The sequence below is a fragment of the Marinibaculum pumilum genome, assembly GCF_042646425.1.
Lineage (GTDB): Bacteria > Pseudomonadota > Alphaproteobacteria > Ferrovibrionales > Ferrovibrionaceae > Marinibaculum > Marinibaculum pumilum.
Genome location: NZ_JBHRTR010000037.1, coordinates 24,155 through 81,825, shown reverse-complemented (window position 1 = coordinate 81,825; position 57,671 = coordinate 24,155). Strand labels below are relative to the sequence as shown.

General features: G+C 70.4%; 45 protein-coding genes (1 of these 45 cut by a window edge). 15 read left to right on the top strand and 30 right to left on the bottom strand.

Annotated elements, in window-relative coordinates:
- The 4 genes from ACFOGJ_RS23635 to ACFOGJ_RS23620 all read right to left on the bottom strand — a co-directional run.
- A protein-coding gene (locus ACFOGJ_RS23635) for a M3 family oligoendopeptidase (RefSeq protein WP_449288604.1) crosses the window boundary here: on the bottom strand, window positions 1-1,309 show its 5' portion. It extends 464 nt beyond the left edge of the window; 1,309 of the gene's 1,773 nt are visible here — the first part of the coding sequence; its start codon is at window positions 1,307-1,309; its stop codon lies beyond the left edge, outside the window.
- Between the two features lie 179 nt (window positions 1,310-1,488).
- A complete protein-coding gene (locus ACFOGJ_RS23630) occupies window positions 1,489-1,968 on the bottom strand; it encodes a PaaI family thioesterase (RefSeq protein WP_379905270.1) in 480 nt (159 codons plus the stop codon).
- Window positions 1,965-2,495: a PaaI family thioesterase gene (locus ACFOGJ_RS23625; protein ID WP_379905268.1), complete on the bottom strand. Its 531-nt coding sequence runs from the start codon at window positions 2,493-2,495 to the stop codon at window positions 1,965-1,967. Before ACFOGJ_RS23625 ends, ACFOGJ_RS23630 begins: the two co-directional genes overlap by 4 nt.
- Window positions 2,496-2,513: 18 nt before the next feature.
- Window positions 2,514-3,521 carry an NAD-dependent epimerase/dehydratase family protein gene (locus tag ACFOGJ_RS23620; protein WP_379905266.1) on the bottom strand — a complete coding sequence of 336 codons (1,008 nt, stop codon included), beginning with the start codon at window positions 3,519-3,521 and terminating at the stop codon, window positions 2,514-2,516.
- Window positions 3,522-3,826: 305 nt separating this feature from the next.
- On the opposite strand from ACFOGJ_RS23620, the gene ACFOGJ_RS23615 reads away from it, so the two are divergent.
- Together ACFOGJ_RS23615 and ACFOGJ_RS23610 are read left to right on the top strand one after the other, a co-directional pair.
- On the top strand, window positions 3,827-5,452 hold the full coding sequence (locus tag ACFOGJ_RS23615; RefSeq protein WP_379905264.1) for a sigma-54-dependent transcriptional regulator: 1,626 nt from the start codon (window positions 3,827-3,829) through the stop codon (window positions 5,450-5,452).
- A gap of 338 nt (window positions 5,453-5,790) precedes the next feature.
- A complete protein-coding gene (locus ACFOGJ_RS23610; protein WP_379905262.1) occupies window positions 5,791-9,300 on the top strand; it encodes an indolepyruvate ferredoxin oxidoreductase family protein in 3,510 nt (1,169 codons plus the stop codon).
- Window positions 9,301-9,677: 377 nt separating this feature from the next.
- Here ACFOGJ_RS23610 and ACFOGJ_RS23605 read toward each other — a convergent pair whose 3' ends face one another.
- The 3 genes from ACFOGJ_RS23605 to ACFOGJ_RS23595 form a co-directional block, all read right to left on the bottom strand.
- Complete coding sequence (locus tag ACFOGJ_RS23605; protein ID WP_379905260.1) at window positions 9,678-12,557, bottom strand: FecR domain-containing protein; 2,880 nt, start codon at window positions 12,555-12,557, stop codon at window positions 9,678-9,680.
- Window positions 12,554-15,580 carry a FecR domain-containing protein gene (locus tag ACFOGJ_RS23600; protein ID WP_379905258.1) on the bottom strand — a complete coding sequence of 1,009 codons (3,027 nt, stop codon included), beginning with the start codon at window positions 15,578-15,580 and terminating at the stop codon, window positions 12,554-12,556. Before ACFOGJ_RS23600 ends, ACFOGJ_RS23605 begins: the two co-directional genes overlap by 4 nt.
- A 130-nt stretch (window positions 15,581-15,710) precedes the next feature.
- Window positions 15,711-17,174, bottom strand: coding sequence for a tetratricopeptide repeat protein (locus ACFOGJ_RS23595; RefSeq protein ID WP_379905256.1), 1,464 nt, complete (start codon window positions 17,172-17,174; stop codon window positions 15,711-15,713).
- A gap of 131 nt (window positions 17,175-17,305) precedes the next feature.
- On the opposite strand from ACFOGJ_RS23595, the gene ACFOGJ_RS23590 reads away from it, so the two are divergent.
- The 6 genes from ACFOGJ_RS23590 to ACFOGJ_RS23565 all read left to right on the top strand — a co-directional run bounded on the left by ACFOGJ_RS23590 (window position 17,306) and on the right by ACFOGJ_RS23565 (window position 21,829).
- Complete coding sequence (locus tag ACFOGJ_RS23590) at window positions 17,306-18,130, top strand: N-formylglutamate amidohydrolase (RefSeq protein WP_379905254.1); 825 nt, start codon at window positions 17,306-17,308, stop codon at window positions 18,128-18,130.
- A complete protein-coding gene (locus ACFOGJ_RS23585) occupies window positions 18,127-19,284 on the top strand; it encodes a carboxylate-amine ligase (protein ID WP_379905252.1) in 1,158 nt (385 codons plus the stop codon). Before ACFOGJ_RS23590 ends, ACFOGJ_RS23585 begins: the two co-directional genes overlap by 4 nt.
- Window positions 19,285-19,387: 103 nt before the next feature.
- Window positions 19,388-19,681 carry a DUF1244 domain-containing protein gene (locus ACFOGJ_RS23580; RefSeq protein ID WP_379905250.1) on the top strand — a complete coding sequence of 98 codons (294 nt, stop codon included), beginning with the start codon at window positions 19,388-19,390 and terminating at the stop codon, window positions 19,679-19,681.
- Window positions 19,682-19,916: 235 nt separating this feature from the next.
- Window positions 19,917-20,198 (top strand): DUF2312 domain-containing protein, encoded by a 282-nt coding sequence (locus ACFOGJ_RS23575; protein ID WP_379905248.1) that lies wholly within the window; start codon window positions 19,917-19,919, stop codon window positions 20,196-20,198.
- Window positions 20,199-20,266: 68 nt separating this feature from the next.
- Window positions 20,267-20,662, top strand: coding sequence for a hypothetical protein (locus tag ACFOGJ_RS23570; protein WP_379905246.1), 396 nt, complete (start codon window positions 20,267-20,269; stop codon window positions 20,660-20,662).
- Between the two features lie 9 nt (window positions 20,663-20,671).
- Entirely contained in the window at window positions 20,672-21,829 is a 1,158-nt protein-coding gene (locus ACFOGJ_RS23565; protein WP_379905244.1) for an ATP-binding response regulator, read from the top strand.
- 69 nt (window positions 21,830-21,898) lie between these two features.
- On the opposite strand, the gene ACFOGJ_RS23560 is transcribed toward ACFOGJ_RS23565, so the two are convergent.
- The 7 genes from ACFOGJ_RS23560 to ACFOGJ_RS23530 all read right to left on the bottom strand — a co-directional run bounded on the left by ACFOGJ_RS23560 (window position 21,899) and on the right by ACFOGJ_RS23530 (window position 28,716).
- Entirely contained in the window at window positions 21,899-22,501 is a 603-nt protein-coding gene (locus ACFOGJ_RS23560) for a tetratricopeptide repeat protein (RefSeq protein ID WP_379905242.1), read from the bottom strand.
- Between the two features lie 95 nt (window positions 22,502-22,596).
- Window positions 22,597-23,946: a glycolate oxidase subunit GlcF gene (glcF, locus tag ACFOGJ_RS23555; protein WP_379905240.1), complete on the bottom strand. Its 1,350-nt coding sequence runs from the start codon at window positions 23,944-23,946 to the stop codon at window positions 22,597-22,599.
- Between the two features lie 16 nt (window positions 23,947-23,962).
- On the bottom strand, window positions 23,963-25,225 hold the full coding sequence (gene glcE, locus ACFOGJ_RS23550; protein WP_379905238.1) for a glycolate oxidase subunit GlcE: 1,263 nt from the start codon (window positions 25,223-25,225) through the stop codon (window positions 23,963-23,965).
- Window positions 25,225-26,712 (bottom strand): FAD-linked oxidase C-terminal domain-containing protein, encoded by a 1,488-nt coding sequence (locus ACFOGJ_RS23545; protein ID WP_379905236.1) that lies wholly within the window; start codon window positions 26,710-26,712, stop codon window positions 25,225-25,227. The genes glcE and ACFOGJ_RS23545 overlap by 1 nt, the downstream gene beginning before the upstream one ends.
- A gap of 308 nt (window positions 26,713-27,020) precedes the next feature.
- Window positions 27,021-27,146 carry a type B 50S ribosomal protein L36 gene (gene ykgO / locus ACFOGJ_RS23540; RefSeq protein ID WP_379905234.1) on the bottom strand — a complete coding sequence of 42 codons (126 nt, stop codon included), beginning with the start codon at window positions 27,144-27,146 and terminating at the stop codon, window positions 27,021-27,023.
- A gap of 110 nt (window positions 27,147-27,256) precedes the next feature.
- The gene (locus tag ACFOGJ_RS23535) at window positions 27,257-27,952 is read right to left on the bottom strand and encodes a DsbA family protein (RefSeq protein WP_379905232.1); all 696 of its coding nucleotides are present in this window, start codon (window positions 27,950-27,952) and stop codon (window positions 27,257-27,259) included.
- Complete coding sequence (locus ACFOGJ_RS23530; RefSeq protein ID WP_379905230.1) at window positions 27,949-28,716, bottom strand: VOC family protein; 768 nt, start codon at window positions 28,714-28,716, stop codon at window positions 27,949-27,951. The genes ACFOGJ_RS23535 and ACFOGJ_RS23530 overlap by 4 nt, the downstream gene beginning before the upstream one ends.
- 205 nt (window positions 28,717-28,921) lie before the next feature.
- Between ACFOGJ_RS23530 and ACFOGJ_RS23525 the strand changes: the two genes are divergently transcribed.
- The gene (locus tag ACFOGJ_RS23525; RefSeq protein ID WP_379905228.1) at window positions 28,922-29,542 is read left to right on the top strand and encodes a PA14 domain-containing protein; all 621 of its coding nucleotides are present in this window, start codon (window positions 28,922-28,924) and stop codon (window positions 29,540-29,542) included.
- A gap of 7 nt (window positions 29,543-29,549) precedes the next feature.
- Here the strand turns inward: ACFOGJ_RS23525 and ACFOGJ_RS23520 are convergent, their stop codons facing one another.
- Genes ACFOGJ_RS23520 through ACFOGJ_RS23510 form a run of 3 tightly spaced genes read right to left on the bottom strand, consistent with a single transcriptional unit; the run spans window position 29,550 to window position 33,479 of the window.
- Window positions 29,550-30,776 (bottom strand): acetate/propionate family kinase, encoded by a 1,227-nt coding sequence (locus ACFOGJ_RS23520; RefSeq protein ID WP_379905226.1) that lies wholly within the window; start codon window positions 30,774-30,776, stop codon window positions 29,550-29,552.
- A 23-nt stretch (window positions 30,777-30,799) separates the two neighbouring features.
- The gene (locus tag ACFOGJ_RS23515) at window positions 30,800-32,101 is read right to left on the bottom strand and encodes a bifunctional enoyl-CoA hydratase/phosphate acetyltransferase (protein ID WP_379905224.1); all 1,302 of its coding nucleotides are present in this window, start codon (window positions 32,099-32,101) and stop codon (window positions 30,800-30,802) included.
- Between the two features lie 19 nt (window positions 32,102-32,120).
- Complete coding sequence (locus tag ACFOGJ_RS23510; RefSeq protein WP_379905222.1) at window positions 32,121-33,479, bottom strand: aminotransferase family protein; 1,359 nt, start codon at window positions 33,477-33,479, stop codon at window positions 32,121-32,123.
- 265 nt (window positions 33,480-33,744) lie between these two features.
- Between ACFOGJ_RS23510 and ACFOGJ_RS23505 the strand changes: the two genes are divergently transcribed.
- From ACFOGJ_RS23505 to ACFOGJ_RS23490, 4 genes are all read left to right on the top strand, one after another.
- Window positions 33,745-35,148 carry a cytochrome ubiquinol oxidase subunit I gene (locus ACFOGJ_RS23505; RefSeq protein WP_379905220.1) on the top strand — a complete coding sequence of 468 codons (1,404 nt, stop codon included), beginning with the start codon at window positions 33,745-33,747 and terminating at the stop codon, window positions 35,146-35,148.
- An 84-nt stretch (window positions 35,149-35,232) separates the two neighbouring features.
- Entirely contained in the window at window positions 35,233-36,237 is a 1,005-nt protein-coding gene (gene cydB, locus ACFOGJ_RS23500) for a cytochrome d ubiquinol oxidase subunit II (protein WP_379905218.1), read from the top strand.
- A gap of 146 nt (window positions 36,238-36,383) precedes the next feature.
- Window positions 36,384-37,010, top strand: a complete 627-nt coding sequence (locus ACFOGJ_RS23495) for a hypothetical protein (RefSeq protein ID WP_379905416.1) — start codon at window positions 36,384-36,386, stop codon at window positions 37,008-37,010.
- Window positions 37,011-37,036: 26 nt separating this feature from the next.
- Entirely contained in the window at window positions 37,037-37,342 is a 306-nt protein-coding gene (locus ACFOGJ_RS23490; RefSeq protein ID WP_379905216.1) for a winged helix-turn-helix domain-containing protein, read from the top strand.
- 58 nt (window positions 37,343-37,400) lie between these two features.
- On the opposite strand, the gene ACFOGJ_RS30350 is transcribed toward ACFOGJ_RS23490, so the two are convergent.
- The 13 genes from ACFOGJ_RS30350 to ACFOGJ_RS23425 form a co-directional block, all read right to left on the bottom strand.
- Window positions 37,401-37,718, bottom strand: coding sequence for a bestrophin-like domain (locus tag ACFOGJ_RS30350; RefSeq protein ID WP_449288603.1), 318 nt, complete (start codon window positions 37,716-37,718; stop codon window positions 37,401-37,403).
- Window positions 37,616-38,140, bottom strand: coding sequence for a bestrophin-like domain (locus ACFOGJ_RS23480; protein ID WP_379905212.1), 525 nt, complete (start codon window positions 38,138-38,140; stop codon window positions 37,616-37,618). Before ACFOGJ_RS23480 ends, ACFOGJ_RS30350 begins: the two co-directional genes overlap by 103 nt.
- A gap of 5 nt (window positions 38,141-38,145) precedes the next feature.
- Entirely contained in the window at window positions 38,146-39,909 is a 1,764-nt protein-coding gene (gene cydC, locus ACFOGJ_RS23475; RefSeq protein ID WP_379905210.1) for a thiol reductant ABC exporter subunit CydC, read from the bottom strand.
- A gap of 4 nt (window positions 39,910-39,913) precedes the next feature.
- A complete protein-coding gene (gene cydD, locus ACFOGJ_RS23470) occupies window positions 39,914-41,680 on the bottom strand; it encodes a thiol reductant ABC exporter subunit CydD (protein ID WP_379905208.1) in 1,767 nt (588 codons plus the stop codon).
- Between the two features lie 10 nt (window positions 41,681-41,690).
- Complete coding sequence (locus tag ACFOGJ_RS23465) at window positions 41,691-42,620, bottom strand: transglutaminase family protein (protein WP_379905206.1); 930 nt, start codon at window positions 42,618-42,620, stop codon at window positions 41,691-41,693.
- Between the two features lie 26 nt (window positions 42,621-42,646).
- Window positions 42,647-45,451: a circularly permuted type 2 ATP-grasp protein gene (locus tag ACFOGJ_RS23460; protein ID WP_379905204.1), complete on the bottom strand. Its 2,805-nt coding sequence runs from the start codon at window positions 45,449-45,451 to the stop codon at window positions 42,647-42,649.
- A 28-nt stretch (window positions 45,452-45,479) separates the two neighbouring features.
- Window positions 45,480-48,911: a transglutaminase family protein gene (locus ACFOGJ_RS23455; protein ID WP_379905202.1), complete on the bottom strand. Its 3,432-nt coding sequence runs from the start codon at window positions 48,909-48,911 to the stop codon at window positions 45,480-45,482.
- A 199-nt stretch (window positions 48,912-49,110) separates the two neighbouring features.
- Window positions 49,111-49,494 (bottom strand): Spx/MgsR family RNA polymerase-binding regulatory protein, encoded by a 384-nt coding sequence (locus ACFOGJ_RS23450; protein WP_379905200.1) that lies wholly within the window; start codon window positions 49,492-49,494, stop codon window positions 49,111-49,113.
- A 227-nt stretch (window positions 49,495-49,721) separates the two neighbouring features.
- Window positions 49,722-50,414: a PRC-barrel domain-containing protein gene (locus ACFOGJ_RS23445; RefSeq protein ID WP_379905198.1), complete on the bottom strand. Its 693-nt coding sequence runs from the start codon at window positions 50,412-50,414 to the stop codon at window positions 49,722-49,724.
- 139 nt (window positions 50,415-50,553) lie between these two features.
- Window positions 50,554-51,204: a 2-hydroxychromene-2-carboxylate isomerase gene (locus ACFOGJ_RS23440; protein ID WP_379905196.1), complete on the bottom strand. Its 651-nt coding sequence runs from the start codon at window positions 51,202-51,204 to the stop codon at window positions 50,554-50,556.
- A gap of 13 nt (window positions 51,205-51,217) precedes the next feature.
- Window positions 51,218-51,895, bottom strand: coding sequence for a 2-hydroxychromene-2-carboxylate isomerase (locus ACFOGJ_RS23435; protein WP_379905194.1), 678 nt, complete (start codon window positions 51,893-51,895; stop codon window positions 51,218-51,220).
- Window positions 51,892-53,091 carry a CaiB/BaiF CoA transferase family protein gene (locus ACFOGJ_RS23430; protein WP_379905192.1) on the bottom strand — a complete coding sequence of 400 codons (1,200 nt, stop codon included), beginning with the start codon at window positions 53,089-53,091 and terminating at the stop codon, window positions 51,892-51,894. Before ACFOGJ_RS23430 ends, ACFOGJ_RS23435 begins: the two co-directional genes overlap by 4 nt.
- Window positions 53,092-53,169: 78 nt before the next feature.
- A complete protein-coding gene (locus ACFOGJ_RS23425) occupies window positions 53,170-53,952 on the bottom strand; it encodes a potassium channel family protein (protein ID WP_379905408.1) in 783 nt (260 codons plus the stop codon).
- 217 nt (window positions 53,953-54,169) lie between these two features.
- Between ACFOGJ_RS23425 and ACFOGJ_RS23420 the strand changes: the two genes are divergently transcribed.
- Window positions 54,170-55,228 carry a TRAP transporter substrate-binding protein gene (locus ACFOGJ_RS23420; RefSeq protein ID WP_379905190.1) on the top strand — a complete coding sequence of 353 codons (1,059 nt, stop codon included), beginning with the start codon at window positions 54,170-54,172 and terminating at the stop codon, window positions 55,226-55,228.
- Between the two features lie 290 nt (window positions 55,229-55,518).
- The coding region (gene katG, locus ACFOGJ_RS23415; RefSeq protein ID WP_379905188.1) for a catalase/peroxidase HPI at window positions 55,519-57,671 on the top strand (2,153 nt) is incomplete at its 3' end.

The window sequence follows — 57,671 nt, the reverse complement described above, 5'->3', positions numbered from 1 at the left end:
TCATCTTCCGCTTCTGCGGGCCCGCCGCCTCCAGCATCGCGCGGAAGGTCAGCTGCTCGCCGAACACGCTCGCCGTCTCCGCCAGGGTCAGCGGGGTCTGGCTGAGGAAGTGCCCCTGGCCGCCGGCCAGCACCTGGTGCACGCCATGGCCCAGCTCGTGTGCCAGGGTCATCACGTCGCGGGTCTTCCCCTGGTAGTTTACCAGCAGGTAGGGATGCACGCTGGGCACCACCGGATGGGCGAAGGCGCCCGCTGCCTTGCCCGGCCGGGCCGGCGCGTCGATCCAGGGATGGTCGAAGAAGCGCTGCCCGATCTCCGCCAGCTGCGGCGAGAAGCGCCGGTAGGCGTCGAGCACGATGTCGCGCGCCTCCGCCCAGGGAATGGTGCGGTCCTCCGCCTCCGGCAGCGGCGCGTTGCGGTCCCACCAGTCCAGTTGGTCGGTGCCGAACCATTTCGCCTTCAGCGCGTAGTACCGGTGCGACAGCCGCGGATGGGCGGCCGTCACCGCGTCCTGCAGCGCCTGCACCACCTCCGGTTCCACCAAATTGGCCAGGTGGCGCGCCGTCTCAGGCGCGGGCAGCTTGCGCCAGCGGTCCTCGATCTCCTTGTCCTTGGCCAGGGTGTTGGTGATCAGCGCGAACAGCCGGATGTCCTTCTGGAAGGTGCGGCCCAGCGCCCGGCCGGTGCGCCGGCGCACCGCCGGGTCGCGGTCCGACAGCCGGTGCAGCGCGACCTCCAGGCTCAGCTCCTCGACCGCGGCGCCATCCTCGTCGGAGGCCGGCACCGGGAAGCGCATCGCCGCCGTGGTCTCGTCGAACAGCCGCGACCAGGCCTGCCGTGCCGTCAACGACCGTTCGTGCAACAGGGTCTCCAGCGACTGGTCCAGCTGGTAGGGGCGGAACACCCGCTGGTCGCGCAGCCAGGGCTCGTAGGCGGCCAGGCCCGGATCCTTCAGCTTTTCCGCCAGCTCCCCGTCCGGGATCAGGTTCAGTTCCAGGGTGAAGAACAAGAGGCCGGAGACGATCTCGTTGGCGCGCTCCTGCGCCTGCTGCATGAACTGGCCGCTCTTCGGGTCCGAGACGTCGCGGGCATAAACCAGGGAGGCATAGGAGACGAGGCGTGAGAGCCGCTCGTCCAGCACCTCGTAGCGGCGGATGGCCTGCGCCAGGGCGGCCCCGTCGAGGCTGCCGATCCTGCCGGCGCAGTCCGCGGCAAGGGCCTTCGCCTCGCTCTCGCAGAGCGCGAAGTCGCGCTCGAGCTCCGCGCTGTCGGGCGCGGGATAGAGATCGCCGAGGTCCCATTCCGGCATCCGGCCGAGCGCGGCCTGCCCCTCCTGCTGCCCGTCCTGCCCTGCCGCCCCGGCGGTCTGCCGCACTGCCCTTATGCCGCTCATCGAAGAACCCGTCTCTGTCGGAACCGAACTCCCCGGTTATATGGGCGGCATGGCGGGCGGGTCGAGATGCGGGCGCAGGCGATGGCGGCTCCCGGTCAGCCGGCGTCCGGTTCGTCGCGCTCCTCCGGCGGCGGCGGCAGCAGGAAATGCGCGTTCGCGGAAGCCACAGGGCGATCGGGATCCTGCTGCCAGGCGACGGTCCGCAACGTCGCGATCCGCCGCCCCTGCCGGGTGATGTCGGCGCGCGCCACGGTCTCCACCGGGCCGGCGGGCCGCAGATAGTCGATCGTCACGGTGATCACCTTGGGCAGGCGCACGACATTCTCGGAGGCCCAGATCAACTGCACCAGGGCGGCCGATTCCAGGAACGCGCCGACCACACCGCCATGCAGCGCCGGCAGGCGCGGATTGCCGATCAGCCGATCGGCCGGCGGCAGCACGCTGAGCAGGCTGTCGGTCCCGGCTTCGTGGCGCAGCTGGATACCGAGAAAGGCCAGGTAGGGGATCGCCGCCAGCACCTGGCGCGGATCGCCGCTGGCCTTGGCCTGCCGGATCGATTCGACGAAAGCGCTCATGCCGGGGCATCCCCTGCCTTTGCCGCGGCGACCTGATCCTCGATGTCGCGCCGGATCGGCGGCTTGCCGACGGAGTTCAGCATGAAGGTGGCGGCACAGGTCGCCACCTGCTCCTCGCCGTCGCCATCCTTCGCCGCCTTGTGCCAGGCCCAGGCCCGGCAGAAGGCGACCGAGCGGGTGGTGTGGTAGCACTCCGCGGTGGCGTAGAGTGTCTCCTCCGCCCGGGCCGGCGCCAGATAGTCGATCCGCAGGTCCAGGGTGGCGATGGTCAGGATCCGCATCAGCTTCGCCATCACCGCCATGCCGCAGACGGTGTCGATCAGGGTGGTGACCACACCGCCGTGCAGGATGCCGCGCTCCGGGTCGCCGACGAAGCGGCGGTCGTAGGGCAGGCCGAAGGTGACCCGGTCGCGGCGCACCTCTTCCACCGTGACACCGAGGGCGCCGCAATGGGGAATCCCCAGGCGCACCATCTTCTCCATCGTCGGCAGGTCCAGGCCGGCCGCCTTCAGCGGATCCTCCGCCATCTTTCTCTCACTCCCCGGCTAGACGCCGTAGAAATCGCGGTACCAGGCCACGAAGCGCGGAATGCCCACCTCGATCGGCGTGGTCTGGCGGAAGCCGATGTCGCGCTCGATCGCCGATGTATCGGCCGCGGTGGCCGGCACGTCGCCGGGCTGCATGGGCAGGAACTCCTTGCGTGCTTCCTGCCCCAGTTCCGCCTCCAGAAGGCCGATCATCCGCATCAGCGGCTCCGGCCGGCTGTTGCCGATATTGTAGACCCGGTGCGGCGCGGCATCCTCCTGCTCGGCGTCGGTGCTGCCGGCACCGCGCACCGGCGGCCGCTCCAGCACGCCGACGATGCCGCGCACGATATCGTCGACATAGGTGAAGTCGCGCTCCATTCGGCCATGGTTGAACACCTTGATCGGCTCGCCCTGCAGGATCGCGCGGGTGAACAGGAACAGCGCCATGTCCGGCCGCCCCCAGGGCCCGTAGACGGTGAAGAAGCGCAGGCCTGTCAGCGGGATGTCGTAGAGATGGGCATAGGCGTGGCTGATCAGTTCGTCCGCCTTCTTGGTGGCGGCATAGAGCGAGATCGGGCGGTCGACCGGGTCCGTTTCCGAAAACGGCATCTTGCGGTTGCCGCCATAGACCGAGGAGGAGGAGGCATAGACCATGTGCCGCAGCCCCGGCAGGTGCCGCGCAAATTCCAGCACCGCCGTATGGCCGACCAGGTTGGCCTGGATATAGGCCATCGGGTTCTCGATCGAGTAGCGCACCCCCGCCTGCGCCGCCAGATGCACGATGTCCGTGACCGGGCCGCCCGGCGCGGCGTCCAGTCCGGCAAAGGCGTCCGGCGCGGCGATGTCCAGGCGCTGGAAGCGGAAGCCGGGATGCCGCTGCAGCCGTTCCAGCCGGGCCTCCTTGAGGCTGACGTCGTAATAGTTGTTCAGGTTGTCGATGCCGAGGACCGGTCGGCCGGCCGCCAGCAGCGATTCGCTCAGGTGATAGCCGATGAAGCCGGCGACGCCGGTTACCAGGACGGTCATGGGATCCACGCACTGACAAGGACCGGCCCAGCGGCCGGCCGCCGCGGCCGGACCATACAGGCGCCGCGCGACGGGTCAAAGGCCGAAGCGGTGGCGCCGGGCGGGCCGGCGGCAGCGACAGGATGCCCCTGCAGAAGAAAAATAGTGCCGCTGCCAACGTCCCATATTGAGACAGAGGTAACTGACGTGTTAATAGCAGTTCTCAGGCTGCGGCTCGGCCGCGACGCACGGCCGTGCGTTCCCCGGCATTCGACCGGAAGGGGCGCCCAGTCGGGTTATATCCCTGGAGCGGGAAGACAGAGAACGTGGCGAAACAGATCCTGATCGTTGACGACGATCCGACGCAGCGCCGGCTGCTGTCGGCCCTGATCGAACGGCAAGGCTTCAAGACCCGCACGGCCGGTTCGGGACAGGAAGCCCTGGCGGAGCTGAACGGGCCGGCGCAGGCGGAAATCGGGCTGGTGCTGCTGGACCTGGTGATGCCGGACATGGACGGCATCGCGGTGCTGGAACAGATGCGGCCCAACCTGCCGGATCTGCCGGTGATCGTGCTGACCGCGCAGGGCGGCGTCGATACCGCCGTGAAGGCGATGCGCGCCGGGGCCAACGACTTCGTCATCAAGCCGCCGAACCCGGAGCGGCTGCGGGTTTCCATCGGCAATGCGCTGAAGGTCGGCGCCCTGACCGGCCAGCTGGACCGGCTGAGCCGCAAGATGACGGGCGAGCTGGGCTTTACCGACCTGATCGCGGTCAGCCCGGCGATGCTGAAGGTGATGGACCTGGCGCGCCGCGGCGGCGCCTCCTCCATCCCGATCCTGATCGAGGGCGAATCCGGGGTCGGCAAGGAACTGATCGCCCGCGCCATCCAGGGCACCGGCGAGCGGGCCGGCAAGTCCTTCGTCACCGTCAATTGCGGCGCGATCCCCGACAACCTGGTCGAGAGCATCCTGTTCGGCCACGAGAAGGGCGCCTTCACCGGCGCGGTCGACAGGCATGTCGGCAAGTTCCAGGAGGCCAATGGCGGCACCCTGTTCCTGGACGAGATCGGCGAGCTGAAGCCCGACATCCAGGTGAAGCTGCTGCGCGCGCTGCAGGAGGGGGAGATCGACCCGATCGGCGCCAGCCGCCCGGTGAAGGTCGACATCCGCCTGATCAGCGCCACCAACCGGAACCTGATGGAGCAGGTCGCGCAGGGCAATTTCCGCGAGGACCTGTTCTACCGCCTGAACGTCTTCCCGATCCATGTGCCGCCGCTGCGGGAGCGGCGGGAGGACATCCCGCCGCTGGTGGAACATTTCACCGCCAGCTTCGCGGTGGCGGAGCGCAAGACCGTCACCGGCATCGCGGACGAGGCGATGCGCCTGCTGGCCGCCTTCGACTGGCCGGGCAATGTCCGCCAGCTGGAGAACACGATCTTCCGCGCCGTGGTGCTGTGCGACGGCCCGGTCCTGCAGGCGGCGGACTTCCCCCAGATCGTCCAGTCCGCCGGGACGATGCCGGCAGCCGCGGCGGCGCCGGCATCCCCGGCACCGCAGGCCCCCGTTCACCAGGACCCGGCACGGCAGGACGCCGGCCTGCCCGAGCAGATCGCGCCGCAGGCGGCCCCGCAACCGGTGCCGTCCGCGGCAGCCGCCAACGGACCGGACTCCTGGGCCGGGAACGCCGCGGCCGCGGTGCCCGGCGGGGTGCATCACTTCGCCGCCGCGCAGCAGGCGGCAGATGCGGACGCCGCCGCTGCCGGCACGGGCAGCATCTCTGCGCTGGACCGGCAGGGAGAGGTCCGGTCGCTGGAAGATGTGGAGGCGGACCTGATCCGGCTGGCGCTGCGCAAGTATGACGGCCAGATGTCGGAGGTGGCGCGGCGGCTGGGCATCGGCCGTTCCACCCTGTACCGCAAGGTGCGCAGCCTGGAAGGGCTGGAAGGCGTCTGACCCGCCCGGAGAGGTTCGCGGGGAGGCGAGCGGGCGGCCCGCGCCCGTTCGCCAGCGCCGCGCAGGCAGCCTAAACTGTCGCTGCCGCACCATCCGGCCCGGGCTCGGCCCGCGGCCCGCTTGGCAAATAGGTCAGCATAGCTTACCTATTAACCGATGGATGCGGCCGGCCTGTACATGGCGGCAGCGCGCACAATATGGCTGCACGCAGAAGGGCCAGGGCCGGCAGCGGCGATCCGGAGCGGATCCCGCGGCAGGCCCGCCGGAATAAGGGCCATCCCGAGCCGGGAATTCCGCGCCGGGACAGGGCCAGCCCGCTGGAGGAAAGGTGCACGACCATGAGCCTGCCCGTCGCTTCGCTGGATGACCGCTACACGCTCGAGAAAGGCCGGGTCTTCCTCACCGGCACCCAGGCGCTGGTCCGCCTGCCGATGCTGCAGCGCCAGCGCGACCTGGCAGCGGGCCTGAACACGGCCTGCTTCATCTCCGGCTATCGGGGCTCGCCGCTGGGGAACTACGACCAGGCGCTGTGGCGCGCGCGAAAGTTCCTGCAGGACAACCACATCCACTTCAATCCCGGGGTGAACGAGGATCTGGCCGCCACCTCCGTCTGGGGCAGCCAGCAGACCAATCTCTACAAGGGCGCCCGCTACGACGGCGTCTTTTCCATCTGGTACGGCAAGGGCCCCGGCGTCGACCGCTGCCTGGACGTGTTCAAGCATGCCAACGCCGCCGGCACCTCCGCCCATGGCGGCGTGCTGACCCTGGTGGGCGACGATCATGCCGCGGCCTCCTCCACCCTGCCGCACCAGTCCGAGCACGACCTGATGGCCTGCATGATCCCGGTGCTGCATCCGGCGAACGTGCAGGAATACCTGGATTTCGGCCTGCTGGGCTGGGCGATGTCGCGCTATTCCGGCTGCTGGGTCGGCTTCAAGGCGGTGACCCAGACGGTGGAGAGCGCGGCCTCCGTGAACCTCGACGCCGAGGCGCTGCAGATCCGCCTGCCGGAGGATTTCGAGATGCCGCCCGGCGGGCTGAACATCCGCTGGCCCGACGACATCCTGGGGCAGGAAGACAGGCTGCAGCGCCACAAGGTCTATGCCGCCCTGGCCTTCGCCCGCGCCAACCGCATCGACCGGGTGGTGATCGACAGCCCGAAGCCGCGCTTCGGCATCATCACCACCGGCAAGTCCTATCTGGACGTCCGCCAGGCGCTGGAGGATCTGGGCATCGACGATGCCAAGGCCGCCGAGATCGGCCTGCGGGTCTACAAAGTCGGCATGGTCTGGCCGCTGGAGCGCGACGGCGCGCGCGAATTCGCCCATGGCCTGGAAGAGGTCCTGGTCGTCGAGGAAAAGCGCGCCGTCATCGAGAACCAGCTGAAGGAGCAGCTCTACAACTGGCGGGAGGATGTGCGCCCGCGCCTGGTCGGCAAGTTCGACGAGGGCGGCAAGTGGCTGCTGCCCGCCAGCGCGGAGCTGAGCCCCGCCCAGATCGCCCGGGTGATCGCGCAGCGCATCAAGCGGTTCTACGACTCGCCGAAGATGGAGGAGCGGCTGGCCTTCGTCGAGGCGAAGGAGCGCATGCTGCAGTCCGAGGCGGCGCCGGTGGAGCGCAAGCCCTATTTCTGCTCCGGCTGCCCGCACAACACCTCCACCAAGGTGCCGGAGGGCAGCCGCGCGGTCGCCGGCATCGGCTGCCACTTCATGGCGCTGTGGATGGACCGCTCGACCCAGACCTTCACCCAGATGGGCGGCGAGGGCACGCCCTGGATCGGCCAGGCGCCGTTCACGGACGAAAAACATGTCTTCGTGAACCTGGGCGACGGCACCTACTACCATTCCGGCCATCTGGCGATCCGCGCCTCGGTCGCCGCCGGGGTGAACGTCACCTACAAGATCCTGTTCAACGACGCGGTCGCGATGACCGGCGGCCAGCCGGTCGAAGGCTCGCTGTCGGTGCCGCAGATCACCCACCTGGTCTATGGCGAGGGGGTGCGCCGGATCGCCGTCGTCTCCGACGAACCGGACAAGTATCCGCTGGGCACCGACTTCGCCGCCGGGGTGACCTTCCACCACCGCGACGACCTGGACGCGGTGCAGCGCGAGCTGCGCGACACGCAAGGCGTGTCCGTGCTGATCTACGACCAGACCTGCGCGGCGGAGAAGCGGCGCCGGCGCAAGCGCGGCAAGTTCCCGGACCCGCCGAAGCGGGTGTTCATCAACGACCTGGTCTGCGAGGGCTGCGGCGACTGCTCGGTGAAGTCCAACTGCGTCTCCGTGGAGCCGCTGGAGACGGAGTTCGGCCGCAAGCGCCGGATCAACCAGTCGTCCTGCAACAAGGACTATTCCTGCGTGAAGGGCTTCTGCCCCAGCTTCGTCACCGTCCATGGCGGCCATGTACGGGTCGCCAGCGAAGGCGGCGTCGATGCGGCGGCAAAGGCGGAGCGCGAGGCCCTGGTGGAGCGCATGGCGCATCTGCCGGAGCCGGAGATCCCGGCCGTCGACAAGCCGTACGGCATCCTGATCACCGGCATCGGCGGCACCGGGGTGGTGACCGTCGGCCAGGTGGTCGGCATGGCCGCCCATATCGAGGAGCGCGCCGTCTCGGTCCTGGACTTCACCGGCCTGGCGCAGAAGAACGGCGCGGTGCTGAGCCATGTCCGCATCGCCACCCGCGACGAGGACCTGCATGCGGTGAAGATCGCCGCCGGCGGCGCCAACGTGATCCTGGGCTGCGACCCGGTGGTCGCCGCCTCCGCGGAGGCGATCGGCAAGATCCAGTCCGGCGTCACCCATGCGGTGATCAACAGCCATATGACGCCGACCGCGGCCTTCACCCTGAACAACAACATGGACTTCCAGACCGCGAAGGTGATGAAGCGGATCCGGGAGGCCGCCGGCGACAACCTGACCGAGTTCCTGGAAGCGACCCGCATCGCCACCGCGCTGATGGGCGACAGCATCGCCGCCAACATGTTCCTGCTGGGCCATGCCTTCCAGCGCGGCCTGATCCCGCTGCCCTCGTCCGCGCTGCTGCGGGCGATCGAGCTGAACGGCGCGGCGGTGGAGGCGAACAAGCGCTCCTTCGCCTGGGGCCGGCTGCATGCCATCGATGCCGAGGCGGTGGAAGGCGCGATCGGCCCGAAGGCGGAGCGCATGGCGGCCGAGCCGGACATCGCCGCGACCCTGCCGGAGATCCGCGCCCGGCGGGAGGCCTTCCTGGCCCACTACCAGGACGCGGCCTATGCCGCCCGCTATCGGGAGATCGTCGACAAGGTCGCCGCCGCGGAGGCGCGCGCCGTGCCCGGCCAGACCGCCCTGGCGGAGGCCGTCGCCCGCTATGCCTTCAAGCTGATGGCGATCAAGGACGAGTACGAGGTGGCGCGGCTCTACACCGACGGCAGCTTCCAGAAGAAGCTGAACGCGCAGTTCGCCGGCGGATTCAAGCTGAGGTTCCACATGGCGCCGCCGTTGATCGCGCAGCGCGACCCCACGACCGGCGAGCTGCAGAAGCGGGAATTCGGCCCCTGGATGCTGCCGGCCTTCAAGCTGCTGGCGCGGCTGAAGGGCCTGCGCGGCGGCTTCTGGGACATCTTCGGCCGCACCGAGGAACGCCGGGCGGAGCGGGCCCTGCGCGACGCCTATCTGGCGCAGATGGCGGAGGTGGCCGCGCAGCTGACCCCGGAGAACCATTCCGCCGCGGTGGCTCTGGCCTCCCTGCCGGAAGAGATCCGCGGCTTCGGCCATGTCCGCGAGCGCAACATGAAGGCGGCGGAGCCGAAGCGGGAGAAGCTGCTGGACGCCTTCCGCAACCCGCAGGCTGCCGCCCGGGCGGCGGAGTGATCGCCGCCTGCCCGCTATCCGCAGCGCTCAGAAAGGTCCCCGCTCGGGTGGAAGCAGTGACGTGACCACGATCGTCATCCCGGACTTGATCCGGGATCCATTCCGCCAGCTTTGCGGCTTCTGAGCGGCTGGCGGAATGGGGTTCACGGGCGAAGCCCGTGGACGGGTCAAGCCCGAGAACGACAGGTTGTCGACCGAGCCTGGGAACACACTAGAGCGCGCCCGGGAAAGATGGAAGCGGCGCAACATTCGCAATCGTCATCCCCGACTTGATCGGGGATCCATTCCGCCAGCCTTCCGGCTGCTGATCGGCTTGCGGAATGGGTTCTCGGGTCAAGCCCGAGAACGACAATGCTTCTATCAAAGATGGGAACGCTCTAGTTCGTCCGGTCGAGCATCCAGGTGCCGGCGGCGGAATAGCCCGCCTGCCCCTGCACCGCGAAGCTGCCGCCCATCGCCGCCACCGGATCGCCGCCGCCGCTGAAGAAGGAGCCGTCGACCGACATCGTCCTGGCCGCGGCGACGCTTTCCGCCGCGCCGGTGATCTGGCGCCCGTCGATCGATGAGAGGCTGCCGGCATAGTCGGCAGCATCGAATCCGTTGACCTGCATCGCACCGGCCCGGGTGCCGAAGTTCCAGTTGACATTCATGTCGCCGCTGGCGATATGGCGCTGCGCGCCGTCGATCACCCCGCCGATCATCTGGCCGGCATAGCTGGCGCTGCCGGAGGTCGGGATCTCGACCAGTTCCGGCAGTTCGCCGGCCACCCAGCTCGCCATGTGGTAGCGCTCTTCCGACCCGTCGGGCCAGCTGGTGGCGCCCGACCAGAAGCCCCAGTCCAGATATTCGCAGGTGCAGGTCTGGGCGTCCGGCCACAGCTCCGCCGGGTTGACCGACCGGCCGGTGACCAGCACCAGCGCCTGGCTGACCGCCTGCGTGCTGCCCGAGGTTGCCATGGTGTCGGCGTCGCGGGCGATGTAGCGGCCATTGTCGATGAAGGCGCTGGTCGGCGCGGTCGCCGGATCGCCGCCGCCGTCGCCGCCCAGATGCAGGGTGCGCAGGCCGCCGACATCCTGCCGCTCGACCCGCAGTTCCGCCGTCACCCGGCCGGAGCTCGTATCGGTGCGGACCAGGATCCCGCCCGGCGCGATTTCTCCGGGATCGTTCCGCAGGGTGAAGGTGGCCACCGTGCCGTCGGCGCTGCGTGCCGCGCCGACCCCGCCGGTGAAGCCGCGCATGAAGCGACTGCTGCGTTCGGACAGATAGCCCGACGGCGTCGCCCCGCCGGGCTGCACGATCTGGCTGAACCATTCGCCCTGCGCCGCCGAACCGTCCAGGGCGGTGGCGGACATCGCGGAGGTGCTGCGGCTGACCGTCCCGCTGGCCGTGTCCAGGCTCAGTGCGGAGGGATCCAGGACCGCGTACTGGCCGCTGCCGCCGAACATCGCCGAGCCTTCCTGCAGGCCGGCGCTCGACACCGATGCGGCGAGCGCGGTGGGGGTTGCGGTCGCGCTGTCGCGACGGCTGCCGACCAGCGTGCCGGCAAAGGCCGGACGGCCGCTGCCAGGCGCCCCCTCCTCAACGATGGTCAGGATCGTCCCCGTCATCAGCGAGACCTGCGCCGCGCCGCTGCCGGAGATCATCAGCGAGGTCTGGAAGCCCACCGGCGCGGTCAGCCCGGCGGTGCGGTCGGCGCTGGAGATGCCGGGACCGTAGCGGAGGTAGAGCGGCGACAGGGCGGTCCCCGTCACATTGCTGCCGAATGGTATGCTGCCGCCCTCGAAGGGCAGAGGATCGAACAGGCCGCCGACGGCCAGGGCCGTGCTGCCCGTCGTCGGGATCAGCGACAGGCTGGTCTGGCTGCCGCCGAACAGCAGGAAGTCCTGGCCCGCGCTGGCGCTGCCTGCGGTGCCGCGCCCGCCGGCGCGCCAGAAGCTGTCGTCGGCAAGGGCCAGCATGCGGCCCGAGAAGGCGGCCAGCGGCGCGGTGGAATCCGCGTCGGAAATGGCATATTCCACGCCGTTCTCGACCAGCGGGAAGCGGTAGCTGCCGCCGGTCGCGGTGGCAACGGCGAGGTCGGCCCCCACCTCCGCGGCGCTGCGGATGAAGGCGCTGTTGGCCGCGCCGAGGGTGGCGGCACCGGTTTCCGGATCGTAGGCGGTGACCAGCGGGGTCAGCAGCAGGCGGCCATCGCCGGCACGCTCCACGGCATCGGAATCGGTGGGTTCCTCCTCTACCACCTCGTCCGGCACATCCTCCGGCGCGTCGCCGTCATCGGGTTCCGCCTCCACGACCTCGGGCTCCTCCTCCACGGGCTCGTCGGGATCGTCATCGTCCCGGCGCAGCACGACGAGTTCGGGCTGCCGGACTTCGCGGCTGCTCTCCGTATCAAGGTGCGTCTCGGTCGCGACGCGGGCATCCCCGTCGACCGGCGCGCCGTTTTCCCCGTCGCCGCTGCTCTCGCCCGACAGGCCGGAGCGCTGCAGGGCACCGTCCGGATCGGCATTGCCGCCGCCCTGCTGTCCGCCACCGTCCCGGCCATTGCCCTGGGCGGCCTCTTCGCCCGCCGGCTCCGGCGGCGGTTCGCGACCCTCGAACACCGACAGGGTCGCCGTCACCTCGGTGCCGGTCATGATCCGCGGCGGTTCCGGCGGCGCGCCGGGAAGGATGTCGATCACGGTGCCCGGCAGGTCGGTGCTGCGGGTCACGCCGGCGCTGGTGACCGTCAGGCTGTCGCCGAACAGGAAGCCGGCGGTGACCCCGCCATCCTCGCCGACGGCGAATGTGCCGATCCCGCCGCGGATGCCCATCGTCGCCGAGGTGGTCTCCACCCGGATCGCCTCGCGCTTGCTGATGCGGCCGCCGACGATGCGCAGGACGCCGCGCCCGAGCCGTACCGCCAGTTCGCCGGAATCGTCGCCGGGATCGTAGACGAAGCGATCCAGAACCAAGTCGCTGTTGGGGCCGATGCTCATCGCCGAGCCGTCCAGGAACAGGAGCTGGACCTGCCCGTTGGCCGTGGTCGTCACCCGCTCGTCGGCCTGGATGTCGATGCCGACATGCAGCACCCGGCGGCTGCCGCCCGGCGGCGTGCCCTCCGCTTCCGGATTGATGGCGGAGGCGACGCCGATCCGGCTGTCCGTGGCCGCCGCGGCCGCCGCGGCCGGCAGCAGGGCGATACCGAGGGCCAGAAGGAGCGAGGCCGCGGGCGACGGCGCGTTGCGGCATGAGGTCGGTCGGCGGTTCGGCTGGATCACTGCACCTGGTCCAGGGCCCATGTTCCGCCGCCGGCATAGCTCTGCGAGGCGTTCTGCACGATGAAATGCCCGCCCATGGCGGCCACCGGATTGCCGCCGCCGGCAAAGAAGGCGCCGTTCAGCGCCATCTGCCGGGCAGCGTCGGCAGTCTGCCCGGCACCGACGATGGCGCGGCCGTCCTGGGAGACCAGCTGCCCGGTATAGTTCGCGGCATCGAAGCCGGTCACCTCGAAGCCGCCGGCGCGCTCCGCGAAGTTCCAGTTCGCCCCCATCTGCCCGGCGGCAATGTAGTTCGCGCCGTCGTTGAAGACCGAGCCGATGATATGGCCGCCATAGCTGGCCGTGCCGGTTGTGGGAATCTGCGCCAGCGACGGCAGTTCGCCGGCCACCCAGCTGGCCATGTGGTAGCGCTCCTCGCTGTCGTCCTGCAGGGACACCGCACCCGACCAGAAGCCCCAGTCCAGGAAGGCGCATTCGCAGGGCTGCAGGCCCAGCTGGGCGGGATCGACGGAGGCGGCGGTGACCAGGACCAGGTCCTGGCTCTTCGCCGTCTGCCCGGTGCCGGTGACCGCGTTGTAGGTGGGAGATTCCAGCGCGATGTAGCGGTCGTCGTCGATCAATGCGCTGGACGGCTGCGCCGTCGTCCCATTGCCGTCGCCGCCGAAATAGAGCACCCGCGCCGAACCGCCCAGCACGTCGGCCAGCACCATCGACGCGGTGACAGTGCCGTTCGCACTGTCGGTCTGCAGCGACAGGCCGCCCGGCATGCTGCCGAACGCACCGGTATCGATGAAGACCGCACCGCCGGTCTCGCCGCCGGTGGTGACAAAGCCGGTGCCGCCGGTGAAGCCCCGCATCGACCGGCTGGTCCGGGACTGCAGGAAGTCGTCCGGCGTGGTGCCGCCGGGCTGGGCGGCCAGCACGAAATAGTCGTCGTCGGTATCGACCAGGCCGTCCGGTTGGCGCGCCAGCATGGCCGCGGTCTGGCGGGTCACCTGCCCGGTCTGCGGGTTCATCGTCAGGGCGGACGGATTCAGCACAAGGTACTGGCCGGCATCGCCGAAGACCGCGGAGCCCCGGGCCAGACCGACGCTGGACAGGGAGGACCGCAGCGCCACCGGCGCGTCGTGGCCGGCCTCCTTGTAGCTGCCGCGCAGGCGGCCCGACAGCGCCGGCAGGCCGCTGCCGGGGCTGCCCTCCTCCACGATCGTCGCCACGGCGCCCGCCATGAACGAGGTCTGCGCCGCGCCGGTGCCGCTGATCATCAGGGAGGCCTGGTAGCCCAGGGGCGGTGCCGCACCCGCCTGGCGCTGCGAAAAGGCGATCCCCGGCCCGTGCCGCAGGTAGAACGGCGACACGGCGATCCCGGCGGACTGGCTGTCGATCGGCAGGTCGCCGCCCAGGAACGGCAGCGGCGCCAGCAGGCCGCCGATCGCCAGGGCCGTGGTGCCCGATGTGGGCAGCTGTGCCAGTGTCGTCTGGGTGCCGCCGAACAGGATGAACTCATGCGCCCCGCCATCCGCACCGGCGGCATGCCCTGTCCCCGCGACCCGCCAGAAACTGCCGTCGGCGGCCACGTACATCCGGCCGCTGAAGCTGTCGAAGGGACCGGTGGCCGTCGCCGCCGAGACGGCATACTCGCTGCCGGTCGCCTGGTAGGGGAAATCGAAGGCCGCGCCGGTGACTGTGACCGGCCGGATGCGGCCGCCCGCGACCTCGGCCGTGGCGAGGAACGGCGTATTGTCGCCCAGGAACTGAACCGCCAGGGTCTGCGTGTCGATGCCGTCGAAGACCGGGTCGCGCAGCAGGCGGCCGGCGACGGTCGGCGATGGGGCCGGCAGGCCGTCCTGCTCCTCCTCGGTGCTGCCCTCGGCCACTGTCTGGTCGGTCTGCTGCTCCAGGCGCCCGAAGTCGGCGATCGCGTCCTCGCTGCTGCGGCGCTCCGCACCGGCATCGGCCACCGAGCGGCCGCCGGCCCCCTCCGCGGTGCTGCCGCTCTCCGTCGGCGGCGGCCGGCTGCCCGCCGTGCTGCCGGCCTGGCGCCCTTCCGGCGTGACCGGATCGACGCCGGACGGCTGTTCGGAGGACGCGCTGCCCGACACGCCGGAACTCACCAACGCGCGGTCCGGATCCACATCGGCATCGCCGGACTGCCCCTGCGTCGGGTCACCGGCCCCGATCCGGTCGTTCGAGGAATCGCCGTCCAGGTTCCGCGCAGCTTCTGCCTGCCGGGTTCCGCTCCGCGCCGCGGCGCCGGTGGAGGTCCCGGCCTGGGCATTCCCGCTCCTGCCATTCCCGGCAGCGCCCCGATTGCCGCCCTGGCCGCCGGCAGCGCCGGCCCCGTCCCGGCCCCCGCTGCCCGGCGGGCGGCCGTTGAAGGCGGCGAGCGACGAGGTGATCTCGCCGCGGCTCAGGATCCGCGGCGGCTGCGGCGGCTGCCCCGCGCCGGCCTCGATCGCCGTGCCGGGCATGTTCGTGCGCTGCGTCTGGCCCGCGCTTGTCACCGTCATCTCGTCGCCGAACAGGAAGCTCGACTGGACGTCGCCGCCATCGCCCACATTGATCATCGCGATGCCGCCGCGGATGCCGATGGTGGCGGATCCGGTCTCGATCTTCACCGCCTCGCGCTTGCTGATCCTGCCGCCCACGAATCGGAAGACGCCGCGGCCGACGGTGACCGCCAGGTCGCCGGTGTCGGTGGCGGGGTCATAGACGAAGCGGTCCAGCACCAGGTCGCTGTTCGGGCCGACGCTCATTGCGGAACCGTCAAGGAACAGCAGCTGCGCACGGCCGTCCGCGGAGGTCGTCACCCGTTCATCGGCCTGCATGTCGATGCCGACATAGAGCACCCGGGTCGCGGCGTCGGGCGGCGTCCCTTCGGCGTCCGGATTGACCGCGGCCGTGACGCCGATCTTGCTGGCGGCAAGCGATGGCACCGCCTGCGCCGCCAGGAGCCCGACCCCCGCGGCGATCAGGGAGGCGGCCCGCAAGCCATGTCCAAGCTGCAGCTTTCCTGTCCTCATCGGCAAACCCTTGTCGGCGATCGACAGCCACGCCCGTGCGGCGGCGGTGGCGCCAGCCTCACATATATGGACCTTATGTCTTTTTCGTGCCGTAGCGGCGGTCACAATCCGGCGCGGGCCGGTCCCGCGGTCAGAACCGCCAGGAGGCGCCGAGGCTGACCGAGGTGTTGGTGTACTGGTAGTTCGGCAGCGAGGATGTCCGCTGCGTCCGCCCCAGCGACAGGATCCCCGTCCAGGACTGGCTGATCGGCACCGCCGTGATCGCGCTCAGCCGCCAGTCATGGTCCTGCCGCGTGGTGCCGGGGTCAACAGTCGGGTCCGGGCCGCCATAGCCGGTCAGCACCCGGCTGACGCTGACGCTGGTGGCCCATGGCAGGTCCTTTGGCAGTTCCCCCGCCACCAGGTCGGTGATGAAGCCGGGCTGGAACAGGTAGTCCAGGCCGATTCCCACCGCATATTCGGTATAGTCGTTGTAGTCGAAGTCCGTCTCGTTCCGGGCGGCGGCCAGCAGCCCGTTGACCACCAGGTTCTCCGTCAGGCCCTGACGCAGGCGCAGCGACACGCTGCTGGTGAAGCCCGTCTGCTGGTCGTTGCGGGGGCGGACGCTGTTGGAATGGTACTGCTTGGCCCGGCTTTCCGCGGTGAGGCGGATGTTCGTCCATTCCGCCGGCAGGGCGCGCAGCTCCATCCCGCCGCCCAGGCCGCTGTAATAGCGGTCGCCGCCCAGCTCCACATAGGTGCCGATCGCATAGCCGTACAGCGAGCCGTCGTCGAACAGGCCCGGCACGTCCAGCGGCAGCCGCGGGCCGGAAGTGAGCTCCAGGACGTTGAGGTCGACCCGCCGCTCCTTGTGCTGGCGGGCATAGTACAAGAGCGCCGTGCTCTCGATACTGGCCCCGGCCAGGGACTGCAGCAGGTAGTTGTGCTTCGCATTGCCGACCACGAACAGGTTGGTGTCGGCCTTCGAGGTGTATTCCTGGTCCAGGGTCGCGTCGAAGCCCAGCGCCCGGACCCCGGTGCCGCCAGGGGCGCTGGTCGCGTTGCTCTGGAAGCGCAGGCCGGCATAGACGCTGCCGGAGAAGCGGTGCTGCGAGAGGCGTTCGTCGATCTCCGCCAGGAAGGCATCGACACGGCTGCGCACGTCGGCCGGCACGTCCGGTGCCTGCAGGGCCGTGGTCAGGTAGGAGCGCGCGGCCTCGTAGGAGCCCAGGCGGAAATACAGCGCCCCCAGTTCCAGCCGCACCCGCGGCAGGTCGGGATTGATGAACAGCATCCGCTCCAGCGCCGCGATGGCGCCCTCGTAATCGGCCACCTCGATCGCCGCCTTGGCATAGGCGAAGGTCTTATCCAGGTTCGCCGGGTCCGCGATCATCGCCTTGAAGGCACTGTCGTAGCGGGCGCGGTCCGCCGGATCGGCCTGCGCCACCGGGTCGGGCGCCTGCGCACGCTGCGCGGCGGCCTGCGGCGCCATTCCGGCCAGTGCCGCCACCAGAGCAAGGGTTGCCGCGAGGCAGGCCCAGCGCGGCGCCGGGCGGCGCGCGACCTTCCGCGGACGGCAAAGTGCCTGCGCGACATTCCGCACTTCCGGCACCATCAAGAGACTCCCCCGAACTGCTTTGCCCCCCGGCTGCAGGACCCTGTGTAGCTGATTTGACCGCCGTTGCGAACAGCCGCCCCCGCGGCGCCAGCTTCCGGCCCGCGCGGCTTTCCGCTATCACCGGGGGCATGGAGAGGATACCGGATACCGGGCGTCCGGCCGCCGCGCAGGACAGCCCCTTCACCTGCCTGGCGCCGGACGGCGGCGCCCGCTTCGTCCTGGTCTGCGACCATGCCTCCCGGGCGCTGCCGCCGGAGGCGGGCAGCCTCGGCCTGGATCCTGCCGAACTGCACCGGCACATCGCCTGGGACATCGGCGCGGCCGACGTCACCCGGGCGCTCAGCGCGGAACTGGACGCGCCGGCCGTGCTGTCCGGCTATTCGCGCCTGCTGGTCGACTGCAACCGCGCGGAGGACGATCCGTCCCGCTTCCCGGAACAAAGCGACGGCACCGCGGTACCGGGCAATGCAGGCCTCTCCGCGGCGGAGAAGGCCCGCCGCAACCGGCTCTATGCCGCGCCCTATCACGACGCGGTGGCCGGCATGATCGCCCGTGCCGAGGCGCGGCTGGGCCATCCGCCGGCGATCGTCTCGGTGCATTCCTTCACGCCGGTGTTCCAGGGCCGGGAACGCCCCTGGCATGTCGGCATCCTGTGGAACGAGGTCGACGGCCGCCTGGCAAACCCGGTGATGGACCTGCTGCGGGCCGATGACGGCCTCTGCGTCGGCGACAACCAGCCCTACAGCGCCAGGCAGCCCGAGGGCCTGACCATGCGCCGGCATGCGGAGATGCCGGGCCTGCCGCATGTCCTGTTCGAGCTGCGCCAGGACCTGATCGACACGCGCGACGGCGCCACCGCCTGGGCCCACCGGCTGGCCCTGGTCCTGCGCCGCAGCCTGGAGCTCTATCCGCCGCCCTTCTCCCGGCTGGCATCCGGGGACGAACCGGTATGACCGGGCCGGGCGAGACGATCGGGATCGAGGAAGAATATATCCTCGTCGACCGCACCACGCGGAACGCGGTCACCGACCCGCCGCCGGACTTCATGGCCGCCTGCCGCGACGCGCTGGGGAACCATGTGCACAACGAGTTCCTGCTGAGCCAGATCGAGGTCGATACGCCGGTCTGCACCTCCGTCGCCCAGGCGCGCGACGAACTAGCCACCCTGCGCGGCACCATCGCCCGCACCGCCGCGCGTTTCGGCATGGCGCCGATCGCCGCCTCCACCCACCCCTTCGCCCGCTGGTCGGACCAGCGCCACACGCCGGGGCCGCGCTACGACCTGATCGCCCGCGACCTGGGCGGGGTGGTCCGCCGGCTGCTGATCTGCGGCCAGCATGTCCATGTCGGGCTGGACGACCCGGAACTGCGGATCGACCTGATGAACCAGGTCAGCTACTTCCTGCCGCACCTGCTGGCGCTGACCGGTTCGTCGCCGTTCTGGCAGGGCGAGGATATGGGGGTGAAGTCCTACCGGCTGTCAGTGTTCCACTCGCTGCCGCGCACCGGCCTGCCGGACCGCATGGAGACCCATGCCGCCTACCAGCGCATGGTCCGGCTTATGATCGATGCCGGGCTGATCGAGGAGGAGAGCAAGATCTGGTGGGATGTGCGGCCGTCCTCCAAATATCCCACCCTGGAGCTGCGGGTCTGCGACATGTGCACGACCCTGGAGGACGCGGTCTGCGTGGCCGCCCTCTATGCCTGCCTGCTGTCGATGCTGTGGCGGCTGCGGCAGCTGAACCAGCGCTGGCGGATCTATCCGAGCAGCCTGATCGCGGAGAATCGCTGGCTGGCGCAGCGCTACGGGGTGGAAGGGCAGCTGGTCGATTTCGGCAAGGGCGAGCGGCTGCCGCTGTCCGCCCTGGTGGAGGAACTGATCATGCTGGTGGAGCCCGATGCCCGCCGGCTCGGCTGCCTGGAGGAGGTACGGCATGCACGCACGATCGTGGCACGGGGAACCTCGGCCGACCGCCAGCGGCAGGTGCGCGAGGATGCGCTGGCACAGGGCGCCACGCCGGCGGAGGCGCTGTGCGCGGTGGTCGACTGGCTGATCGCGGAGACCGCGGCCGGCACCGTCGCGGCGGAAGATGCGGGCGCGGCCTGAAGGTTTTGACCCGGCGGCGCGCAGGCCCCACTTATGTGCAACCCCCACCTATGTGCAACGATGGGCCGGCCGACGGCCCGGCGATCGGCAGGAGGATGCAAGGATGGACGACAGCACACGCACCGAACTGGAGGCCGCGGCTTTCCGCCGCCTGGTGGAGCATCTGCGCGAGCGGCCGGAGGTCCAGAACATCGACCTGATGGGGCTGGCCGGCTTCTGCCGCAACTGTCTGTCGAACTGGTACCAGGAGGCCGCCCAGGCCCGCGGTCAGGAGATGGGCAAGGAAGAGGCGCGCGAGATCATCTACGGCATGCCCTATGCCGAATGGAAGGCGAAGCATCAGAGCGAGGCCAGCCCGGAACAGGTCGCGAAGATGAACGCCCAGGGCGGCCACTGAGCTGCGCCGGCAGACCTGCAGATACCGGCGGGCCGTTCCGGTCGACTCGCCTCCGGTGCTTGCGGCCATGCCGGGCGCGGGCTAAAAGCCCGCGCTTCCGGACGCGGGCGGCGCTGCGCCGTCAGGGACCCTGTGACGATCCCATGGCCGCACCGCCGGAGAACGGTCCCGGGCAGATTGATCGCCGGCCAGGTTAGTCAATGGGGAACCTGTGTCCCGCAGGATGGAGTGGTTGATGGCAGAGCATTCGGACGCGCCGAAATCGGGCGGCGACAATTTCGGAGGCGAGCATCTGCGCCAGATCGTGGCCCGGATCGAGCGCCTGGAGGAGGAGAAGCAGGCCCTGGCGGAGGATGTGAAGCAGGTCTATGCCGAAGCCAAGGCGCATGGCTTCGACACCAAGATCCTGCGCCAGGTGATCCGCATCCGTAAGATGGACAAGGCCGACCGCGCCGAACAGGAGGCGCTGCTGGACCTCTACCTGGATGCCCTGGACATGCGGGCGCCCGGCCAGTAGCGCCGGCTGCGGCTCTGCGGACCCGGGATCCTGAACGCCCAGATCCTCAGATGCAGGGAGGCGATGAAATGAAGCGACACGCCGCAGCCGCCAGACGGCCCGCGCTGACATTGTGTGCCGGCCTGGGCGCAATGCTGCTTGCCCTCGCCGCCCAGCAGCCCGCGGCCGCGCAGTCGGGAACGCCCTGCGCGGACATCAACAACACCACCGACTTTTCCTGGCCGATCCGCCTGCAGATCGGCGACGGGCCGCCGCAGCAGATGCGGATCGCGGAGCAGACCTTCGGCCGCTTCTGCATGCGCGGCATCCCCAGCACCGACACGCTGACGGTCACCGTCCGGTCGACCTGGGTGCCGGTCGGGGAATGCACCTTCGCACCCGGCGGCCTGGTGACGATCGAGCGCCGGCCGAACAGCGACGGCGAACAGCAGACCTTCGTCACCTGTGCCGCGCCGCGCGGCTGACGCATCGCCATGAAGCCGGTGGGCGATGGGATCCGCGTCCTGCTGATCGAGGACGATCCCGAAGACGCGGAGATCTTCGCCGACATGATCGGCGACTGGCGCCTGCACCGCTTCGAGATCACCGTCGCCAATGGCATGGAAGCTGCCGCCGCGGCGCTGCGGCAGGACCGCTTCGACACCGTGGTCACCGACCTTGGCCTGGGACCCTATCAGGGCCTGGAAACCCTGGAGGCCGTGCGCAGCCTCTGCCGGGACCTGCCGCTGGTCGTCCTGACCGGCCTGGACGAGGAATCCGTGGGGCTGCGCGCGATCGAGATCGGCGCCCAGGCCTATCTGGAAAAGGGCGAAACCAACGGCAGGCAGGCCGCCCAGACCATCCTGCACGCGATCCAGAGGGCGGAAACCCTCGCCGCCCTCGACACGGCGCGGCGCAAGGCGGAAGCGGCGCAACAGGCCCGCTCGCGCTTCTTCGCCACCCTGAGCCACGAACTGCGGCAGCCGTTGAACGGCATGCTCGGCTATCTGCAACTGCTGGAGATGTCGCCTGCCGGCGAGGCGGAGGAGCATCCCCGGTATCATGCGGCCTTGCGGCAGAGCGCCGAGCATATGCTCGGCCTGGTCAACGACATCCTCGATTATGCAAAGGCGGAAGCCGGCGAGATGCAGCTCGACCGGCTGCCGGTCGACCTTGCCGCGGTGCTGCAGGAGGCGCTGACCGCGCTGTCGCCGCTCGCCGCGCAGCACGGCGTCCGGGTCGACCTGTCCGTCGCTTCGGAGCGCGCGGCCCGGATGGTGATCGGCGACCAGCGACGGCTCTGCCAGGTCGCCATCAACCTGCTGTCCAACGCGATCCGCTTCAGCCCCGAAGGGGCCACGGTCCGAATGGCCACCGGCGAGGCCGAGGGCTTCCGCTGGTTCTCGGTCGAGGATCGGGGGCCGGGGATGGATGCCGCCGGCATCGCGGTCGCCCTCGAACCGTTCGGGCAGGTGCATCGCAAGGGCGGCACGGGCCTCGGTCTGCCGTTCTGCGACCATGTCGCGAAGCTGCTCGGCGGTCGGCTAAGGATCGACAGCAGCCCCGGTCGGGGCACGATCGCGACCGTCCTGCTGCCCGCCGCCGTTCCGAAGGCGCCGCCCGCAGCACCGACTCGCGGCGCTGCCGGGTGACCGCAATGTCCGCGGGACAGCCCCGCGGCGCGATGAACAAGGGAACGTTCAGGCGCGTCTAGATCTTGCCTAGATCTTGCGGCCGCGGACAACGGGCTGCAGCGCCTCGACCCGCGACTTCAGGCCAGGCATGAACGGGTTGACCGCCAGCGCCCGGCGGAAGGCCTCATAGGCTTCCGCCTTGCGGTCCAGTTCGTCCATGATCAGGCCGCGGCCGGACAGCGCGCCGAAATGGCGGGGCTCCAGCTCGAGCACCCTCTCGATATCCGCCAGCGACAGCTCGTACTCCTCCAGCAGGTAGTAGAGGGTCGCGCGCTTGTTCCAGGCCTCCGCGAAGTCGGGCTTCAGCTCGATCACGGCATAGAACAGGTCCATGGCGTGGGCCAGGTCGCCATCGTTCATCAGCCGGGTACCGGCGCCCAGCAGCAGGTCGGCAGTGGGGCTGCCGGATTCCGCCCAAAGGGTGAGGATTCGCTGCTCCACCTGTTCCGCAGTGGCGCGGTTGCCGCTTTCGCGGAGGGTTTCGTACAGCCTGTTGAGCCGCTCCGCGCGGCTCGGTGTCTCCGCCTCTGCGGCGTCGGGTGCAGGCGTCGCCGCGGCGGTCTCGTCCGCGGCGGCGGGTGTGAAAGCCAGGGCCGGCAGCAGCACCGCCAGACCCATGACAGCCGTCATGGCAGCAGCAGGTTTCTGGGTCATGCCCTGATGGTAGGGTGCCGCCCTGCGGCCGGCAAGATGACGCTATTCCGCTACCGCTATCCCCCCTGCCACTACCCCGCCGCGGCAAGCGGGCCGGCCACCAGGTCGAGGCCTGCGGGCGCCGGCCCGCCGGTCGCCCAGTCCAGCAGCTCCACCGTATGAACCGCCGGCATCTCCAGGACCGGCGCCAGCTGGGTCAGGCAGCCGATATTGCCCGTGGCCAGGACATCGGCGCCGGTACGCCCGACATGGCCGGCCTTGCGGTCGCGCAGCCGGCCCGCCAGTTCCGGCTGCAGGATGTTGTAGGTCCCGGCCGAACCGCAGCACAGATGCCCCTCGGCGATCTCCCGCAGCTCGAAGCCGGCATCCGCCAGCAGCCGCCGCGGCGCGGCAACCACCTTCTGGCCGTGCTGCAGCGAGCAGGCCGCGTGATAGGCCACCCGCAGCGGCCGCGGCGCGCGGGCCGCCGACAGGTCCAGCCCCTCTGCCGCGCCGGCGGCGCAGAATTCGCTGATGTCCCGCGTCCGCGCAGCCAGATCCGCGGCCGCGCCGGCCAGCTCCGGATCCTCGCGCAGCAGGAAGCCGTAATCCTTCAGCATGGTGCCGCAGCCGGAGGCATTGACCAGCAGGGCATCGAAGGCGCCCGCAGCTTCCGCCCGCCGCAGCGCCCGGACATTGGCCCGCGCCGCGGCATGCGCATCCGCCTCGCGCCCCAGATGGTGGACCAGGGCGCCGCAGCATCCCAGGCCGTCGGGCACCACCACCTCGCAGCCATGACGGGTGAGCAGGCGGATCGTCGCCGCGTTGATCTGCGGCGCCAGCGTCTGCTGCACGCAGCCGGCCAGCAGGGCGACCCGCCGCCGCCGCGGCCCCTCCGCCGGAAAGACGCTGCCGCCGGGCAGCGCTTGCGCCGGCGGCAGCGCCTCCGGCGCCAGCTCCAGCATGGCCCGCAGACGTGCCGCCAGCGCACCCCCGCGCGGCAGCAATCCCCGGCCCAGCCGCGCGAGGGACGCGCCCCGCATCGCCAGCCGGAACAGCCCGGGGCGCGGCAGTACCGCGGCGAGGAGCGCGCGCAGCGCACGTTCCGCAACCGGCCGCCGGTAATGTTCCTGCACATAGGCGCGACCATGGTCGACCAGATGCATGTAGTGCACGCCGGAAGGGCAGGTCGTCATGCAGCTGAGGCAGGACAGGCAGCGGTCGATATGGGTGACGGTGGCCGGGTCGGGCGTTCCCCCGCCCTCCAGCATCTCCTTGATCAGGTAGATGCGGCCGCGCGGGCTGTCGCGTTCGTCGCCCAGCAGGACATAGGTCGGGCAGGTCGCCGTGCAGAAGCCGCAATGCACGCAGTTGCGCAGGATCTGTTCCGATTCCCGGGTCGCCGGATCCGCCAGCTGCGCCAGGCTGAAATGGGTCTGCATCGCCTCTCCCTCGCCCCTAGCCGCCGGCGCCGGGCGGATCGGCCGCAAGCCGGCCGGGATTGAGCACCCCCTGCGGATCCATCCCCGCCCGGATCCGCTCCGCCAGCGCCGCCAGGCCGGGCGCCTGGGGCTGGAAGACGGGCACCGCCAGGCGCAGCGCCTCCGGCCCGCGCAGCAGGGTCGCATGGCCGCCGCCATGGGCCTGCAGCAGCCGGCGCAGGGCCGCGGCATGGCCGTCCGCGGCAGAAGCCGCGGCGGCGAGCCAGACCAGCCCGCCGGCCCAGTCCAGGAAGGCGGCGCCGTCGCCCAGCAGGCCCTCCGCCTCCGCCGCCGCCAGGAAGGACGGACCGCCGGTCGGCGGCAGGGCGATGCGCCAGACCGGCCGCTCGGCCGGTGCCGCCAGCGGCGCGGCATCGCGGACCGCGGCCCAGAACGCGGCCGAGTTGTGGCTGTGCAGTTCCTCCATCTCCGCCCCGCCGCCCAGCAGGCGCCGCAGCGCCGCGCAACGCTCGGCGACCGAGATGGCGGTGCCCTCCAGGCGCAGGGCGGTGACGGCCGTGCCGGGAGCGGCGGCGCGGTCCACGCCGCAGCCGGCCGCCAGCCCGGCCGGCAGCCATGCCGCCGCGCTGACATCCAGCGGCGCGCCCATCGCCCGGCGCATCGCGGCTCCGGCCGCCTCCACCGGTTGGCCGAACAGCAGCAGGGTGCGGGTCTTCTTCGGCCGGGGCAGCACCTTCACCGTGACCGTGGTCATCACCGCCAGGGTGCCGAAGGAGCCCGCCAGCAGCTTGCAGAGGTCGTAGCCGGTGACGTTCTTGACCACCCGCCCGCCGGTCTTGAAGGCCTCGCCACGGCCGGACACGGCGCGGGCGCCCAGGAAATGGTCGCGCGCCGCCCCCGCCTGCGGCCGCCGGGGGCCTGCAAGGTTGACCGCCAGGCAGCCGCCCAGGCTGCCGGCATCGGCAGCACCCAGCAGCGCCTGGGGCCGGAAGGGTTCGAAGGCCAGCTGCTGCGCGCGATCGTCCAGGGCGGCCTGCACCTCCGCCAGCGAGGTGCCGGCGGCGGCGCTCAGCACCAGTTCCTCCGGCTCGTAGAGCAGAATGCCGCTGAGGCTCGAGAGATCCAGGGTCGCGCCGGCCTGCACCGGCCGCCCGATCCCCTCCTTGCTGCCGCGGCCGCGGACAGCCAGCGGCACGCCTTCCGCCGCCGCCCAGGCCACGGCCTCGCGGACCTGGTTTTCATGCTGCGGGCCGAAATGCGCCGGGGAAGCCGCCGACATCAGAAGCGCGGGATATCGGGAAACGGCATCTGGCCGCGATGGATATGCATGCGGCCCAGTTCCGCGCAGCGATGCAGCTCCGGGAACATCTTCCCCGGGTTCAGCCGATGGTCCGGGTCGAAGGCGCATTTCATGCGCTCCTGGTGCGCCAGGTCGCCGGCATCGAACATGGTGCCCATCAGGTCGCGCTTTTCCACGCCGACGCCATGCTCGCCGGTCAGCACCCCGCCGACCTCGACGCAGAGGGTCAGGATCTCGGCGCCGAACGCCTCCGCCCGCTCCAGCTCGCCGGGCGCGTTGGCATCGTACAGGATCAGCGGGTGCAGATTGCCGTCGCCGGCATGGAACACGTTGGCGACCCGCAGGCCGTAGCGGGCCGACATCTCGTTCATCCGCGTCAGCACTTCGGACAGCCGGGCGCGCGGGATCGTGCCGTCCATGCAGTAATAGTCGGGCGAGATCCGGCCGACCGCCGGGAAGGCCGCCTTGCGCCCGGCCCAGAAGGCCAGACGCTCCTCCTCGCTGCCGGACACCCGGGCGGAGGTGGCGCCGCAGGTCCGGGCGATCGCCTCCACCTCGGCGATGCTCTCGGCCACCTCCTCCTCCGGGCCGTCCAGCTCGACGATCAGCAATGCCTCCGCGTCGCGCGGATAGCCGGCATGAACGAAATCCTCGGCGGCGTGGATCGCCGGCCGGTCCATCATCTCCATCCCGGCGGGCACGATGCCGGCACCGATCACCCGCGCCACACAAGCGCCGGCCGCTTCCACCGCGTCGAAGGCCAGCAGCAGCGCTGCCTGACTCTGCGGCTTCGGCAGGATGCGCACGGTCACCTCGGTGATCACGCCCAGCAGCCCTTCAGAGCCGCAGACCAGGCCCATCAGGTCCAGCCCGCCGGCATCCAGGTGGCGGCCGCCCAGGCGCAGCACCTCGCCGGTCATCAGGACCAGCTCGACACCCAGGATGTTGTTGGTGGTCAGGCCGTATTTCAGGCAGTGAACGCCGCCCGAATTCTCCGCGACATTGCCGCCGATGGTGCAGGCGATCTGGCTGGACGGGTCGGGGGCGTAGTAGTAGCCCAGATCCTGCACCGCCTGGGTCACACCAAGGTTGGTGACGCCGGGCTGCACCACCGCGCAGCGATTCTCCAGGTCAATGTCCAGCACCCGGTTGAACTTCGCCATGCCCAGCAGCAGCCCGTCCGCCAGCGGCAGCGCGCCGCCGGACAGCGACGTCCCGGCACCGCGCGGCACCACCTTGATGCCCAGGTCCTGGCACAGCTTCAGGATCGCCGCGACCTGGTCGACTGTCTCCGGCAGGACGGTGGCCAGCGGGCGCTGGCGATAGGCGGTCAGGCCGTCGCTCTCGAAGGCGCCGAGGGAGGCATCGTCGGCGATCACGCTGTCCGCCGGCACGATGCGGCGCAAGCCTTCCAGCAGCCGCGGCCGGGCGGCGATTGCCGCCTGGTCCGGTTCCGGCATCTGCACGATCACCTCCCGCCGCTTCGCGGCTTGACCCGGGGGCGACAGGACCGGATTCCGGCTTCGCCCGATTTCTCTGTCTTCGGAGGATGATGGGGCGGCGGCGCCCCGCATGACAAGGCCGCCGGGAATGCCGGCGGCCGGATACCTGGATCAGAATGTGGGATCAGAATGTGGGATCGGGCTGCGGCGAATCCTGCTCCCGCCGGGACAGACCTGTCCCGTGGCGCGTCAGCGCGCGCAAGACCCGCACAGTCCCGCAACGATGGGACAGGACCGGATCGTCAACCCTGAATGCCTCAGCCCCAGGGGGTTCAGCCCTGGCGGGCCTTGAAGCGCGGGTTCTTCTTGTTGATGACGTAGACGCGACCGCGGCGGCGAATGACGCGGCAGTTACGCTCGCGCTTCTTCGCCGACTTCAGCGAATTGATGACTTTCATGACCGGACCCAACCGAAACCAGAAACAACCGAAAACCGGACAAAAAAACGCGCGCCGGGGATGGGGTCGCCCCCGTCCGCACCGGCGCACGCCGTTCCGAGCCGCGGTTTCTAGCCAGCCCCTTCGCCGCTGTCAACCGGCGACATGCCCAGATCGGCGGCATTGGCCGGCAGTTCCCCGGTGATGCGGTAGCGGACCAGCGGAAGCTGCTCCCGCCCCCAGAAGCCCTCGTCCTGCCAGCGGTAGAACGGCACGCCGAAGACGCCGGCTTCCTCCGCCTCCGCCCGCAGGCTGTCGTGCATGGCCCGCCCTGGCCCGGCCAGCCAGGCCGCGAAACCGGCCGTGTCGGCCCCGGCTTCCGCCAGCAGGCCAGCGATCACCGAGGCATCCTCGATATCCAGTTCCCGCCGCCAGAACGGCGGGAAGGCCAGGTCCAGGAAGCGGTCCACGATCGCCCGGTCCTGCCCGCGCGCATAGAGCATGGCGATCGAGGCGATCGAGGAATCCCAGATCTTCTGCGTGCCGCGGATCGTCAGGCCGCGCAGGTTGGCGTAGCGGCGCACATCCATGTAGGAATACTTCACTTTGCGCCATTGATGGGCGGTCCGGTCCTGCTCGATCACCCGACCGTCAGCATCCAGCCGGGCGCTGCCCAGATAGTCCGGGATGTTCAGGGTCAGCGGCAGCCAGTCCAACGTCACGCCGCAATCCCGGGCCAGCTTCCGGGTCGGGTCCAGGGCCAGATAGGCATAGGGGCTCTTGACGTCGACATAGGCGGTGAGCACCCCGCCACCGGCGCCACTCACTGTTCGAATTCCAGCCGCACGCCGCACAGATAGACCGCGCCGTCCGGCCCGGCACGGTCGCGGCCCGCCGCGGTCGCCCGCACGCTGCCGGCATCGGCGGCCCGGAAGGTGATGCCGGTCATCTCCTCCCCGCTGCCGTCGGTCGGCGCGGGCGCGAAATGCAGCTCGGCATTGTCCAGGGCCATCACGAGCACATCGTCGCGGCGCACCAGCGGGCGGTCCAAAACGGCCTGCCAGCGCGCGGCCAGCGCTTCGGGGTCGGCCGCGGTCAGGGTGACCGCACTGACGCCGGTGACCCGGTCGGTCCGCTTGTGCGCCTCCCAGTCCGGGCCGGCCGGATGCCAGCCGCCGGTCGGATCGTTGCCGCGCTGCTGGTCGATCTCCAGGAAGGCCGCACCGGTGTCCCGCGGATGCAGCTGCCAGCAGGAATAGCCATCGCCCTCGTCGGTGAACTCGAAGGCGGTGCGCACCTGTGCCGCTGCGGCACGGGCGCGGTAGGCGGCCTGATCGTCGGTCTGCAGGATCACCATGTAGCCCGCATCGCCGCCGCGACGATCCATGAAACGCCCGGCCGGTGTGTCCGCCGCGGTCGGCGCCACCACCTCCAGGAACTGTGTCCCGACGGGAAAGACCGCATTCTCCAGCCCCCACTTCGCCACCGCGGGATCGCGATAGGCCGGCGAGAGGCCGAGGATCGCCGCGATGTCCTCCTCCACCGGCGCGAGGTCGCGCGCCACGAGGCAGACCTGTCTGAGATGCAGCATGCGTATCCCCCTTTAAATGCCTTGTCGCTGTCGTTGCCGCTTGTGTCTTTTCGGGAGCGGAGTGTGCGCCCGCCCGCCCGTCCGTCAAGCCGGCCGGCGGGCCCGGTGCCGGCAGCGCCGTGCAAAGCCGGGCGGGCTCCGCTAGTCTCCTGGCGGATTTCTTGCTTGTACCTGTGCGCAGTGTCCCGAAACCGGAGAGAGGATCATGGCCCGTTCCAACGCCTTCCTGCCCGCCCTCGCCGTACCGATCGGCAGTGCCCGTGCCGCCATCGCCGGCGCCGCCCTGCTGGGGCTCGCCCTGGCCGGCGGGTCGGCCGCCCTCGCCGCCGGCAGCGACGGCGCAGGGCTGCAGCCCGGCCTGATCGCGACCTACGACTATACCTATGGCGGCGTGCGCCACCTGGACGAGGTGCCCTGGGACGACATCACGACCTCCGGCTGGAAGGCGGAGCCGATTCCCTTTCTGGACCATACCTTCCGCAACCAGGACGTCTTCGCCTCCGGCGTCGAGGAGAAGGTGGTGATGTTCATCACCGGCTTCATCCACCTGGCCCAGCCCGGCGACTATGCCTTCGTGGCGAAGTCCAACGACGGCGTGCGGGTTTTCATCGACGGCAAGCAGATCCTGGAGGATCCCGACGTGCACCGGGACCGCTTCTCCGAGCCCGGCACGATGACGGTCAGCGAACCGGGCTGGTATCCGCTCGACATCCAGTACTTCCAGCGCAAGGGCACCGCGGCGCTCAGCCTGTACTGGCAGCCGCCCGGCACCGACAACCTGGTGCCGGTGCCGGCGGACGCCTACCGCCACAAGCCCCGGGGCTGAGGCGGCGTCAGTTCCCCCGCCCGGCATTGCCCGCGACCACGTCGCGGGTGTGCCGGGCGATCATGCATTCTTCGTCGGTATCGATCGCCCAGGCCGAAGGGCCGTCGCCCGGAAGGGTCAGCCGCGGCCCATGGCCGTCATTGGTGGCCGGATCCAGGCGGAAGCCCAGGAAGGCCAGCCGCTGCAGCACCGCCGCCCGCACCGGCGCGGCATGGGCGCCGATGCCGGCGGTGAAGACCAGGGCGTCGATGCCGCCGATCGCGGCGGCCATCTCGGCCACGCCGCGGGCCACGCGCTCCACGTAATAGCCGACCGCGCGGCGCGCGCCCGTGCCGCCATCGGCCAGCAGTGCCCGCATGTCGGAGATCCCGCCGGACAGGCCCTTCAGGCCCGACTCCCGGTACAAGAGGTCGCTCAGCCGCCGGCTGTCGAAGCCCTCCGCGTCCATCAGGTAGAGCAGGACGCCGGGATCGATCTGGCCGCAGCGGCTGCCCATCGGCAGCCCGTCCAGGGCGGTGAAGCCCATGCTGGTGGCCTGGGAGACGCCGTCCACCATGCCGCAGAGGCTGGCACCGTTGCCCAGATGCGCCACCACCACCCGACCGGTTTTCTCCCGGCCCAGAAGCTCCGGCAGGCGGCCGGCGACAAATTCGTAGGACAGGCCGTGAAAGCCGTAGCGCTCGATGCCCGCCTCGAACCAGGCATAGGGCAGCGCGAACAGCCGCGACCGCTCCGGCTGGCTGCGATGGAAGGCGGTGTCGAAGCAGGCGACCTGCGGCAGAGCGGGATAGAGGGCGGCGACCGCGTCGACCGCCGCCAGGTTGTGCGGCTGATGCAGCGGCGCCAGCGGCACCAGCGCGCGCAGCCGGTCGATCGCGGCAGGATCCAGCAGCAGCGGCGCGGCGAAATCGCGGCCGCCATGCACCACCCGGTGGCCGATCGCGACGACCTGCGCGCCATGCACATGCCCCGGCAGCCAGTCCAGGATCGCCGAGAGCGCCGCGCGATGGTTGCCGGCCCCTGCCGGCAGGCTGTCGTCCGCCACCCCCACCGGCCCGTCCGGGCCGGGTTCGAAGGCCTCGAAGCGGGCCGGCACCCCGCCGCCGCCGAGGCCGGAAACCTGGCCATGGCCGATCTCCGCCGGTTCGGCCTCCGGCACATCCTCTGGCAGCGCATAGGCGGAGAATTTCACGCTGGAGGAGCCGGCATTGATGGTCAGGATCGCCCGGGTCACGGCCCTCCCCCCGTCGCCGGTCGTCAATCCGCCGGCTTCACCAGCATGCCCTGGCTGCGGGCATGGGCCAGCATCACCGCCAGCGCGCAGGAGGCAAGCCGCGCCGCCGGCCCGTCGGCGCGGCTGGTCAGGACAACGGGAACGGAGGCCCCCAGCACCAGCCCCGCCGCCTCGGCCCCGGCCAGATATTCCAGCTGCTTGGCGACCATGTTCCCGGCCTCGATATCAGGCACCAGCAGGATGTCGGCCTGCCCCGCCACCGGCGACCGGATATGCTTGGTCTCCGCCGCCGCGACGGAAACCGCATTGTCGAACGCCAGTGGTCCGTCCAGCAGCGCGCCGGCGATCTGGCCGCGATCGGCCATCTTGCACAGCGCGGCGGCGTCCAGGGTGGCCGGCATGCGCGGGTTGACCGTCTCCACCGCCGCCAGGATCGCGACCTTCGGTTCGGCGATGCCGACGGCATGGGCCAGGTCGATGGTGTTGCGGGCGATGTCGCGCTTCTGCATCAGGTCGGGGGCGATGTTGATGGCCGCGTCGGCGACGAACAGCGGCCGCGGATAAAGCGGCACGTCCAGGCAGAAAGCATGGCTAATCCGCCGGTCGGTGCACAGCCCGTCCCGGCGGTCGACCACCGCCGCCATCAGTTCGTCGGTATGCAGGCTGCCCTTCATCAATCCGGCCAGGCCGCCGTCCCGCACCGCCGCTACTGCCGCCTCCGCCGCGGCATGGCTGTGCGGCACGTCCTTGCGGTCGAAGCCGCCGAGATCCAGGCCCGCTGCCTCCGCCGCCGCGTCCAGCTTGTGGCGGGGCGCATAGATCACCGGGTCGATCAGCCCGGCGGCGGCGGCATCGGCCATGCCCTGCAGCGCGGCGGCATCGACGGGATGCACGACGCCCAGCCGCATCGGCCCGAAACCGGCGGCCCGCTGCACCAGGTCGTGCAGGAAATGCGGCCGTGCCGGACCGTCGCCCGCGACCGTTGGCGGTGCCGCCTCGACGACGATCCGTCCCTGCATCAGCACCCGGCCGCCGGCATCCCTGCAATGGCAGTCCAGGGTGACCCGCCGGGCGGCCGCCGGGCCAGGGACCGGATCGCTGGCTGCGACCTCGGCCATCGCCTCGACCCGGCTGCCGGGATCCGGCGCGGTCACGAAGGACAGGCCCTCCGACGTCCAGCGGACCTGCCGGCCCGGCAGGCGCCGCGCCACCATCTCGCCCAGCAGGGCGCCCAGCCAGGCGCTGCCGGCGCCGTCGGGGGCGGTGTCGGCAAGGTCGAGCCGTTCGCCAGCGGCGATATCCTGCAGAAGCCCGTCGGCCGTCATGCCATCCCCCGGTCCGGTCTCAACCGCAGGCCGCCACCGCGGCATCGATCGACTCGCGCAGCACCGCGCCGATCAGGTCGATATCCGCTTCCGTCACCACGAAGGGCGGGCCCAGAGTGACGATGTCCCGATGCACCTTCGTGCCGCCAGGATAGAAGAACACGCCGCGCGACAGGCCTTCCGACACCACCTTGAAGCTCAGCCCCGCCTCCACCGGGAAGCGCTCCAGCGTGTCGCGGTCGCGCACCATCTCGATCGACCAGAGCAGGCCTTTGCCCCGCACCTCCGCAACGTTCGGATGTTGCCGCAGCGGCGCCAGGGCGGCCTCCATCCGCGGCTCCAGCGCCGCCACCCGCGCCACCATGTCCTCGCGCTCCATGATCTCCAGCACGGCATCCGCGGCAGCGCAGGCGGCAGGATGGCCGCCATAGGTGTAGTACATCAGCTGCTGCCCGGTCTCCGCCAGCGGGCGGGCCAGTTCCTCGCCCGCATAGACGCCGGCGATCGGCGCATAGCCGCCGCTCATCCCCTTGCCGCCGACAAGGATGTCCGGCACCACGTTCCAGTGGTCGACGGCGAACTTCGCGCCGGTGCGGCCGAAGCCGGACATCACCTCGTCGGCGATCAGCAGCACGCCGTGCCGGCTGCAGATCTCGCGCAGGCGGGGCCAGTAGTCGTCGGGCGGGACGAAGGAGCCGCCGGAGGATCCGACCACCGGCTCGGCGATCACCGCGGCGACATTCTGCGGCCCCGTCTCCCCGATCAGTCGGTCGATCGCATCGACGCAGGCGGTGCCGCAGGTCGGCCGGCTGAGGCCCAGCGGGCAGCGCAGGCAGTAATGCGGCGGTGCCTTCGGCCAGTCCGGCAGCCAGTCCTCGAAGCCGGCGCGGCGTTCGGCATGGCCGCCGACCGCCAGGGTCATGATGCTGGCGCCGTGATAGGACAGGTCGCGGCCGATCACCACCCGGCGCTGCGGCTCGCCGCGCGCGACATGGACCTGGCGCGCCAGCTTCAGTGCCACCTCCATCGCCTCGGTGCCGCCGCTGTTCAGGTGCACCCGGTCCAGGCCGGGCGGCAGCCAGCGGTCGCGCAGGCGCTCCACCAGCCGCAGCCGGCTGTCGGTCTGGAACGGCGGCACGACATAACCGAAGCGGCGCACCGCGGCGGCCATCGCCTCCGTTACGTCGGCGCGGCCATAGCCGATATTGCCGACCACCGCGCCGCCGGCAGCGTCGAGGATGCGCTGCCCTTCCGGCGTGTAGAGATAGGGCCCCTCGGCGCGGTCGACAGTCAGGTTGGCGCCGAAGGGGACGAACGGCCAGGGCCGCTCCATGTCGACCGGATGTGTCCCCGGCGCCTGCTGTACCGCTTCCGTCATCGCCTGCCCCTTCGCCACCGTTGCGCCGGCTTGTCCGAATTTGCGGCACCGGCCGGCCCAGATGCCGCACCGGGCCTGCGCTGCTTGCTGCGCTGCACCGCTTTTGCGAAACTTCCCAGCGAACGTCCGGCGGGGCAAGGCCAAACAGACGGACCGACGGCGACGGCGACGACAAGGCGCCGCGGTGACCGGCGGACCGGGCCGGCGGCGGGATCTTGGGGGAACCTGGCATGGACCGGCAGGTCCGTGCGGGCACGGGGGAAGCATGGAAACCGAACTGGTACTCCTGTCGCGGCTTCAGTTCGCGTTCACCGTCACCTTCCACATCATCTTCCCGTCCCTGACGATCGGCCTGGCCGCCTGGCTGGCGACCCTGGAAGGCCTGCATCTGTTCACCGGCAATGCCGACTATCGCCGGGTATTCAACTTCTGGATCAAGCTGTTCGCCGTGTCCTTCGGCATGGGCGTCGTGTTCGGCATCGTCATGGCGTTCCAGTTCGGCACCAACTGGTCGGTGCTGTCGGGCAAGACCGGCAATATCCAGGGACCACTACTGGCCTATGAGGTGGTGACCGCCTTCCTGCTGGAGGCGACCTTCCTGGGGGTGGTGCTGTTCGGCCGCGACCGGCTGCCGCCCTGGGCCTATTTCCTGTGCTGCTGCATGGTCGCGATCGGCACCACCCTGTCGGCCTTCTGGATCATGGTGAACAACACCTGGATGCAGACCCCGGTCGGCTTCGAACTGGACGCCAACGGCTATTTCCTGCCGACCAGCTGGTACGACATCATCTTCTCCTACGCCGTGTGGATGCGCTTCCCGCACATGCTGTTCGGCGCCTACCTGACCACCTGCTTCGTCGCGGCCGCGACCGGGGCCTGGTTCCTGCTGCAGAACCGGTCGCCGCGGCAGGCGAAGATCATGGTGACGATGGCGCTGGGCCTGGCCGCGGTGCTGGTGCCGGTGCAGATGGTCTTCGGCCATCTGAACGGGACGGAGATCAACGAAACGCAGCCCGCCAAGCTGGCCGCGATCGAGGCCCGCTGGGAAACGCAGCAGCCCGCCTCCCTGACCATCATCGGCATCCCGCTGCCGTCGCAGGAGCGCAACATCCTGGCGATCGACATCCCGGTGCTGGGGTCCTGCATCGACGCCGGCGACTGCAGTGCCGAGGAACCGGGCCTGAAGAGCTTCCCGCCGGAGGACCGGCCGCCGGTGGTCATCCCCTTCTTCACCTTCCGCATCATGGTGGGCATGGGGGTGATCATGCTGGCAGTGGCCTGGTACGGCATGCTGCTGCAGGCGCGCGGGCGGCTCTATACCAGCCGCTGGTTCCTCTGGGTCGTGGTGGCCTGCTTCCCGGTCGGCTGGATCGCGGTGATCGCGGGCTGGTACACGGCCGAGGTCGGGCGCCAGCCCTGGGTGGTCTACAACCACCTGCGCACAGAGGACGCCCATTCGCCGCTGACCCTGTTCGACCTGATCGTCTCACTGGCCGGCTTCGTCATCCTCTACCTGGCGATCGTCTCGGCCGGCGCCTGGTACATGCTGCGCATGGTCCGCTACGGCCCGCAGCCGGACGACGAACCGATCGACGATTCCGGACAGCTGGGTTCCTCGAAACGGCCGCTGGCGGTCCCGCGGGAGACCAGCCTCGGCATCGGCGAATAGCGTGGCCCGGCAGCGGGCACTGGAACAGATGGGCAGCGGGCCGCTGCATCCCGGCACGGGCCGGGCGCTTGGGAGAGAGCCGTCATGACCGTCGATCCGACACTGGCCGTGATCTGGGCCTGCATCCTTGCGATTGGCTTCCTGATCTACGTCGTCCTGGACGGCTTCGACCTGGGCATCGGCATGCTGTTCGGGGTGGCGGACAGCGAACATGACCGCCGGGTGATGATGAACTCCGTCGCGCCGATCTGGGACGGCAACGAGACCTGGCTGATCCTGGGCGGCGCCGGCCTGTTCGCGGCCTTTCCCGTCGTCTACGCCTCGCTGCTGCCGGCGCTCTACCTGCCGGTGATCATCATGCTGATGGCGCTGATCATGCGCGGCGTGGCCTTCGAATTCCGCTACAAGGCGACCGGCGGCTATCGGACGATCTGGGACCTGGGCTTCGTGCTCGGTTCCGGTGTCGCATCGTTCTGCCAGGGCGCGGCGCTGGGCACCCTGATGCAGGGCCTGCCGATCGAGAACGGGCAGTATGCCGGCGGCCCCTTCATCTGGTTCAACGCCTTCAGCCTCTATTGCGGCTTCGGCCTGATGGCCGGCTACATGCTGCTGGGCGCGACCTGGCTGGTCCTGAAGACCGAGGGCGGGCTGCAGGAATGGTCCTACCGGCGGATCCGGCCGCTGATGATCGTTGTCTCGCTGTTCCTGCTGGTCGGCGTGCTCTGGATGCTGATCGACTATTCGCATATGGGCCAGCGCTGGTGGCGCAACCCGGAATTCCTGCTGCTGCCGCTGGGCGGGCTGGTCGCCGCCTGGCTCTTGTGGCGCAGCGTCGACCGCCGCCAGGAACTGATGCCGTTCTGGGCCGCGGCGGCCGGCTTCGGCCTGGCCTTCGTGGCGCTCGCCTTCTCGTTCTGGCCCTATGTCATCCCGCCGTCGGTGACGATCTACGACGCCGCGTCGGTCAGTGCCGCGCAGACCTTCATGCTGCACGGCATGGCGATCCTGCTGCCGATCGTCCTGATCTACACCTGCTTCGTCTACTGGATCTTCCGCGGCAAGGCGACGGCCGAGATCGAGTACGACTGAGGCCGGGCCGGCGCGGCGGCCCGCAGCGCCGCGCGTCCGCATTCCGCCCTCCGGCAGCGCCGCAAATCCTTCCACGCTATTGCGACCAAACACCAACTTGTTTATATTATAAACTAGTTGGTGTTTGATGAGAGGGGGATGCAGCCATGATGGCGGGCAATCCGGAGGCGGGGCGGGACGATCTCGCCTATCTGCGCGGCGTGCTGGAGGACCGGCGGCCGGGGATGCGCATCGGCGGCCTGCTCTACGGGGCCGCCGGACTGATCTACGGCACCCAGGTGCTTCTGGTGGCGGCCGACCTGTCGGGGGTCCTGCCGCTGGGCGATGTTCACGGCTGGGCAGCGGTGGTCGCCAATATCCTGTTCTTCGGCCTGATCGCGGCGACCGTCTGGACGAACCGGCACCAGCTGGAGGTTCGGGGCACCGCAAACCGCGCCATCGCCGCCGGTTTCGCCGGCGTGGGCTTCGCCAATGCCGCCGCGGCAGCGGCCTTCGCCCTGGTCATGATGCGGACCGGCAATGCGGAGGTCTGGCTGCTCTTCCCGGTGGTGGTCAGCGCCTTCCAGGGCGCGGTCTGGTACCTGTTCGCGGCGCTGGCGCGGCGCTTCTGGATGGGTGCCGTGGCGGCCGGCTGGTTCGCGGCGGCCCTGGCGGCCGGCGCCCTGATCGACCGGCAGGGCGCCTACTTCCTGGTCTTCGCCCTGGCGCTCTACCTGCTGATGGCCCTGCCCGGCCTCGCCCTGCTGCGGGCTGCCGGCAGCGGCCGGTCCTGACCGCGACCGGAGAGGGGGCCATCTTCATGGCACCGCCGGATATCGGCAGGATCGACGAGGTGATCCACGGCCGCCTGCGGCTCGGCGTCATGGCCTATCTGGCCAATGCCGAGGCGGCCAGCTTCACCGAGATGAAGGAGGCGCTGGAGGTCACCCAGGGCAACCTGTCGGTGCAGCTGCGCAAGCTGGAAGAGGCCGGCTATGTCGCCGTCGACAAGAGCTTCGTCAGCCGCAAGCCGCTGACCACCCTGCGGCTGACCGAGGCCGGCCGCCGGGCATTCCGCGACTATCTGGCGGCCCTGTCCGACGTGATCGGCCAGCCGCTGGGATAGGCCAATGGGGCCGGGGGCCGGGGGCCGGGACCCGGGGCCCGTCAGGGCCTGAGGGCGATCAGGTCCGGTCCAGCCGCACGCCGCCGGTATAGGGGCTGTCGTGCAACGCCCGGAAGAAGAAGACGGTGGTGGTGCAGATCGCGAAGACGGTCATCACAAGGCGCCCGGCGCGCGGCCGGTCCAGATGCACCATGGCGATCGCCAGATAGCTGAACAGCGCGAGCACCAGGACCGTCACCCGGGCGTTCAGCTGGCCATGGCTGCGTCCGATCGTCAGCCTGTCCTCCCGCCGGTGCTGGATCTCCTCGACCGCGGACAGCAGGCGCCGCGATCCGGCATTGCCACCGCATCGGCCAGGCGGAGCGCCGCTTGCCACATCGTACCCAGGGCCTCCTGCGCGGCCGGGTCGGGCCAGCGGTTGTAGCCTGCACCCCATTCTCGGTCGACGACCGCGCGCAGGCAGCGCTCCTGCGCGGCGCGCGCCGCGGCGCCGGGCGCACCCGCTGCCGCGGCAAACACGGCATAGCGCTGCAGCGCGGCATGCTCCGCTGCCGCCGCATCGGTTGCCCGGCGCTTCTCGGTCCAGACGTCGGACGCCAGGAAGCCCAGGAACAGGGCGAAGATCGTGGTGATCGCTGCGAACGACGAGGCCACCGGCAGCAGGGTCGCCTCGCGGTGCCAGCGGCGATGCAACAGCGCCAGCAGCAGGCTGCCGGCACCAAGGCCCAGGCCTGCCACCAGCAGGAAGACGAGCAACTGGAACAACCAGGGCCGGTCGAAGAAGATCAGCGAATCCAAGCCCGTCAATCCGCCATCGCCGTCGTCGCCGCCGCGGCCATCAGGCGGTGGCTGCGCGCATAGCCGCCGTCCGCGGCCAGCAGACCGGCATGGCTGCCGCGCTCCTTCACCCGCCCGGCCTGCAGGTGCACCACCTCGTCCATGTCGTCCAGCGCCGTCAGGTCATGGGTCACCCAGACCATGGTGCGGCCCGCGGCCAGTTGCCGGAGTGCCGCCCGCACGGTCGCGGCAGTCTCCCGGTCCAGCCCGGCCAGCGGCTCGTCCAGCAGCAGGATCGGCGGGTCGCGCAGCACCACGCGGGCGAGGGCGAGACGCCGGCCCTCGCCGCCCGACAGGGTCTGTCCGTGCTCGCCGACGAAAGTGTCCAGTGTATGCGGCAGCCGGTCGACGAACTCCGCCAGGCCGGCGATCTCCAGCGCCGCCCACATCGCGGCATCGTCGGCCGCCGGGTCTCCCAGGGCCAGGTTCTCGCGTACCGTGGCGGCGAAGATCTCGCTGCTCTGGGACAGGCTGCCGACCATGTCGTAGAGGTCGGCCTCCGACAGTGCCTCCAGCGGCACGCCGCCCAGGGTGATGCGCCCCTCCTGCGGCAGGTGGAAGCGGAGCGCGAGGTTCAGGATCGTCGACTTGCCCGCACCGCTGGGCCCGGTCACCGCGACATGCCGGCCGGGCGGCAGGTCCAGGTCGATGTCCTGCAGCACCGCCGGCCCGTCCGTCGCATAACGGAAGCCGACGGCTTCGAACCTCAGATGCAGGTCGCGCGGCCGCGGCGCCGGCTGCACCGGGTCGACGACCGCCGGCCGGCGCTCCGCCACCGCCAGCAGCCGCTCTGCCGCCTGCCGCACCTGGCCGAGATACTGGTAGGCCATCGGCAGCGGCGCCACCGCCTCGAACAGCCCCATCAGCCCGAGCATGACGAAGGCCAGCTGGGGCGCGGACAGGGTCGCCGCCTGCACCATGCCGGCGCCGAACACGAAGGCCAGCAGCACCGCCGCCTGGCCGGTCAGGCCCACCGCTGCATTGAGCCAGCCGGTTAGCCCGCTCATCCGTGCCTGCTGCGCCAGGAAGGTCGCATCCAGCGCCTCGAAGGCGGCCGCACGGCGGCCCGACCGGTCGTAGACCAGCAGCTCCGCCATGCCGCGCCCGGCATCCAGGGCCTCGGTCCGCAGGGCGGCGCGCAGCACCGCCAGCTCGCGCCCCGTCCTCATCCCGGCCCGCGCCGCGATCCAGGGCAGCGCGATCCCGCCCAGCAGCATCAGCAGGGCGGCCGCAACCGCGGCTTCCGGGATCAGCCAGGGCAGGACGAGGACCAGCAGAAGGAAGGCGACGCAGGCGACGGCGGAGGGTACCAGGACCCGCAGGTACAGGGTGTCGAGCGCATCGATGTCGGCCACCACCCGGTTCAGCAGGTCGCCGGCGCGCAGGTCCTGCAGCCGCGCCGGCGACAGGGGCAGCGCGCGGCGGAAGAACCAGGACCTGAGGTCCGACAGGACACGGAAGGTGCCCTCGTGGGTCAGCAGCCGCTCGCCATAGCGGCCGCCGGTGCGCAGCAGCGCGAAGAAACGCACGCCGGCCCCCGGGCGGTAGATGTCGAAGGCCCCGGGATTGGCCATCGACAGGCCCGCCAGCGCCGTCGCCGTCAAGAACCAGCCGGACAGGGACAGCAGGCCGACGACCCCCAGCAGCACCACCACCGCCATTGCCGCGCCGCCGGCCAGCCAGGCCCAGTGCGGCCGGAACATGCGCAGGAAGAAGAGCAGCGGCCGCATCGGGTCAGCCTCCCGCCCCCTGGGTCCCGTCCGCCGCGATCGCGGCGCCGCAGCGCCCGCCGGCGACCGGGATCACCCGGTCCGCCATCGCCGCGACCGCCGGGCTGTGGGTGGCCACGACCAGGGTCCGCCCGGCCGCCGCGGTGCGAAGCACGGCCAGGACCCGCGCCTCTGTCGCCGCATCCAGGCGCGCCGTCGGCTCGTCCAGCAGGTAGAGGTCCGCCGGACGATAGAGGGCACGTGCCAGGGCCACCCGCTGCGCCTGGCCGCCGGACAGGCCCAGCCCGTTCTCCCCCACCACGGTGTCGAGGCCCTGCGGCAGGTCGCGGGCGAAGTCCAGCACGCCGGCGGACCGTGCGGCGACCTGCAGTCGTTCCGGGTCGGGCCGCGCGTCGCCGAGCGCGATATTCTCCGCCAGGCTGCCGTGGAGGACATGGGCCTGCTGCCCCAGCCAGGCGATGCGGCCGTGCCAGTCGGCCAGGTCCAGCGCCGCCGCCGGGCAGCCGCCAAGCCGCAACTCGCCCGCGGTCGGGGCGACGAAGCCGGCCAGCAGCGCCAGGATCGACGACTTGCCGCCGCCGCTGGGTCCGACCAGGGCGACATGCTCGCCCGGGGCGACCTGCAGGTCGGCGCCGGCCAGGGCGGTGCGGGTCTCCCCCTCCGCCTCGTCCGCACCGGCATAGTCCAGCCGCACCCCCCGCAGCAGGAGCGCAGGCGGGCCGGGCGGCGCGGCTTCGCCGCCCGCCTCCGGCAGCGGCTCCTGCAGGAAGCCGCGGATGCCCTCTGCCGCGCCGAGGGCGGCGGCGCGGTCGTGGTAGTGGCTGGCCAGCTGCCGCAGCGGCGCGAAATATTCCGGCGCCAACAGCAGCAGGAACAGCCCGGTGAACAGTGTCTGCTGCGTGCCGCCGAAGTCGAGCATGCCCAGCAGGTTCAGGCCGATATAGAGGGCCACCAGGCCGATCGACACGGCGGTGAAGAATTCCAGCACGCCCGACGACAGGAAGGCGATCCGCAGCAGCCGCATCGTACCGCGGCGATAGTCTTCGGCGACCTCGTGGATCGCCGCCACCTCCGCCGCGCCGCGGCCGAACATGCGGATCGTCGACAGGCCCCGCAGGCGGTCCAGGAAGTGGCTGCTCATCCGCGACAGGGCGGTGAACTGGCGCTCGTTGAGCACTTCCGCGCCCATGCCGATCAGGGCCATGAACAGCGGCACCAGGGGACCGGTCACCAGGAACAGCAGGCCCACCACCCAGTCCACCGAGAACGCGGTCGCGAGGATCGCCAGGGGGACCAGGACGGCCAAAGCGGTCTGCGGCAGGTAGCGCGCGAAATAGCCGTCCAGCGCCTCCACCTGCTCGATCAGCAGGCTGGCCAGACCGCCGGAATGGTGCCGGCGCAGGCGCACCGGCCCCAGACCGGCCATATGCGCACGGATCTCGCGCCGCAGCCGGGCCTTCACCGCAAGGGCGGTACGGATGCCCAGCCGCTCGCTGCCCCAGCCGCACAGCGCCCGCCACAGGAAGACCAGGACCAGAAGGAGCATCGGCTGCCACAGCGCCGCCGGGCCCGCCCCGTCCACCGCGACGGCGGCGACCAGATGCGCGATCAGCAGCGCCTGGGCGATGACCGCCAGGCCGCCCGCGGCACCGCACAGCACGGTCGCGACCACCCGGCCGCGCACCGGCCGCGCCAGGTCCCGCAGCCAGCGGCGCCCCGCACGCCTGGCCTCGCGACCGGGCTGCGGCTCCGCTACGCCTGCCGATGCCATGCCGTGGGGGTCAGCCCGGGCCCGCCGGCACGGCTGCCATGGCGACAGGCGCGCCGTCTTCCTCTTCGGCCGGGATCACGTCGACCGACACGGCCAGGTCGTGCGAACCGCCGCCGAACAGGACGCCGCGCACCGGGCTGACATCGTCGAAGTCGCGGCCATGGGCCAGGACGATATGGTCTTCCGCCACCAGCAGCGCGTTGGTCGGGTCCATGTCGACCCAGCCCGCCGGCCCGCACCAGACGGAGATCCAGGCATGGCTGGCATCGGCGCCCCGCAGCCGCGGCTGCCCCGGCGGCGGGTAGGTCCGCAGATAGCCGGAGACATAGCGCGCCGCCAGGCCCAGGCTGCGCAGCGCGCCGATCTGCACATGGGCAAAGTCCTGACAGACGCCGCGCCGTTCCCGCATCACCTGCTGCACCGGCGTGGCGATGTCGGTGGCCGTGGGATCGTAGGCGAAATCGTCGTTGATCCGCCGGGTCAGGTCCAGCGCCGCCTCCAGGATCGGCCGGCCGGCCAGGAAGGACGGTGCGGCATAGTCCGCCAGCGCGGGATCCGAGGGTGCGAAGGCGCTGTCGCCCAGCAGTTCGCAGACGCTGTGCGGCACGCTGCTGTCGCGGCCGATCGCCGCCGCTGCCAGCACGTCGCGCACCGCCTCCCAGTCCGGTGTTTCAGGCACCTCCTGGGCGACGACCTCCACCTCGCTGTCGGCCAGGACGGTGAAGCGCTGGTGCGGCCGGTCGAGCAGCACCCGCTCCAGGGCATTGCCGAAATGGTCGACATCGGCATGCCGCTCCGCCGGCTCCGGGTCGCAGCGCAGGTCGGTCCAGAACACCTTCTGCCAGGGTCCGTCCAGCGGGCGCAGATGAACCAGGTGGTAGGCCAGGTCCACCGGGTCCGCATAGCGGTAGTCGGTGCGATGGGAGACGCGGTAGCGCATGAGGTTCGTTTCCGGGCGGCGTCTTCTCAGGCGGTCCAGCGGGCAAAGCCCAGGCGCCGGGTCTCCGGGATCAGCGAGAAATAGCTGCGCGACATCTCCCCGTTCAGGTCGGCGAGGCGCTGGTCGGCATAGGACAGCAGGTCGCGCACCACGTCCAGCGCCGCGGCGATATCCTCCTGCCGCCGATCCAGGCGTAGCACCGCCTTTCGCAGGTCCGCCTCCAGCGACCGGGGCGCGCTGAGGAAGGCGAGCGCCTCGGAATTCGGCAGCTGGCCGAGATGGGTCCGCAGGCCCTGCAGCTGGAAGGCAAGGCCGCGCGGATTGCCGGCATCGACCAGCAGCAGGTGCAGCACGGTCTGCGGCTCCAGCGCGGTGTGATAGCGGCTGCGATGGGTGATCGTCGATTCGCAGAGATCCAGCGCCAGCGCCAGCGCCGCCTCCCAATGGCCGGGCGCCAGGCCGAGGCTGGCATCGACCTTCGAGACCACCTGCAGGCCGCGCTCCAGCCGGCGGCCCAGCTCCATGAAGCGCCAGCCCTCGCCACGGGTCATGATCTCCGACACCAGTCCGCTGAAGGCCGCGGACATCCGCACCAGCCGGTCGCAGGCGCCGATCAGGTCGTCGGGATGGTTGCCGGCCCGGTCCAGCAGCTGCGGCCCCTGCTGCCCCAGGTCCTGGACGATCACCCACAGGTCCCGTGGCAGCCGGTCCCAGACCGCATTGGCGGTGCCGGTCAGGCTGCCGAAGGTCTCCCGGTAGCTGCTGCCCGGGCCCAGGGCGGCGGTGACCGCCTGGGCGAACTGACTGCTGTAGGGCGGCGCGCCGGCGGCCTCGGGCGAGATCAGGAAGCCGCGCGCCATGGCACGGCCCAGCGCGCCGAGGTCGAGCATCTCGCGCGGGCCCAGCTCGCTGACCGTCATCCGCCAGAGCGCGGCGCGGACCAGGCGGGCGCCATAGTCCAGCCGCTCGGTATAGCGGCCGATCCAGTACAGGTTCTCCGCCACCCGGCTGGGCAGGGCGCTTTCAAGCTCCGCGTTCACGCCGGCCAGGGCGCCGCGGCGCCGGCGCCGGGGCGGCGCCTCGGCGGCACGGCCGCCAGCCGGTTCGGTCGCGGCCTGGCCGCCCGGCAGCACCGTCATGCCGTCGCCGCGCAGAGGAATCGGCGGCTGCACGCTGCGCACGTCGTCGGTCAGCACCCAGACATCCTTCGCCACCCCGCCGCCATGCAGCGAGGTGCGGAAGGCGGCGCCGTTCTCCGACATCCGGGCCAGGCCGCCCGGCATCACCGCATAATCGCCGGTGCCGTCGGCCAGCACGAACATGCGCAGGACCACCGGCTGCGGCGACAGGCCGTTCTCGTTCCAGCAGGGCGCCTGCGACAGTTCCGGCCGCCGCAGGCCGGTGATCTGCGCCGGTCGGACCGCCATATGTGCCAGCGCGTCAGGGTCACTGAGCTGGATGTCGCTGGCATGCTCGCCATCCTCGGCCGAGGGCAGGACCGGATCGATCGCCTGGCGGAACTCGAACGCGCCGGGCTCCGCCAGCATCTCCTCCAGGTCGTCCGGCCGGCCGCCCCAGAGCATCTCCGCCGACGGCAGGGAGAGGCTCTCGCCCCACCATTCCTTTGCGATCCGCGGCAGATGGGCGAACAGGCCGGAGGTCTCCAGCAGGCCACTGCCAAGGTCGTTGGCGACGGCGACCTGGCCGCGGCGCACCGCACCGGCCAGGCCGACCACGCCGAAGCGGGAATCGGCACGCAGTTCCAGCGGGTCGCACATCAGGCTGACCACCCGGCGCAGGATCAGGTCGACCCGCAGCAGGCCGCGCAGGGTCTTCAGGAAGACGCCGTCGGCGCGCACCGTCAGGTCTGCCCCTTCGGCCAGCCGGACGCCGAGTTCGCGGGCCAGGAAGACATGCTCGAAATAGGCCCGGTGGCCGGGCCCCGGGGTCAGCAGCACCGTGCGGGGCGCCGGCCCGGTGCCGGCGGCGCCCTGCCGCAGGCGCAGTTCCAGGACCGCCAGGAAGGGGGAGATCCGCGCCACCGCATAGCCGGAGAACAGCTCCGGCAGGCTGCGGGCCAGTGCGCGGCGGTTTTCCAGCGCATAGCCGATGCCGGAGGCGACCTCCGTGCGGTCGGCCAGCACCCGCCAGCGGCCATCATTGTCGCGCACCAGGTCGGCGGCATAGACCGATAGCATCGGCGTGCCGGCCCCTTCCGGCGGGGCGGCGGACCCATCGGCCGCCGGCCGCTTATGTGCCGGGCGCAGGAATTCGCGGCTGCCATAGACCAGGCTGGGCGGCAGGGCACCGCTCTGCAGCACCGTCTGCGCCCCGTAGAGATCGCGCAGCAAGGTGTCCAGCAGGCGCGCGCGCTGGCGCAGGCCGTCGCGCAGCTGCCGCCACTCGGCCGGCTGCAGGATCATGGGAATCGGGTCGAAGGCCCAGGGCCGCACCATGCTGCGCGGATCACCATAGGCGGTATAGGCGACGCCATTGTCGTCGAACTGCTGGCGGATCCGTTCCAGCCGCGGCGCCATCGCCGCGCGGTCCAGGCCGGAGAGATTGCCGATCAGGGGACGCCAGTAGGGGCGGACCTGACCCTGCCCGTCGACCATCTCATCGAAGCCGGGGATTCGCGGCGTCGCTTGATCGGCCTGCAGCCGCCGGGTTCCGGCGGGCATGTCATGGGACAGCCGGCTGCCTTCGGGACGGAGGGGGGCCTGCAGCGGCCCGTCATCGAATGCCAGGGCCGCGGGCATGCCGTCAGGCGCCGGATCCGCCTCCAGCGCATCCACCTCCTCGGCATCCGTCTGCGCCGAATCGCCCATCATCGATGGCCCAGGCTCCGATAGCTGGCCTTCACCGTTCGGTCTGGACGGGTGGCGTTTCCAGCCCGACCGCCGCGCGGCGCAGGTCCAGGGTCAGGGGCGCCTCGGCACTGCGATAGGAACGCGGCACCGCCATCGGCCCGCCGGTATGCCCGAACGGGAAGAAGCGGGTGCGCCGGCGGCTCTCCGCCTCTGCCGCGTTGACCGGCAGGGTATCGAAGCTGCGGCCGCCGGGATGCGCGACATGATAGCGGCATCCGCCGAGGGAACGCCCAGACCAGCGATCATATAGGTCGAAGGTTAACGGCGCCTGAACCGGGATCGTGGGGTGCAGGCTGGACGGCTGCGCCCAGGCCTTGAAGCGCACGGCGCCGACATACTCGCCCTCCACCTCGGTCGGCAGCAGCGGCACCTCGGCCCCGTTGCAGGCCAGCACGAAGCGCTCCGGGGTGAAGTTGGCGACCTGCACCTGCATCCGTTCCAGGGTGGAATCCACCGCCCTCGCGGTGCCGCCGGCGAAGCCCTCCTCACCCATCACGTGCCAGGGCTCCAGGGCGTGGCGCAGTTCGATGCCGACATCGTGGCGGGTGACCCGGCCGATCCGCGGGAAGCGGAACTCCATCTGCGGCACCAGCCAGGCCGGGTCGAACTCGTAGCCGGCCCGGTTCATCTCGTCGATCACATCCAGCAGGTCGGCCCAGACAAAGTGCGGCAGCAGAAAGGCATCGTGCAGGCGGTTGCCCCAGCGCACCGGCGGGCGCTCGTAGGGCTTCGTCCAGAACTGCGCCACCAGGGCCCGCAGCATCAGCATCTGCACCGAGCTCATCTGGTGGTGCGGCGGCATTTCGAAGGCGCGCAGCTCCAGCAGGCCGCGGCGGCCGCCGGAAGAATCCGGGGAATAGAGCTTGTCGATGCAGAACTCCGCCCGGTGGGTATTGCCGGTGATATCGACCAGCAGGTTGCGGAACAGCCGGTCGGTCATCCACGGCGGCACGTCCTGGCCGATCCCGGCCTGGGCGAAGGCCAGCTCCAGCTCGTAGAGGCTGTCGTCGCGGGCCTCGTCGACCCGGGGGTGCTGGCTGGTCGGGCCGATGAACAGGCCGGAGAACAGGTAGCTGAGCCCCGGATGGTTCTGCCAGAAGGCCAGCAGGCTGCGCAGCAGGTCGGGCCGGCGCAGGAACGGCGAATCCTCCGGCGCCGGGCCGCCCAGCACGACATGGTTGCCGCCGCCGGTGCCGGTATGGCGGCCGTCGATCATGAACTTCTCGGTGCCCAGCCGGGTCTGCCGCGCCTGCCCGTAGACCAGCTCGGTGCGCTCCACCATCTCGCTCCAGCTGCGGCTGGGATGGATGTTGACCTCGATCACGCCGGGATCCGGCGTGACGCTGAAATGCTCCAGCCGCGGGTCGCCCGGCGGCAGATAGCCCTCGATCACCACCTGCTGGTTCTGCCGTGCCGCGGCGCGCTCCACGATCGCCACCAGCGCCAGATAGTCGGCGGCTGTCGGCATTGGCGGCAGGAAGATGTGGCAATGACCGTTGCGCGGCTCGACGCAGAGCGCGGTACGCACCACCGACGGGTCGGATTCGCCTGGCAGCGGCGGCCGTCCGTCGGCCCTGGCGTCCGCCGGCAGGCGGCCGTCACCCGCTGCGTCAGGACCCTCGCCGCCCTCCCCGGCCCGGCCCGGCGCCAGGCGCGGATCGCCGGCCTGCCGGCGCAGCGGTGCAGCCCCGCCCTCGCTGCGGCCGGGGCCGGCAAGCTCGGCATAGGCCGGCAAGGCGCCGCGCGGCGCGAAGGGATCCTCCGGGAAGTGATAGGGATAGTCGCCCTCGGTCACCCAGGGCAGGCTGTCCAGTGGCAGGCGGTAGCCCATGGAGCTGTCACCCGGCAGTAGGAACAGCCGCTCCATGCGCAGGTGCCAGGGCCCCGACTGCCAGCCCCCGTCCCTTCCAGCAGGTCCTTTGGCCAGCGGCAGGGCATAGCCCACCACCTTGTCCAGCCCCTGCTCGAAGACGCGGGCGATGCGCGCGCGCTCCATCTCCTCCTTCAGCTTGTTCTCGGCCACCGTGACGTTGATCGGCAGCCGGCGCTCCTTGAAGATGTAGTAGTAGGGATCCTCGAAGGCCGGCTGCAGGTACTTCGCCGGCACATTGAGTTCCTCGGCGATCGCCCGGCCCAGCGCCTCGGCACGGTCTGCATCGGCCATGCCCGGCTTCTCCGGCTGCGCCAGCAGGCTGCGGTCCTGCCAGACCGGCTCGCCATCCTTGCGCCACATCGCGGTCAGCGCCCAGCGCGGCAGCTGCTCGCCCGGGTACCACTTGCCCTGGCCGTAGTGCAGCAGCCCCTCGGGCGCGAAACGGTCGGCCAGCCGACGGAACAGGTCGCCGGCCAGGCGGCGCTTGTCCTCGCCCAGCGCCTCGGTGTTCCACTGCGGATGGTCCATGTCGTCGATGGAGACGAAAGTGGGCTCGCCGCCCATGGTCAGCCGCACATCGCCGGCCGCCAGGTCGCTGTCGACCTCATGGCCCAGCTGCAGGATCGACGCCCACTGTTCCTCGGTGAACGGCTTGGTGACCCGGGGCTTCTCGACGATCCGGGTCACCGACATGTCGAAGTCGAACTCGACCTCGGCCGGCTCCACCATGCCGGAGATCGGCGCCGCGCTGGACGGCTCCGGCGTGCTGGCCAGCGGGATATGCCCCTCCCCCGTCAGCAGGCCGGAGGTCGGGTCCAGGCCGACCCAGCCCGCGCCGGGCAGGAACACCTCGGTCCAGGCATGCAGGTCGGTGAAATCGGCGCTCGGCCCCTCGGGCCCGTCCAGCGGCTTCTGGTCGGGGGTGAGCTGGATCAGGTAGCCGGACACGAAGCGCGCCGCCAGGCCACGATGCCGCAGCAGCTGCACCAGCAGCCAGCCGGTGTCGCGGCAGGAGCCGCGGCGCAGCTTCAGCGTTTCCTCCGGCGTCTGCACGCCGGGCTCCATGCGGACGGTATAGGCGATGTCGCGCTGCAGTTGCTGGTTCACCGCCACCAGGAAGTCGATCGTCTGCTCCGCCCCTTCCGGCAGGGTCTTCAGGTAGTCGGCGAACAGCGGCCCTGGATCGTCCTTCTGCAGGAAGGGGGCGAGATCGTCGAGGAACTCCTCGCCATAGGTGAAGGGGAAGCTCGTCGCCTCCTCCTCCAGGAAGAAGTCGAACGGGTTGATCACCGACATGTCGGCGATCAGGTCGATCTCCACGCTGAACCGCCGGGTCTTCTCCGGAAAGACCAGCCGCGCCAGATAGTTGCCGTGCGGATCCTGCTGCCAGTTCAGGAAATGCTCGCGCGGTTCCACCTTCAGGGAATAGGCCGGGATGCCGGTGCGGCAATGCGGCGCCGGGCGCAGCCGGACGGTCTGCGGTCCCAGCTGCACCGGCCGGTCGTACTCATAGACCGTGCGGTGGTTCAGTGCGACTTCGATACCCAAGGTGCAGCCCCCTATCGGCTTGGCCGTCAGCACCGCCGTTCGGACGGCGACGTCGGTGCGGGAGTATAGCGGTGGCGGGCGGGCCGACAGAAGCCCTTGCCGCAACGCAGCATGGGGACAGGCTCTGGGGGGGGGGCGGCCGGTCGCCCCGTGACTGCAGGTCGCCGACTGGGCGGCAGGTCGCGGTCTGGCCGCCCGGTCAGGCGTGGCGCAGACTGTCCTGGTTCGGCGCGGAACTGCCTGCAAGGGCGCCGCGCACCGCATGGTCGAAACCGACCAGGACCTCTGTCCGGCGCTGGAAAACGGGACGCTTGATCAGGGTCGGCTGCTCCGCCAGAAGGGCCAGCAGCGTTTCCGGATCGGCGCCCGGGGCCGCGGCCGCACGCGCTTCCTCCGACAGGCCGCGCCAGGTGGTGGAGCGGCGGTTGACCAGCCTCTCCGGACCGACGGCATCGAGCCATTGCTGCAGGAGGTTGCGGGTGGGCGGTGCCTCGCGAAGGTCATGCGCCCTGTAGGGTACGCCCTGGCTGTCCAGCCACCGCCGCGCCTTGCGGCAGGTATCGCAGGTCTTCAGGCCAAACATGATCCAGGTCATCCCGACCGTCGCACTCCCTTCCCCGTTTGGACGGACTGAAACGCTGAAGGCGTCCAGATGCCGTCTATGGCACCCTTTATGGTAGGTCGGCGCGCAGCTGTCCACCATTGCTAGTGCGAACGGAAGCAGCCGCGCCCGACCGTCGCATTGCGCTTTCGCCGGACCGGCCGGCAGCCCCCGCCCGCCGGCTGGCGGGCGGGGACGAGATGTGCCGGTCAGTCGAACGGACCTTCCCACTCGCGCTCCGTCGGCGTGTTGGCCGCCACCTGGTCCCGGGTATAGGGCAGGTCGTAATAGCCCATGCCCGGCTGCCAGCCGGCGCCATAGCCGTGATAGGGATAGGCATAGGGGCCGACCCCGTAGTCGTAACCGTAGTCGGCCGCCACGATCACGGCGCTGGCCTTGCCGTCGGCGGAAAAGATGATGTCGTCGATCCGGCCATAGCCGCTGCCGTCGGTCAGCCGGACACCGTCGCCGATCAGCTCGCGCACCCGGTAGCTCCGGTTGCCGAGATTGTCATCGTCGTAGTTGGTCCGGAACTCCTCCAGGGTCTCCTGCGTCACCGGAACCTGGATCGAATCCTCTTCCGGCCCGGCAGACACCTTGCTCCAATCGACCAGGGCATGGACATCGCCGATATCCAGGAACGCCTCCGTCTCGACGATCACGGCCTTCACCGTGCCGTCCGCACCGATCACGATATCCTCGACCTCGCCAATATCGTCGCCGTTCGGGCCGAAGACCTCCTCGTCAAGGAGCTCCTCCGACGACCAGCCCTGCGCCAGCCCCGAACGGTCCCAGGTTTGCAGGTCCACCGGGTCGCCGACCGCCGCACTGGCGGTAGCCGCGGCCCCGGCGAAGCCCAGGGCGAAGACGGTGGTCATCAACTGGCTCTTGTATCCTCTCATGGCAGCCTCTCCTTCCGCTTGAGTGGCCCGGCTCGATCGGCCGGGCGTGCATACCCATGGGCAACAGAGCGGCCCGGAGCCATGTTCCAAGCGCAGCCGGATGCCGGCGGCCGGAAAGCCTGAAGTTGCGGGAGCGGGACTATCGGGCGCGAAGGCCGGCCTGCCGCAGCCGCCAGAGCAGCAGGTCGATCCGGTCCTGGCCGAAGAAGGGCTCGCCCCGGAACACCATCAGCGGCACGCCCCAATGGCCGGCCGCCGTCTGCGCCGCCTCGTTGGCCGCGATGGCCGCGTCCAGGCGGCCGGCATCGTCCGCCACCGCCGCCTCCATCTCCGCCAGGTCCAGGCCGGCACCCGCGACCGCCCGTGCCAGATGGGCGCCGCGGTCCCAGCCGTCGATGCCGGCGCCGAACAGGAGCGCAGCCACGGCCCGCACGAAGGGCAGGCCGCGGCCCTGCTCGGCCGCCAGTGCGCCCAGCCGTGTCAGACGGTGGATGTAGGGCTGATCGGCCGGCACCTCGCCGGTCGCCACGTCCATCACGATCGGGTCCGGCCGCGGCCAGTGGAAGGGGACCTGCAGCGAGGCGGCTACGCGCTCGGCGTCCATCCTGTTGTAGGGCACCCGCAGCGGGTTCACCGTCTTGAAGAAGCCCGGGATGCGCACCGCGATGGGCAGGACGGGCCGGACGGAAAGGCGCAGGTCATGCTCGCGCTCCAGCGCCGCCAGCCGGTCGCCCGCCAGGTAGCAGTAGGGGCTGCGGAACGACCAGTACAGGTCGACCTCAAGGGTCATGCCGGGGGCCCGGTCACGTCACGGGCGCCGCCTCCCGCGGCTGCAGGCCCGCCTGGCGCATGCGCCAGAGCAGCAGTTCGATCCGGTCCTGGCCGAAGAACGGCTCCCCCCGGAAGACCATCAGGGGCACGCCCCAATGGCCGGCCTTCTTCTGCGCCGTCTCATTGGCGGCGATGGCCTCTTCCAGCCGCGCCTCCTCGGCGACGATAACCGTGTCCATCTCCGCCAGGTCCAGGCCGGCGCGGCCGACCGCCGCCGCCAGGTGGTCCCCCTCATGCCAGCCGGCGATGCCGCTGCCGAACAGCAGATGGCCGACCTCCGCGATGAAGGGCAGGCCGCGGCCGCGCTCCGCCGCCAGGGTACCGAGCCGGGTCAGCCGGTGGATATAGGGCTGCGCCTTCGGCACCTCGCCGCTGGCCATGTCCATGACGATCGGGTCCGGCTGCGGCCACTGGTAGGGGATGTCCAGGAACGCCGCCAGGCGCTGGGTGTCGCGCATGACATAGGGCGGCCAGAGCGGGTTCACCGACTTGAAGAAGCCGGGGATGCGCACCGCGATCGGATAGACCGGCCGGACATGGACCTCCATCGCATAGTCGCGGGCCAGTTCCACCAGCCGCGGCATCGCCAGGTAGGAATAGGGGCTGCGGAACGACCAGAACAGGTCGAGGTCCAGCGCCGCCTCCGTCATATCACGCCCTTCTCGCGCAGGGCGCCGATCTCCGCCGCGGCCAGGCCGATCTCCGCCAGCACGGTGTCGGTATCCGCGCCCAGCAGCGGCGCGGCCTTGCGGATGCTGCCCGGGCTGCCGGTCAGGCGCACCGGCATCTCCACCAGGGAAACCGGGTCGTTCAGCCCGTCATAGGGCATCGGGTGCAGGTAGCCCATCGCCGCGACATGGGGATCTTCCACCGCCTGTCGCGGGGTATAGACCGGGCCGCCTGGCAGCTTCGCCTGCGACAGCAGGTCCAGCGCCTCCGCCGTCGTGTACTGTGCCGCCCATTCGCGGGTGCGCGCGCTGATCGCGGCGCCGTTGTCGCCGCGCGACAGGTCGTCCTTGTACTTCGGGTCGGAGCACCATTTCTCCTCCTCCCCCATCAGCTGCGCCCAGCGGCGGAACTGCGACGGGCCGATGCCCTGCATCATGATCCAGCCGTCCTTGGTGGCGACGATGTCGGCGGGCGCCGCGGTCTGGCCGCGGGTGCCGGTCGGCTGCCGGTCCAGGCCCAGGGCCGCCTGCTCCACCAGGATCGGCGCGAAGCAGTTCATCGCGCTGATCAGCAGCGCGCCCTCGACCTCCTGCCCCTCGCCGGTCTTCTGCCGGTGCATCAGCGCCGCCAGGGTCCCCATCGCGCAGGAGATCGCGGTGGTGATGTCGACATAGGGCGCCTGCAGCCGGGTCGGGGTGCCCGGCTCGCCGGAGAACCACATCGCCCCCGACATGGCGGAGGCAACGCCGTCGAAGCCGACCCGGTCGCTCATCGGCCCGCCATCGCCGAAGGCGGAGACACGGGTCAGGATGATGTCGGGCTTGATCGCCTTCAGGCTGGCATGGTCCAGGCCCATCCGCTTCAGGGTCGGCGGCGGCAGGTTGGCGACCACCACGTCCGCCGTCGCCACCAGCCGCTCCACCACCGCGCGGCCCTCCGGATGCATCGGGTCCAGGGTGATCGAGCGCTTGTTGCGGTTCATCTGCAGGAACATCGCGCCGTCGCCGGTGGGGGCGACCGGCTGCACATAGCGGTCCTCCGACCCCTCGCGCTTGTCGAAGCGGATCACGTCGGCGCCCAGCTCGCCCAGGACCGCGGCGCAATAGGGCCCCGCGATGTAGCGGCCGAAGTCCAGCACCCGAACGCCTTCCAGCACGCCGCCCGTCGGACTGCCCATGCCCACGCCCTCCCTTTATTGATCGTTGCGTGCGGCAGCATTCCGGCGTGCGGGGCACAGGTCAATGGTCCGGCCGCGTCATTCCTCCGCCGCGCCGCCTTTCCCTTCCCGCCGCCGCGCCAGCGCATCGCTGAAGGCGGCAGCCAGGATGCCCGTCGGCATCGCGATCAGGCCGATGCCGATGATCGCCGTGATCCCGCCGAAGAAGCGCCCCAAGGTGGTCACCGGCACGACGTCGCCATAGCCGACCGTAGTCAGGGTCGCCACCGACCACCACATCGCGCGGGGAATGCTGCCGAAGGCCTCCGGCTGCGCCTCGCTCTCCACCAGGTAGAGGAAGGTGGAGGAGATCAGCAGCAGGAACAGCGCGCAGGCCATGCTGCCCAAGAGCTCGTAGCGACGGGACCGCACCGCCGTGAAGATCTCCGCGATCGCCTCCGAATAGCGTCCCAGCTTGGCAAGGCGGAGGATCCGGAACAGGCGGAACAGCCGGAACAGGAAGGCCTCGCTGCCCAGCAGGGTGAAGAGCAGCGGCGAGATCGCCAGCAGGTCCATCAGCGCCGCCGGGGTGACGGCATAGCGCAGCCGGCCCCAGACCGGCTGGCGGAAGCGCGGATCCTCCGGTGCGCACCACAGCCGCGCCAGGTATTCCGCCGCGAACAGGAAGGTCAGGAGGTATTCGGAGACCAGGAAGAAGCCGCGTCCCTCGCGCAGGACAGCGGGCTCGCTCTCCAGGATCGCGATGACGACGGAATAGACGATCAGCCCGCAGATGATCCTGTTGACGACCGACAGGCCGGGCTTCGTCCGCGCCGACGGAAAGAGGTGCAGGTAAAAGCGGTGCCGCACCCCGTCCACCACGCCCAAATCCCCCTTCCCCTGGTCCGGCCCCCGTCGGGCAGCATCCGGCCGGCTGCCGTGCAGGTCAACGTCACGCTGTCGCCGTCGCTGCGGACCCGCGATCGAAGCAGGTCATCGAAAAATCTGATTAATGACTCATTAGTCATTTTCTTTGCAGCCGATGCCCGCCGCGCGCTAGCCTCCTCCGCGCAAAAAGAAAACCTGAGGAGGAAATGCCATGAGCATCCGGCCAAACCCGAAAAGCGGCGCCATCGGCCTGGCCCTGGGCCTGATCCTGGCCCTGGGCCCTGCAACTGCCGGCACCGCGGCTGCCGCGGCCCAGGACCCCATCGAACTGAAGCATGCGGACCGGCTGCCGGCCGATCACTACATCGCCCGCTACGCCATCAAGCCCTGGATCGCGGAGGTCGAGGAAGCGACGGGCGGCGCCGTCACCATCAAACGCTATCCCAGCCAGAGCCTGGGCAAGGCAAAGGACATGCTGACCCTGGTGGAGGCCGGCGTGGCCGATATGGGCGAGTTCTTCCCCGGCTATCTGGGCGACAAGCTCGCCCTGTCCACCATCGGTGAGCTGCCGGGGCTGGTGCCCAGCGCCTGCGCAGCCGCCCTGGCCTATGAAACCCTGGCGAAGGACGGCGGGCCGATCGACCGGGAGGAACTGGCCCCCGCCGGCATCAAGCTGCTGTACGTCGTCGGCCTGCCGCAATACGAGCTGTTCACCTCGAAGCCGATGTCGGACCTGGACAGCCTGAAGGGCCTGAAGATCCGCTCCAGCGGAGGTACGATGGATGCCGGCCTGCGCAGCCTGGGCATCGTGCCCATCCGCATGGGGGCGCCGGAACTGACCGAGAGTTTCGCCCGCGGCACCGTCGACGGCACCTCCTTCCCGGCGGCCAGCATCTTCTCCTACGACCTGCAGAAGCTGTCGGAATACGCCACGGTCGGCGGCGCCTTCGGCAGCAGCGTCACGTTCTACGGAATCTCTCGCAGGGTCTGGGACCAGCTCTCGCCGGAAGTGCAGCAGGCGATGCTGCAGGCGGGCGAAAAGGTCACCCGCAGCGCCTGCGAGAAGATCGACCGCGACAACGAGGAGGCGCTGCAGCGGCTCGAAGCGCAGGGCACCACCCTGGTTCGCCTGACCTCGGAGCAGCAGGCGCAGATGCAGCGCCTCTATGCGCCGGTGGCGGAGGACTGGGTCCGCAGCCTGGAGGAACGCGGCAAGCCGGCAGCCGAAGTGCTGCGCCGGTTCCGCGAAGCTGCCGATACCGGCAGCTGAAGGCGCCGAAGGCGGGGCAGCCGGCAAAGGCCGCCCCGCCTGCGCCATGGCCTGTGCCCTGACCAAGCCGCAGGTCCGGCGTCGACAGGCCCCCTTCGCATTCCTGTACCATCCTGCCCGGCGGCAAATGGCTGCCACAGATTTGAATCATTCCAAATTGATATTACGTACCGGTAGAGGGGCGATTGCGGGTCGTCGTCCCGGCGGTCCGGCGGTCGCCCGGCCGGGGCAACCTGGCAGGGGCGACGAGATTGCATCGCGGACCCGCGGGAGCGAAGGAGGGTTGAAACATGGACGGAAACGGCAGTTCGAATGCGGGCAAATGCCCGGTGATGCATGGCGGGAACACCCATCAGGACAGCTCGGTGATGTCCTGGTGGCCGAACGCGCTGAACTTCGACATCCTGCACCAGCATGATGCCAAGACGAACCCGCTGGGCGCGGATTTCGACTATCGCGCGGAGCTGAAAAAGCTCGACGTCGCGGCGCTGAAGGCGGACCTGCATCACCTGATGACCGACAGCCAGCCCTGGTGGCCGGCCGACTGGGGCCATTATGGCGGCCTGATGATCCGCATGGCATGGCATGCGGCAGGCTCCTACCGCCTGGCCGACGGCCGCGGCGGCGGCGGCACCGGCAACCAGCGCTTCGCACCGCTCAATTCCTGGCCGGACAATGTCAGCCTGGACAAGGCGCGCCGCCTGCTCTGGCCGATCAAGAAGAAGTACGGCAACCGGGTCAGCTGGGCCGACCTGATCATCCTGGCGGGCAATGTCGCCTACGAGTCGATGGGCCTGAAGACCTTCGGCTTCGCCTTCGGCCGCGAGGATATCTGGCATCCGGAGAAGGACACCTACTGGGGCGCGGAGAAGGAATGGCTCGCCCCCTCCGACGAGCGCTACGACAGTGTCGACGACCCCGGCACGATGCAGAACCCGCTCGCGGCGGTGCAGATGGGGCTGATCTACGTCAATCCCGAAGGGGTCAACGGCAAGTCAGACCCGCTGAAGACCGCCGCGCAGGTCCGCGAGACCTTCGCCCGCATGGCGATGGACGACGAAGAGACGGCGGCCCTGACCGCCGGCGGCCACACCGTGGGCAAATGCCACGGCAATGGCGATGCCGACGCGCTGGGCCCGGAGCCGGAAGCGGCAGGCGTGGAGCACCAGGGCTTCGGCTGGATGAATCCGAACATGGGCGGCAAGGCCAGCAACGCGGTGACCAGCGGCATCGAGGGCGCCTGGACGAGCCACCCGACGAAGTTCGACCAGGGCTATTTCTCCATGCTGCTGGACCATGAGTGGGAGCTGCGCAAGAGCCCCGCGGGTGCTTCGCAGTGGGAGCCGGTGTCAATCGCGGAAGAGGACAAGCCGCTGGATGCCAGCGACCCGTCGATCCGCCACAACCCGATCATGACCGACGCCGACATGGCGATGAAGATGGATCCGGTCTACCGCCAGTACATGGAGAAGTTCCGCGCCGACCCGGCCTATTTCCAGGACACCTTCGCCCGCGCCTGGTTCAAGCTGACCCATCGCGACATGGGGCCGAAGGCGCGCTATTTCGGGCCGGAGGTGCCCGCGGAGGACCTGGTCTGGCAGGACCCGGTCCCGACCGGCCCGATCAACTATGACATCGGCGGGGTGAAGTCGCAGATCGCCGCCGCCGGCCTGTCCGTCGCCGAGATGGTCGCCACCGCCTGGGACAGCGCCCGGACCTGGCGCGGCTCCGACATGCGGGGCGGCGCGAACGGCGCCCGCATCCGCCTGGCACCGCAGAAGGACTGGGAGGGCAACGAGCCGCAGCGCCTGGCGAAGGTGCTGTCCGTTCTGGAGCCCATTGCCAGGCAGGCCGGGGCCTCCCTGGCCGACGTGATCGTCCTGGCCGGCAATGTCGGGATCGAGCAGGCGGCCAGGGCGGCCGGCCACGCGGTTTCAGTACCCTTCACCCCCGGCCGCGGCGATGCGACGGCGGAGATGACCGACGCCGCCTCGTTCGATGCGCTGGAGCCGTTGGCCGACGGCTACCGCAACTGGCTGAAGCGGCAGTACGCCGTCTCGCCCGAGGAGATGATGCTCGACCGCACGCAGCTCCTGGGTCTGACGGCGCCGGAGATGACCGTTCTGGTCGGGGGCATGCGCGTGCTGGGCACCAACCACGGCGGCAGCGCGCATGGCGTCTTCACCGACCGGGTCGGCGCGCTCACGAACGACTTCTTCGTGAACCTCACCGACATGCGCTACGAGTGGCTGCCTGCCAAGGAAGGTGTCTACGGGGGGGAAGGCGTCTACGAGATCCGCGACCGTGCCAGCGGCGCGGTCAGATGGACCGCGACCCGCGTGGACCTGGTGTTCGGCTCCAACGCGATCCTGCGCGCCTATGCGGAAGTCTATGCCCAGGACGACAATGAAGCGAAATTCGTGAAGGACTTCGTGGCGGCATG

Bases quoted from the DNA above. Each gene is read 5' to 3' on its own strand.
- ACFOGJ_RS23630 (WP_379905270.1), bottom strand. From the start codon at position 1,968: ATGAGCGCTTTCGTCGAATCGATCCGGCAGGCCAAGGCCAGCGGCGAT.
- ACFOGJ_RS23625 (WP_379905268.1), bottom strand. From the start codon at position 2,495: ATGGCGGAGGATCCGCTGAAGGCGGCCGGCCTGGACCTGCCGACGATG.
- ACFOGJ_RS23620 (WP_379905266.1), bottom strand. From the start codon at position 3,521: ATGACCGTCCTGGTAACCGGCGTCGCCGGCTTCATCGGCTATCACCTG.
- ACFOGJ_RS23610 (WP_379905262.1), top strand. From the start codon at position 5,791: ATGAGCCTGCCCGTCGCTTCGCTGGATGACCGCTACACGCTCGAGAAA.
- ACFOGJ_RS23600 (WP_379905258.1), bottom strand. From the start codon at position 15,580: ATGAGGACAGGAAAGCTGCAGCTTGGACATGGCTTGCGGGCCGCCTCC.
- ACFOGJ_RS23595 (WP_379905256.1), bottom strand. From the start codon at position 17,174: ATGGTGCCGGAAGTGCGGAATGTCGCGCAGGCACTTTGCCGTCCGCGG.
- ACFOGJ_RS23590 (WP_379905254.1), top strand. From the start codon at position 17,306: ATGGAGAGGATACCGGATACCGGGCGTCCGGCCGCCGCGCAGGACAGC.
- ACFOGJ_RS23585 (WP_379905252.1), top strand. From the start codon at position 18,127: ATGACCGGGCCGGGCGAGACGATCGGGATCGAGGAAGAATATATCCTC.
- ACFOGJ_RS23580 (WP_379905250.1), top strand. From the start codon at position 19,388: ATGGACGACAGCACACGCACCGAACTGGAGGCCGCGGCTTTCCGCCGC.
- ACFOGJ_RS23575 (WP_379905248.1), top strand. From the start codon at position 19,917: ATGGCAGAGCATTCGGACGCGCCGAAATCGGGCGGCGACAATTTCGGA.
- ACFOGJ_RS23570 (WP_379905246.1), top strand. From the start codon at position 20,267: ATGAAGCGACACGCCGCAGCCGCCAGACGGCCCGCGCTGACATTGTGT.
- ACFOGJ_RS23565 (WP_379905244.1), top strand. From the start codon at position 20,672: ATGAAGCCGGTGGGCGATGGGATCCGCGTCCTGCTGATCGAGGACGAT.
- ACFOGJ_RS23560 (WP_379905242.1), bottom strand. From the start codon at position 22,501: ATGACGGCTGTCATGGGTCTGGCGGTGCTGCTGCCGGCCCTGGCTTTC.
- glcF (WP_379905240.1), bottom strand. From the start codon at position 23,946: ATGCAGACCCATTTCAGCCTGGCGCAGCTGGCGGATCCGGCGACCCGG.
- glcE (WP_379905238.1), bottom strand. From the start codon at position 25,225: ATGTCGGCGGCTTCCCCGGCGCATTTCGGCCCGCAGCATGAAAACCAG.
- ykgO (WP_379905234.1), bottom strand. From the start codon at position 27,146: ATGAAAGTCATCAATTCGCTGAAGTCGGCGAAGAAGCGCGAGCGTAAC.
- ACFOGJ_RS23530 (WP_379905230.1), bottom strand. From the start codon at position 28,716: ATGCTGCATCTCAGACAGGTCTGCCTCGTGGCGCGCGACCTCGCGCCG.
- ACFOGJ_RS23525 (WP_379905228.1), top strand. From the start codon at position 28,922: ATGGCCCGTTCCAACGCCTTCCTGCCCGCCCTCGCCGTACCGATCGGC.
- ACFOGJ_RS23515 (WP_379905224.1), bottom strand. From the start codon at position 32,101: ATGACGGCCGACGGGCTTCTGCAGGATATCGCCGCTGGCGAACGGCTC.
- ACFOGJ_RS23510 (WP_379905222.1), bottom strand. From the start codon at position 33,479: ATGACGGAAGCGGTACAGCAGGCGCCGGGGACACATCCGGTCGACATG.
- ACFOGJ_RS23505 (WP_379905220.1), top strand. From the start codon at position 33,745: ATGGAAACCGAACTGGTACTCCTGTCGCGGCTTCAGTTCGCGTTCACC.
- cydB (WP_379905218.1), top strand. From the start codon at position 35,233: ATGACCGTCGATCCGACACTGGCCGTGATCTGGGCCTGCATCCTTGCG.
- ACFOGJ_RS23495 (WP_379905416.1), top strand. From the start codon at position 36,384: ATGATGGCGGGCAATCCGGAGGCGGGGCGGGACGATCTCGCCTATCTG.
- ACFOGJ_RS23490 (WP_379905216.1), top strand. From the start codon at position 37,037: ATGGCACCGCCGGATATCGGCAGGATCGACGAGGTGATCCACGGCCGC.
- cydC (WP_379905210.1), bottom strand. From the start codon at position 39,909: ATGCGGCCGCTGCTCTTCTTCCTGCGCATGTTCCGGCCGCACTGGGCC.
- cydD (WP_379905208.1), bottom strand. From the start codon at position 41,680: ATGGCATCGGCAGGCGTAGCGGAGCCGCAGCCCGGTCGCGAGGCCAGG.
- ACFOGJ_RS23465 (WP_379905206.1), bottom strand. From the start codon at position 42,620: ATGCGCTACCGCGTCTCCCATCGCACCGACTACCGCTATGCGGACCCG.
- ACFOGJ_RS23460 (WP_379905204.1), bottom strand. From the start codon at position 45,451: ATGATGGGCGATTCGGCGCAGACGGATGCCGAGGAGGTGGATGCGCTG.
- ACFOGJ_RS23450 (WP_379905200.1), bottom strand. From the start codon at position 49,494: ATGTTTGGCCTGAAGACCTGCGATACCTGCCGCAAGGCGCGGCGGTGG.
- ACFOGJ_RS23445 (WP_379905198.1), bottom strand. From the start codon at position 50,414: ATGAGAGGATACAAGAGCCAGTTGATGACCACCGTCTTCGCCCTGGGC.
- ACFOGJ_RS23440 (WP_379905196.1), bottom strand. From the start codon at position 51,204: ATGACCCTTGAGGTCGACCTGTACTGGTCGTTCCGCAGCCCCTACTGC.
- ACFOGJ_RS23435 (WP_379905194.1), bottom strand. From the start codon at position 51,895: ATGACGGAGGCGGCGCTGGACCTCGACCTGTTCTGGTCGTTCCGCAGC.
- ACFOGJ_RS23430 (WP_379905192.1), bottom strand. From the start codon at position 53,091: ATGGGCAGTCCGACGGGCGGCGTGCTGGAAGGCGTTCGGGTGCTGGAC.
- ACFOGJ_RS23420 (WP_379905190.1), top strand. From the start codon at position 54,170: ATGAGCATCCGGCCAAACCCGAAAAGCGGCGCCATCGGCCTGGCCCTG.